Source organism: Micrococcus sp. IITD107, assembly GCF_041927415.1.
In the GTDB taxonomy this organism is placed as follows: Bacteria; Actinomycetota; Actinomycetes; order Actinomycetales; family Micrococcaceae; genus Citricoccus; species Citricoccus terreus.
The window spans coordinates 1-44,143 of the sequence record NZ_JBHFFN010000010.1 but is presented as its reverse complement, the minus strand read 5'-3'; the positions used below and the strand labels follow the sequence as shown (position 1 = coordinate 44,143).

Sequence of the window (44,143 nt, the reverse complement as noted above, 5' to 3'; positions counted from 1 at the left end):
TCATCCTCGGCGAGGGCAGCCGCAGCGCCGTCGGCACGCTCGTTGAGCGCTCGAGGCGAATGACACTGCTGCTGCACCTGCCCGACGGCAAGAGCGCCGAGCAGGTCGAGGCCGCGATGCGCGCCGCAATCAGCAAGCTGGCGTCCTCGTTGATCCGAACGATCACCTGGGACCAAGGCGCGGAGATGTCCAAGCACGCCGCGTTCACCATCGCCACAGGAATCCCGATCTACTTCTGCGATCCCCACTCGCCCTGGCAGCGGGGGCGCAACGAGAACACCAACGGCCTGCTGCGCCAGTACCTGCCCAAAGGCACCGACCTGAGCGTCGTCAGCCGCGAGGAGTTGGACGCGATCCAGGACAACCTCAACGGACGCCCCCGCAAGACGCTGGGCTATCTGACACCATCAGAGAAGCTCGCAGAGTTCCTTGCGCCCACCGCTTGAATCCTCCGATCCTGAAGGACGCGGCGGTTTTCTTCGCCGGGGAACTCGACCCCCGACGCCGGTGATCCTCGGGTTCATCGAGGACCAGCGTGCCCAGGGCCGCTGAAGTCGGGTCGATTTGCCAGGTCCTGCGCGAGCAGGGCGTGCGGGTCGCCGAGCGGACTTACCGGGCGTGGAAACGCGCCCAACCCAGCGCCCGGGATGTGGAGGACGCGGTGATCATCGATGCGATCCTCGCCGCACGGGTGGACGCCGCTGGCGGTGCCTCACCGGAGTCGATGTACGGGCGGCGGAAGATGACCGCGCTGCTGCGGCGCCAAGGCCTGGCGGTGTCAGCGCGCCGGGTGGACCGGCTGATGCGCCAGCTGGGGGTCAACGGCCTGGTGCGCGGGACGGGTGTGCGAAGCACGGTCCCGGACCGCAACGCGGCCCGGGCACCGGACCTGCTCGACCGGGACTTCACCGCGCCGGTGCCGAACCAGCGCTGGGTCGCGGACTTCACCTACGTGCGCACTTGGGCCGGCTTCGTCTACGTTGCGTTCGTGATCGACTGCCACTCGCGCGCGATCATGGGCTGGCATGCCGCGACCACGAAGACGACCCCGTTGGTCACCACCGCACTGCGAATGGGGCTGTGGCGGCGCGACCGCGCCGGACACACGGTCCACGACGGGCTGGTCCATCACAGCGACGCCGGATCCCAATTCACGTCCGTGGCCTTCGCCGAAACCCTGGCGATGGAAGGCATCGCCGCCTCGATCGGATCGATCGGCGACGCCTACGATTGTCACTCTGTTTCTGCCGCATCCCGCAAGGATGGGGAAGTCCTGGCCGGAGCGTTCTGACCCTTGCTTATGATTGGCCCGCAGGGTGCCTTTGCGTTGATCTGTCGATCCTCCGGCCGGGCGCGCAGTACGGCTGCCGCCGGACCGGGCGTGACCTGATAGGAGCCTGGAGCAACATCGTCAAAGCGTCCCCATGACAGTCCTGTCCACCCGCCGACGACAGCGTGAGACCACGCTAGTTCGTCAAAGGAGACAGCACACCATGGAACAGATCGAGCCCGCCCGTTCCGGACACGTCGTCATCGGCGTCGATACCCACAAGCACATCCATGTCGCCGCCGTGATGGACTCCATCGGCGGCGTCCTGGCGACACTCACGATCGCGACCGACACCGCAGGCTTCCGGCAGCTACTGGCATGGGCCGCTGGCTTCGGGAAGATCATCGCGTTCGGCATCGAAGGCACAGGGTCATATGGCGCCGGACTCACCTCATTCATGCGCCGCAACGGACACAAGGTCGTCGAGGTCTCCCGCCCCGACCGGCGACTGCGCCGACTGAACGGGAAGTCCGACACCCTCGACGCGGAGAACGCCGCCAGGGCCGTCCTGGCGGGCTTCGCGACGGCGGTCCCGAAGAGCGCCGACGGCGCAGTCGAGATGATCCGACAGCTGAAAGTCGCGCACGATACCGCGGCGAAAGATCGCACCGGCGCGATGGTCACGCTCAAAGCGATGCTCGTCCACGCCACCGAAGACCTGCGCCGGAAGACAGCACGCAAGACGCAGAAGATGATCGCCCGCCATTGCGCCGCACTCCGCCCCCGCGGGTTAGAGACACCGGAAGATGCGAATCGGCACGCGCTAAGATCCATCGCCAGACGCTGGGTCGCCCTGAACGAAGAGATCAAGGAGCTCGAGGCACAAATCGAGCACCTCGTCCTCCAGCGCGCCCCGCATCTGCGGGATGAGTTCGGTATCGGTGTCGACACCGCAGCGGAGATCCTCATCGTCGCCGGAGACAACCCCGAACGCATCAAGAGCGAAGCCGCCTTCGCGAAACTCGCCGGCATCAGCCCCGTCCCGACCGGCTCGGGAATGACCAGTGGGAAGCACCGCATCAATCACGGAGGGCACCGCCAACTCAACGCCGCGATCTACCGGACCGTGATCGTCCGGATGAGATTCCACGAGCCAACAATCGCCTACGTCTCCCGCCGCACAGCCGAGGGCAAGAGCAAACGCGACATCATCCGCTGCCTCAAACGCTACGTCATTCGCGAGGTCTACCACCTCGTCAAAACCGACCCGAGAACCCGCGAAATCACGAGTTGACAACTATAGGAGCATCAATGCGCTGGCCGAGTCCACGATCGGGCTGTTCAAGAACGAGGCCGTCCGGGACAGCTCCCCGTTCCGGACCGGCCCGCTGCGCACCATCGACGACGTGGAATGGGTCACGGCCGGCTGGGTCGACTGGTACAACAACCGGCGACTGCACTCCACCCTCGGCGACATCCCACCCGAGGAGTACGAGAGCGCGTACTACGCTGACCTCACCACGCCATCACGGCCGGTGCTGGCACCCGCATAGGAGCGGCAACGAACCGGGGACGGTTCATCTAGGCAACGACGAAAGGAGTCCTGACAATGGCGTTCCAGGGCAAGACCAAGAAGGTGCAGCAGCAGTTCGAGTCGCCCGAGGAGATGTACCTTCGGGGATCATTACCGCGGACGGCGGATGCCGTCAGCTCGCTATGGATACACCAGGGCGACGTGCTTCGGGCATACGCCGACGAGCACCAGGACACGCCTGACCTAGCGCTGGAGCTGCCTACTGGCACGGGCAAGACGCTGCCTGGACTGCTGATCGCGGAGTGGGTGCGCCGGAAGGCCGAGGGGCCGGTGCTGTACGCGGCACCGACCAGGCAGTTGGCCGACCAAGTGATGACCACCGCCGCGAACGAGGGGGTGCCTGCTCGGCTCCTCGTCGGCAGTCACCACGATTGGAGCATGACGGACGAGAGCGACGTTGAGGGCGGAGAGGCCATCGCGGTCACCACCTACAACTCAATCTTCAACAGCAGTCCGAAGCTGCCGGTGCCCCGCCTCATCATGCTCGATGATGCCCACGCGGGCGAGCAGTTCGTTGGCGAACAGTACGGCATCACGATCCGCCGGCATGCGGCGGAAGCCGCGTATCTGGCGGTTCTGAAGGCCCTGCGTCCGTTCCTTTCGGGGCTCCAGGTCCAGCGATTTGAGGGACCGCCGGACCCTGGGGCGCACCATCAGGTGCGATTGATTCTGCCCGCCGTCGACGCTGCAGCGCTCTCTAAACTCGATGCGGCGCTCGCCACGCTCAAAGGTGACCACAAGTTCCAGTTCGCCATGATCCGCGGGGGACTAGCCTCCTGTTGCGTCTATCTCTCATACGGCGGAATCCAGATCCGACCCATGATCCCGCCTACCTTCGAGAACCAGGTCTTTGCCCTTGCCGGCCAGAGGGTCTACCTGTCGGCGACCCTGGGGTCCGGTGGCGAGTTGGAGAGGGCATTCGGTCGCTCTGAGATCACCCGGATGCCGCTGCCGACGAAGACGCCGCCGCGCTCCGGGCGGCGCCTCTTCGTCTTTCCTGATCTCGTCAAGGGCGGCGAGGCCGAAAGTTTGACCAAGTGCATCGTTGGTGTCAAGAACAAGGCTCTGGTGCTTAGCCAGACGACATCGGAGATCGCCGAACAGGCTGCTCGGATGCTCGCTGGCGACGGCGTTCCCGCCTTCGGCAAGGAGGTCGTCGAGGAGGGCCTCGCCAGATTCGCGAACGCATCGACCGGCGTGCTCGGCCTGGCGAACCGATACGACGGTATGGATCTGCCGGGTGACGCCTGCAGGATCGTGGTACTCGGGGGGAAGCCGGACGCTGTCAACCTGCAGGAGAAATTCCTCAGCGAACGGGCCGAGGCCAGTGCCGCTCTCTCCGAGCGCCTACGAACGCGGATTGTGCAGGGTGCCGGCCGCGCGACGCGTGGCCCGAACGACTACGCCGTGGTGGTCGTAGTCGGCGCCGACATCACGCGGTACTTCGCACGCGCGGAGAACTCGACGGCGCTGGAGCCCGAGCTGCAGGCGGAGATCCAGTTCGGGTGGGAGAACAGCAAGGGCAACGATGCTTCGGACCTCCTGGACAACGTCCGGATATTTCTCGACCATGACGCTGAGTGGCGCGAAGGCGGCGAGCCGCTCGTCGCGGAGTTCCGCGAGGAAGCCGTTAAGGTGGAATCTCCCGGTGCCGCAGCTCTTGGAAAGTCCGCCAAGCTCGAGGTTGAGGCTTGGCAGCTGGCGTTCGCCCAAGACTGGATCGCGGCCAGTCAGAAGCTTGAAGATGCCGCCCGTCTTGTCGGCATGGGGGGTGACGCGACTCGCGGTTATCGCGGTTTGCTGCTCTACTTGGCAGGCGTCTGGCTGCACCTCGATGCAAAGAGCGAGGCACATCGAGCTCGCGCGCGCGAACTGGTCCGCAATGCGGCCCGAGCCTCGGTCCGTGGCTCCTGGCTCAAGGAGATGAAGGAGCTTCCCGGGGCCGAGGAGGTTCCGCTCGCGGCAGCCGATGCCGTCGCGATCAATGCAATCGTCGCCAGGATCACGGGTAATTTGAAGCCCAACAAAATCAAGGAGAGCCTCACAGAAATGCGCGAGGCGCTCGCCCAGGATGAGGCCACTGCCTATGAGGGTGCGCTGACGACGCTCGGGTCGTTCCTGGGAGCAGAAGCGACGAAGCCACCCGGTCAGGGACGCTGCGATTCGGCCTGGCGCTGGGATTCGGCGCTTTGGATGACGATCGAGGCAAAGTCGGAGGAGCACGCCGACGGGCTGCTTCCGCTCAAGGACATCCGGCAGGCCAACACGCAGCTGGACCAGTTGGTAACCGACCAGGGCGTCGACCACGCCCCGGCCGGAAGTTCGATGATCATCATTTCGGATCGCCTCGCGGTGGCACCTGAGCACGCGCCGGTTGCCAACCCGAACGTCTATCTGGCGGCGACCGAGGTTGTCAGTCAGATCGCTGGTGACGTCGAGACGGTCTGGGTCGACCTCCTTGCCAGCGCTGCTAAGCAGGAGCCGGTGCACGTTCTGCGGCGTCAAGTACAGGAGGCGCTGACAGAGAACGGGTGTTTGCCGACTCAGGTTGTCGACCGGCTTACCCAAGAACGTATCCGGCCTGGTGAAGTATGACGCCGGCGCGCCGGTGATAGAGCCGCTTATTCGGTGTGGCTTGAGACAATGAAGGCGGGAACTTTCGCCGTCGCAGGCTGACGTTGTAGATCGATTTAGCAACGGGCCTCAGCAATAAGACCTTTCGATTGTTCTTGTCCCTAGCACCTCGATCTCTTGAAATGGGTCTCTCGCCGTGATCACCCAGCAGAACTTCATCATCCCGCCTGAGCTCGAGTCAGGGCTGCTCAGTGGCGACCTCATTCAGTGGGGAGGTGTGGTGCGCGACCTGTCCGGGCGGATTGTGAAGCATCTCAAGGAAGCGCAACTCCCTGACACCGCTGGTGAAAGCTTGGCTGTGCGGGTTGCCTCCAGTGCGGTGAAGAGCCAGTCGGACCTCGCTGGCAACCTCAAGAACCCCTGGGTGATAATCCCCGCTGCGTTGGCAGGCACGGTGGTCGCAGGAGCAGCCGTCTACGTCGCTGTGAAAAAGTACAGACAGGCCAGTCAAGCGGAAGTACCCGAGTGCGTCGTGAGTTATAACTCCTCGCTGCGGACGTACCTGGAGGCAGTCAGCGAGGGGCGGCTGGACGCGAAGATAATTGAGAATCTCATTTCGGATCTGGATGACGTCTTGGCGTACGAGGACGAGGACGGCACAATCTCTCTGAACTTCTCCTCCAAGCACGCGGAAACGCTGGTGGAAATCGTGGTGAACTCGACGAAGCAGCTCATCGAGGACAACGACCTGGACCTGGACAAACTCGAGGATGAGGTGCCTGCTTCCGAGAGCGACAACGTGGTGGATCTGCGGCGTTACCTGGAGATCCAACAGAGAATCTTTAGTGACGCCGGGTAAATGCGGCCGCACGGAATGCCACGGCGCTCGTCTGACGTGACGTCCTGAAGGCGTGCCACTACTGACGTGCAAATTGCACGCGGGCTACGGTGATGCTCTGTTGAGTGATTCCGCGAATAGAACCACTGCCATGCCTCAGAGCTGGACTTTGGATTAACGGTCGCAGCCGTGCCCACGTTTTGCCCACACTTTGCCCACAATGTGTCCTGCGTCCACTAATCTCCCCGCATTAGAAATCCCGAAATCATGCGGATGTCCGCGCCGGGGTAGAGGCTGGGGAGGTTTCGAGTCCCACCGGGGGCACTAGGGGCACGTTACGCGGTGGGCGCAGTGGGACCTGTCACTCGGCCCAGGCTCAGATTCCGCCTATAGACTGGTCACAGCCTCCGGCCCGGTCCAACGGGTGGACTTCATGTACGAACGGACCAGACGCGACCAGTAGAGGAGATGGCCAGTGGCCAACCCTGTCTTCAACACCAAGACGTTCCAGGAGCAGATGCACTCCGGCCAGCAGCAGCCGGGGTGGTACTCCGGTGGGCAGCAGACCCAGACCCAGCCTGGCCAGCAGGGCCAGTTCGGTCAGCCCCAGTATGGCCAGCAGGCTCCGCAGGGCTACTCCGCCGAGCAGCTCAACGAGATGTACCAGCAGCCCGCCGCCGGCCCGGTGGACACCGGCCGGATGAGCTACAACGACGTCATCGCCAAGACCGTGATGACCCTGGGCGTGGTGCTGATCACCGCCGTCGTCGGCTGGATGATGCCCGCCCTGATGCTGCCCGGCGCCATCGTCGGCCTCGTGCTCGGTCTGGTCAACGCCTTCAAGCGTGAGCCCTCGCCGGCCCTGATCCTGCTCTACGCCGCAGCCGAGGGTCTGTTCCTGGGCGGCATCTCCCAGGTCTTCGAGCAGATGTGGCCCGGCATCGCCTCCCAGGCCGTGCTCGGCACCCTGTGCGTGTTCGCTGTGACCCTGGCCCTGTACGCCTCCGGCAAGGTCCGCGCCACCCCCAAGGCCATGCGCATCTTCATGATCGCCATGGTCGGCTACGCGCTGTTCTCGCTGGTGAACCTGTTCCTGATGCTCTTCGGCGTCACCGACTCCATGTTCGGCCTGCGCTCAGGCTGGATGGGCGTGGCCATCGGCCTGGTCGCCGTCTTCCTGGCCGCGTTCTCCCTGGTCATGGACTTCACCGCGATCGAGCAGGGCGTGCGCGCCGGTGCTCCGAAGAAGTACTCCTGGAGCGCCGCGTTCGGCCTGACCGTCACCCTGGTCTGGCTGTACGTCGAGATCCTGCGCATCCTGGCGATCCTGCGCGGCAACGACTGACCTCATGACCGCAGATCACCTCCCGGTGGCCGTCGAACCCTCCTCCGAGGGGTCGGCGGCCACCGGCGTTCAATACGAGATCCACCGCGCCGGAGCCCGCGCCGTCGTCACCGCCCTGGCCGGTGCCCTCCGCGTCTACGAGCTCCACGGCACCGCCCTGATCGAGACCTACGGTCCGGACGAGATCGCCCCCTCGGCCAACGGCATCCAGCTCTCGCCCTGGCCCAACCGCGTCCGGGACGGGCTCTGGCACCTGGACGGGCAACCCCAGCAGCTGGATCTCACCGAGCCCTCCCGCGGCAATGCCAGCCACGGACTGCTGCGCAACACCGGCCTCACCCCGGTCCTGCACAGCCAGGACCGAGTGGTGCTGCGCGGGCAGATCCACCCCCAGCACGGGTATCCGTTCCGTCTCACCCATCAGGTGGACTACCACCTGGACCCCGACGGCGGCCTGCAGGTCACCCAGTCCCTCACCAATCATTCGGAGCGGTCAGCTCCGGTCGCCTTCGGCGCCCACCCCTTCCTGCGGCTGGGCGAGGTGCCCTCGGAGGAGCTCACCCTCACCGTGCCCGGTGCCACCCAGATCATCGCCGATGAGCAGCTCATCCCGGTGGGCAGCCGAGCGGTCGAGGACACCGAGGACGACTTCCGTCAGGGAGCCCCGGTGGGGGAGCGGCTGCTGGACGCCGCCTACACCGACCTGACACCTGATCAGGACGGGCGCGTGCGCTGCATCCTGACAGCCCCGGACGGGCGTACGGTGGAGCTGTGGTCCGAGACCGCCTACCGCTACGTGCATGTGTTCATCACCAACCGCTATCCCGGTCGGCACCGAGCGGTGGCGCTCGAACCGATGACCGCACCGGCTGACGCCCTGAACTCAGGCGATGGGCTGGTGTGGTTGGAGACCGACCAGACGCTGTCGGCCACCTGGGGGATCACCGGGCGGCTGGCCTGACCCAGGAGGGACCCATGTCCACCCCACCGCCAGAGCAGGCTCAGCCGGCCCCGGAACTGGACAGTGAGTCCCTCACCGACCTCCAGGTCAGCGACCGCGTCGCCCTGGACGTTCCCTACGGGCTGACCGTGGCCGCTGCCTGGTCCTGGCGGCTGATCGTGGTGCTGATCGCCGTGAGCATGGCCATCTGGCTGCTCAGCCACGTCTCCATCCTGGTCATCCCGCTCCTGGTCGCCGCCCTGCTGGCCACCCTGTTGGCCCCCGTCCACCGGCGGATGCGCCAGCTGCACGTCCCCAACGGCCTGGCGGTCGCCGCCTGCATCCTCGGACTGATCGCGGCCGTGCTGGGACTGTTCTACCTGGCCGGCCAGCAGCTGGCCGTGGGCTTCGCGGACATGCGGGACCAGATCGTCGTCGGGTTCGAGGGGATCATCGGCTGGCTGGCCTCCATGGGCGTGACCACCGACCAGTGGAACGATGTCATCTCCGACCTGGCCGGCACCGTGCGCAACAACAGCCAGGCCATCCTCAGCGGCGCCCTCGGGTTCGGCTCCACCGCAGGCAACATCGCCGCCGGCACCGTGCTGGCCATCTTCGCCCTGATCTTCTTCCTGCTGGACGGCAACCGGATCTGGACCTTCCTGCTCAAGTTCGTCCCACAGCGCCACCGCCGGGCCATCGACGGTGCCGGCCGCGCCGGGTGGACCTCGTTGGGCTCCTATGTGCGCGTGCAGATCTTCGTGGCCTTCGTGGACGCCGTGGGCATCGGAGCCGGCGCCTGGCTGCTGGGCGTGCCATTGGCGTTCCCCCTGGCCGTCCTGGTGTTCCTGGGCTCGTTCATCCCGCTGGTCGGCGCGGTGCTGACCGGTGGCATCGCCGTGCTGCTGGCCCTGGTGGCCAATGACTGGGTCAACGCCCTGCTGATGCTCGGTGTGGTCCTGCTCGTCCAGCAGATCGAGGGCAACATCCTCCAGCCCCTGGTGATGGGCCGGGCCGTCAGCCTGCACCCCCTGGCCGTGTTCCTGGCCGTGGCCGGAGGAACCGCAGTGCTCGGACTGGTCGGAGCCATCTTCGCCGTGCCCGTGCTCGCCTTCATCAACGCCACCGTGAAGTACCTGCAGAGCAAGCCCTGGGAGGCTGACCGCCCGGACCCGGTGATCCAACCGCCGCCGGAGCCCACGCTGGCCGAACGCGCGGCCGAGCTGGAGGGCCCCTGGGGCAAGGCCTACGAGACGATCGACGGCGCCGTGCGCCGGGTGGCCGTGCGCACCGGATCCACCTCCGCCCGGCCCCGCCGCCGCCTCATCCCCTGGCGCCGCTCACGCAACACGCCCGTCACCGAGCCCGGATCGGGGGAGAATACGCAGACGCAGCAGTCCGGCACTGAGCCGGATCAGGACGGAGGAGACCGGTGACCAGCAACGCCTCAGAGACCGAGCAGTCGAACACCCTTCCGGTGAGCCTGGAGGAGATCGAGCGCGCCCGGGAGCTGCTGGACGGGGTCATCGTCCCCACCCCGCTGGACCACTCCCGGGCCCTGGGCCGGATCACCGGATCCACCGTGCACCTGAAGTGCGAGAACCTCCAGCGCGCCGGATCCTTCAAGGTCCGCGGCGCCTATGTGCGCATGGCCCGCCTGAGCCCGGAGGAACGGGCCCGGGGTGTGGTGGCCGCCTCGGCCGGCAACCACGCGCAAGGAGTGGCCCTGGCCGCCGCCAAGCTGGGCATGAAGGCCCGGATCTACATGCCCCTGGGGGTGGCACTGCCCAAGCTGCAGGCCACCCGGGATCACGGTGCCGAGGTGGTGCTGCTGGGCAACAACGTGGACGAGGCCCTGGCCGCCGCGCAGCGGTACTCCGAGGAGACCGGCGCTGTGGTCATCCACCCCTTCGACCATGAGGACATCGTGGCCGGGCAGGGCACCATCGGCCTGGAGATCCTGGAGCAGGACCCCGAGGTGGACACCATCATCATGGGGATCGGCGGTGGGGGACTGCTGGCCGGCGTGGCCGTGGCCGTGAAGGAGATGGCTCGCCGTACTGGTCGTCAGATCCGGATCATCGGCGTCCAGGCGGAGAACGCCGCCGCCTACCCGCCCTCCCTGGCAGCCGACGCCGTGGTCCCGCTGACCCACGTCTCCACCATCGCCGACGGCATCGCCGTGGGGCGCCCAGGGCAGCTCCCGTTCCAGATCATCCGCGAACTGGTGGACGGGGTGGTCACCGTCTCCGAGGACGCGATCGCCAACGCCCTGGTCTTCCTGCTCGAGCGGTCCAAGATGGTGGTCGAGCCCGCCGGCGCGGTGGGCGTGGCCGCCCTGCTGGAAGGCAAGCTGGAGGAGCTGGGCATCTCCTCCGAGCGGACCGTGGCGGTGCTCTCCGGGGGCAACATCGATCCCATGCTGATGCTGAAGGTCATCCAGTCCGGTCTCTCCGCCGCCGGCCGGTTCCTCACCGTGCGCATCGCCCTGCGGGACCGTCCCGGCGAGCTCTCCACCATCTCCCGGATCATCGCCGAGACCGATGCCAACGTCACCCGCGTGGACCACACCCGGATCGGCGGCTCCCTGGGCATGGGAGACGTGTTCATCACCATCGACATGGAGACCCGCGGGGCCGAGCACTCCGAAGAGGTCCTGGGCCGCCTGCGCTCGGCCGGCTATCAGCCCGTCGTCCGCCCCTGAGCCCCTCGTCCTCTCTGCACGCCTGACCACAGCACAACGGCGGCCCACCGGATCCAACCGGTGGGCCGCCGTCGTGATGTCCTCATCAGTCCCGGTGCGAGCGGGTCTGGTGGGTCAGGCCTTGTACGGAGTGGCCTTGATGATCTCGACCGTGATGTCCTTGCCGTTCGGCGCGGTGTAGGTCACGGACTCGCCGGCCTTGGCGCCGTGGATGGCCTCACCCAGCGGGGAGCGCTCGGAGTAGACCTCGAGGTCGTCCTCGTCGTCGGCGATCTCGCGGTTGCCGAACAGGAAGGTGGTCTTCTCACCGGCGATCTTGGCCTCCACGACCATGCCGGACTCGACCACGCCGTCATCGGCCGGAGCGGCGCCCACGCGGGCGGTCTCCAGCAGGTGGGTCAGCTCCAGGATGCGGCCCTCGTTCTTGGACTGCTCCTCACGGGCGGCGTGGTAGCCGCCGTTCTCCTTGAGGTCACCCTCCTCGCGGGCCTGCTCGATGCGATCGATGATCTCGGCGCGGCCCGGACCGGAGCGCTCGTCGAGCTCCTTCTTCAGGCGGTCATAGGCCTCCTGGGTCAGCCAGGGGGCAGAGTCGATGTTGCTCGTGGGCACGTGCATCTCCTTCGGGGTGTGCTCGGGCGGCTGAGTCAGCCGCCGTGCTGCTCCTGCCGGACACCGTGCTGCCGGATGCAGCCCTGAGGGTGGCCATGCAAGAACCCCGCCGGGGCGGCCGGGCGAATCGTCAGCAGACGTTCGGCGGCTCCCTCAGCGGGGCGAAGTCCAATGCCATCCAGTGTAACGTATGACACCTCAGGCGGTGGGCTCCTCGATCCAGCAGGACTCCACGCCACCGCTGACGCCCTCGGCGTCGGTGCGCAGATCGACGTCGTAGTACTGCGTCTCATCCGCTGCGGTCTGGACCTGGCCGTCCTCGGCCGGACCCACCGTCACGGTGTGGAACCCGACCACCGCGTACTGCTCGTTGAGCACCTGCACGGCGCAGGCCACGGTGTCCTCCGGTTCCTTGGTCAGCTGGAAGGTCACCTGCGCCTGGGTGGGGGACTCGATCCGGAACCCCACGTCCTTCCAGGTCAGGTTCCGCGCGGGGTCGGAGAAGGTGAACCAGGCGGTGGCGGCCACGGCCAGGACCAGCCCGACGACGGCCAGCCACGTTCCACGGCGGCGTCCAGTCCCGCTGGGGGCACGGGTGCTTTGGGCACGGCCATAGCGGTTGGCTAGGCTGTCCTGCGGCAGAGGGGCCGGCGAGGAGTCGAGTGATTCAGGCATCATCCCCATGCTACCGGCGGTCAGAAAGGGCCCAGCATCCATGAGCAGCGCAACCCCTGAACAGGGCGGAGCCGAGTTCGGCGTCCCCGTGGGACACGAGGACTACGGCACGCCGGAGTCCGAGGAGTCGCGCGCTGAGACCGTGGCCGCCGGCGTCCCCGCCTCGCACGGTCTGCGACTGCTGGCCGTGCACGCCCACCCGGACGACGAGTCCTCCAAGGGTGCGGCCATGATGGCCGCCTATGAGGAGGCCGGCGCCGAGGTCATGGTGGCCACCTGCACCGGCGGCGAGCAGGGGGACCTGCTCAACCCCGGGTACGGGGACACCATCCGCCTGGACCGTGACATCACCGGGGTGCGCCGGGCCGAGATGGAGGAGGCCGGTGCTGCCCTGGGGATCGAGCACCGGTGGCTGGGGTTCATGGACTCCGGTCTGCCCGAGGGCGATCCGCTGCCCCCGCTGCCCTTCGGCTGCTTCGCCTCGCTGCCGTTGGAGCAGGCCACCGCGCCCCTGGTCCGGCTGATCCGCGAGTTCCAGCCCCACGTGGTGATCAGCTACGACGAGATCGGCGGCTACCCGCACCCGGACCACATCAAGGCCCACGAGATCACCGTGGAGGCCTACCGCGCAGCCGGGGACCCCGAGCGCTATCCCGGCACCGGTGAGCCCTGGACCCCGTCCAAGCTGTACTACGACCGCGCCTTCAACCCCAGCAAGTACCGTGCTCTGCACCAGGCGTTCCTGGACGCAGGGGAGGAGTCACCCTTCGCCAGCCGGATCACCTGGTACGAGCGGCTGTTGAACGAGGATCACGAACCGGAGCCCGGCTCCTGGCGGCCCACCATGCATGAGGTCACCACGCAGATCCACGTGGGCGACTACCTGGAGAAGCGAGATGCCGCACTGCGCGCCCACCGCACCCAGGTGGACCCGGACGGGCCGTTCTTCGCCGCGCCGAACACCCTGCTGCGCCGGACCTGGCCGTGGGAGGACTACGTGCTGATCGACTCCCGGGTGGAGACCACCCTGCCGGAGACCGATCTGTTCACCGGCCTGCGCTGAGCGCGGGCCGGATAGACTGGACTGCTGTGACCTCACCTCTCCACGCTCTGTCCTCTGCGCTCTTCGCGGCGACGCCGGCCCCTGCCAGCACCCCTGAGCCGGCCATTCCCGAGCCCACGCTGCGCCCCGGGCTGGACCAGACCGAGGTGACCCCCGGGATCGAGGGGTTCCTGTTCACCGCGCTGATGGTGGCCATGGCGATCATCGTGATCCGGCTGATGATCCGCTCGGTCCGCCGCGTCAAGCACCGCTCGGAGACCGCCGAGGAGATGCTGGTGGAGCGGTACCAGAGCCACCTGCCGGAGGAGATCCGCCGCAACCCGGACAGCGATGTCCCGGACCCACAGGAGCGGCTGCGTCAGAAGTACCCCGGGTACCTGGATCAGCCCACCCAGCAGCCCCAGGGCCCGGACTCCGGCCGCGACTGACCCTGGACCGGCCGGGCCGTTCAGGTCAGGGCTGAGGTGCGCAGGACCGCCACCATGATGGCGATGTAGTGGCAGACGAATCCGCCCACCGTGAACGCGTGGAAGAGCTCGTGGAAGCCGAACCACTCGCGGTGGATGTTCGGCCGCTTGAGCGCATAGAACACCGCGCCGATGATGTAGCAGGCCCCGCCCACGCAGACCAGGACGGCGGCGGTGGGGTCGGCGGCGAAGAAGTCTCCGATGTACAGCAGCGCGGCCAGCCCCAGCAGGATGTAGACGGGAGTGTAGAGCCAGCGTGGCGCGTTGGTCCAGGTCAGGCGGAAGGCCACCCCACCCAGGGCTCCGGCCCAGACCAGGATCAGCAGCAGCGTGGACTTCTCCGGGGGCAGCAGGGCCACCGCCAGCGGCGTGTAGGTGCCGGCGATGACCAGCATGATGTTGGTGTGGTCCAGCCGCTTGAGCACCAGGGCGACCTTCGGGTCCCACTGCACCAGGTGGTAGGTGGCCGAGACCGAGAACAGCAGCAGGCCGGTGATGGCGTAGACCACGGTGGCCCAGGTCAGCGCCGTGCCCTGGGCGAAGACGACCAGCACGATCCCGGCGGCCAGCGCCAGGGGAGCCATCACCGCGTGGATCCAGCCGCGCAGTCGTGGCTTGAACTCCGGATGGTCACGATCGGTGATCCGCTCCATCCGCCAGCGGCGCGGGGTGGTCTGATTCATGGGGTCAACTCTAGACCTGGGGTTACCCCTCAGTAGCGGCGCTGTGGCCGCCGCCACAGGGCGGGACGCGGGGTGGGACGGGGTGTGCCTGTGAGGTGGGGCGGTACCGTGGACTGCAGCATCAGTGTGGACCTGTTCGAGCAGCATCCGAGAGAGGTGAGCCGCCGTGAGTGGTGACCGGCCGAACCGAGCCCAACGGCTGGAGCGCCTGGAGCAGCTGGCCGAGCTGGTCCCGGCCGTGCCTCGCCGGATCCTCTACCGGTTCTACGAGGGTCGCCTGGCCGGTGACCTGGACACCGCACGGCTGCCCGGGCACATCGGCGTGGTGCTGGACGGCAACCGTCGGTGGGCCAAGGCCGCAGGTGCCACCACGGCGGACGGCCATCAGGCCGGGGCGGACAAGATCCTGGAGTTCCTGGGCTGGTGCGATGAACTGGGGATCAAGGTCGTGACCCTGTACATGCTCTCCACGGACAACCTCAACCGCTCCCCGGAGGAGCTGGATCGGCTGGTGCAGATCATCTGCGGGACCCTGGACCGGCTGGGCGAGGGACTGGAGAACGGACACCGGGTCCGCGTGCAGGCGGTGGGAGCCGCCGAACTGCTCCCGCCGGCCCTGGCCGCCCAGGTCGCCGAACTGGCTGAGTGCACCAGGGACGTGGACGGCGTGCACGTGAACGTGGCCGTGGGCTACGGCGGCCGCCGAGAGATCGTGGATGCGGTCCGCGAGCTGCTCACCGAAGCCGACGCCGCTGGGCGCTCGGCCGCCGAGGTGGCCCAGGACCTCTCCGTGGAGCAGATCTCCGACCGGCTGTACACGCGCGGCCAGCCGGACCCGGACCTGGTGATCCGCACTTCCGGCGAGCAGCGCCTCTCCGGGTTCCTGATGTGGCAGTCGGCCTACTCCGAGTTCTACTTCTGTGAGGCCCTCTGGCCGGACTTCCGCCGCGTGGACTTCATGCGTGCCCTGCGCGACTACGCCTCGCGTCAGCGGCGCTTCGGCTCCTGATCGTCACACAACGTTTACCGTCCCGTCGAGTGTCACGGGCCACCCGCAGACCTGTCCGGTCTACCGTGGGTGCCATCAGTCAACAGCAGGACGCGGCCTCTCCCGGCTTCGCACCTCCTGCGGATTGATCGGAAAGGCCAGGCCGTATGCCCCACCACAGGCAGCACTGCGGAGGGCCGCTCCGGTCCTCGGGCCGGACCGTCCCACCCCACCCCCTCGATCAGCGGGGCGTGCGCCCCGGTCTGGAGTCCCTGTGGAGCATCTGAGCACCGCCCTGAGCCCCGAGCCCACCGTCACCCCCGGTGCGGTCGGCGACCACCACGCCCGGCAGAGCACGGGGGAGCGGACCTACGTCCTGGACACCTCCGTGCTGCTCTCTGATCCGCGTGCCCTGCTGCGGTTCGCCGAGCACGAGGTCATCCTGCCGATCGTGGTGATCTCCGAGCTGGAGGCCAAGCGCAACGACCCCGAGCTGGGCTACTACGCCCGCAAGGCCCTGCGCCTGCTGGACGAGCTGCGGGTGGAGCACGGCTCGCTGAACCGTCCGGTGCCGCTCGGTTCCGAGGGTGGCAGCCTGCGCGTGGAGCTGAACCACATCTCCACCGAGGTCCTGCCCCATGGCTTCCGCTCCGGGGACAACGATTCCCGGATCCTGGCCGTGGCCCAGAACTTCGCGTTGGAGGGGCGGGACGTCACGGTGGTCTCCAAGGACCTGCCCATGCGCGTGAAGGCCTCGGCCATGGGCCTGCAGGCCGATGAGTACCGCAATGAGCTGGTGAAGGACTCCGGCTGGACCGGGACGGTGAGCATCTCCGCCTCGGAGGAGGACGTCAATGACCTGTACGACGGCGGCCCCGTCACCTTGAGCGCCACGGCGGACGTTCCCGTCAACACCGGTCTGATCATCACCTCGCCTCGCGGCTCGGCGCTCGGCCGGGTGGGCCGGGACGGCACCACCCAGCTGGTCCGCGGAGACCGCGACGTGTTCGGGCTGCACGGGCGCTCGGCGGAGCAACGCCTGGCGATCGACCTGCTGCTGGACCCGGAGGTGGGGATCGTCTCCCTGGGCGGCCGGGCCGGCACCGGCAAGTCCGCACTGGCCCTGTGCGCCGGGCTCGAGGCCGTGCTGGAGCGTCAGGAGCACCGCAAGGTCGTGGTGTTCCGCCCCCTGTTCGCGGTGGGCGGTCAGGAGCTGGGCTACCTGCCCGGTTCCGAGTCGGAGAAGATGAACCCCTGGGGCCAGGCCGTGTTCGACACCCTGGGTGCGCTGGTCTCCACCGAGGTGATGGAGGAGGTCCTGGACCGCGGCATGCTCGAGGTGCTGCCCCTGACCCACATCCGAGGCCGGTCCCTGCACGACTCCTGGGTGATCGTGGACGAGGCGCAGTCCCTGGAGAAGAACACCCTGCTGACGGTGATGAGCCGGATGGGCCAGAACTCCAAGATCGTGCTCACCCATGACGTGGCCCAGCGGGACAACCTGCGGGTGGGCCGGCATGACGGCATTGCCGCCGTGGTGGAGACGCTCAAGGGCCAGCCGCTGTTCGGCCACGTCACCCTGACCCGTCCAGAGCGCTCCCCGATCGCCGCGCTGGTCACGGAGCTGCTGGAGGACGTGCTCTAGCCGGAGCGAGGGGACTGGTTAACGAGACAGAGGCCGCTGCGATGCAGCGGCCCCTGTGGGCGGAGGGCCGAGTCCCCGTGGAGGGGGGATGAGGGGATCCCGGCCAGTCCGCCGAGCCATGGCCCCCTGAAACGGGATCGGAGCCATGGAGCTCAGCTGTCCATGATCGGCGCGACGGCCGCTGATGAACGACTCCAGCCTAAGCCCGGATTCGCCCCTCCACAAGTGATCAATTGAAGAATTGAGTGTGACCCTACTCACGGGTCGCTACGGTGCGGGAAACCTCCAGGTGAGAGGCCCATCAGCACGGGAAATGCAGGTCAGCGGCGTCCTGGGGCCGGATCTCAGGTGCGCCCCCACGACCGCTGCCGCCGGTCTTGACGGGCCTGCCGGGTGTCCAGGAAGGCCACCACGATGCCAGCGGCGACCCCCATCAGGTGACCCTGCCAGGAGATGTGCGGGTTGACCGGCAGCAGGCCGAACACGATCCCCCCATACAGCGCCACCGTCACGACCGCGGCGATCAGGGCCAGGATCCGGCGCGAGAGGATCGCATAGGTCACCAGGAAGGCCGCATAGCCGTAGACCACGCCCGACGCCCCGATGTGCAGGGTCCCGGGTCCACCGATGAGCCAGGTGCCCAGCCCGGACAGGATCCAGATCCCTGCCGTGATCAGCCACCAGCGGCCGGTGATCCAGGCGATCATCGCCCCGAGGACCAGCAGGGCACCGGTGTTGGAGATCAGATGGGGGATGGATCCGTGCAGCAGGGGAGAGGCCAGGACGCCGATGAGCCCCTCCGTCTCCAGGGGGCGGATGCCGAAGCGGTCCAGCCATCCGCGCAGCACGATGTCCACGATCTCCAGGATCCACATCAGCGACACCAGCACCACCACCGGCAACGCCCGGGCGACGGCCGGAGAGCGGCGCCGTTCCACCTGCGCCGTGGAGGACCGCCATGGGGTGCGGCCGGTCGTCGGGGCCGGTTCGGTCAGGCCGATCTCGTCTCGCCAGGTCATGGTGCGCTCTCTCCTGAAGGTGCGGTGGCCGTCGTCGGGAAGGATGTCTTCTGGAGGGTGTGGGAGACCTGGAGGAAGCGCCGGACCGGTTCGATCCCGGTGACCTCCACGGTGGCCGAAGGGCGCCGGAACTGCTCCGGTGTGACGCGGAAGTCCAGTTCGGTCACGGCCTCCCGGCCCCAGGCGCGCACACGGGCGCCGTTGAAACGGTAGCCCAGGGCGGTGCTGACGCCCTGGGAGGCCTGGTTCCAGTCCGCGCAGCTGGTCTCTGCGGCCAGGGCACCCAGGTGGTCGAAGGCCAGGGCGAGGCCGATGGCGCGGGCCTGCTTGCCCAGGCCACGGCCCTGGGCGCTGTGACGCAGCCAGGATCCGGTCTGGACGGTGCGGGTGAGGTGGAAGTCCTCGGCGGCGATGTCCTGCAGGCCGATCAGCTCGCCGTCCGGTCCGCCGGTGGGGCCGTGGGGATCACCGTGGCGGTCCCAGACACCGAACTGGACGGTCCAGGTCTGGGGACCGGTGCCCGCGCGGCTGCGCCAGATGTGCTGCAGAGTCTGACGGGCCACATCCTGAGCGGGAGCCTGGGACCAGGGAACCTCGCCGAAGGGGTTCTGGCCGGTGGGGTGGATGCCGGACTGGACTGCGGCCAGGAGGGCCGGCAGGTCCGGATCGGCGATGGGACGCAGGACCAGGCGCTCGGTCTGGGCGCGCAGACCGAACAGGGGCCACCAGCCGGTCAGGTCTGCCGGCTCCGGGGAGGGGAACCAGGCGGGCAACAGTGCGCCGCGGCCAGGCGGCGGCTGGGGCGGCTCGGACAGCTCGGCGGAGGACATGTCCACAGTCTAGGGAAGGTGCCGGACGCGGCAGGCGGGGCCGCCGTAGCCTGGTGGCATGCCCGCACTGCTGATGGACGCCTGGACCCGAGGAGACGTGGTGTGGGCGGTCCTGGTGGGACTGGCGCTGGTGCACCTGCTGGTGTGCGCGGTGGTGCTGACCTGGGTGGACCTGCGCGAGCACCGACTGCCGAACCGCTGGACGCTGGCCTTGGCGGTGGGTGGGGCAGTGACACTGTGGAGTGCCTCGGCATTGCAGGGTGGGGAGCGACTGGCGCCGTCCCTGGTGGGGTTCGTGGGGTATCCGGCCCTGATGCTGCTCCTGCACCTGGCCAGCCGCGGCGGACTGGGGCTGGGGGATGTGAAGGTGGCGGCCGGGCTGGGTCTCTACACCGGGTGGCTGGGCTGGGAGGCGTGGGCGCAGGCGGTGTTCCTGGGCTTCGTGATCGGTGGCGTGGTGGCCCTGGTGATGGTGCTGACCCGCCGCGCGACGGTGAAGACGCGGTTGGCGTTCGGCCCCCCGCTGCTGGCCGGCGCTGTGGTGGCGGTGCTGTTCGGAGGTTAGCGGTCGCCAGAATCCGCTGTCCTGTGGAGAGGATCCTTAACGTGTCCGTGGGGGTGCGTAGGTTCAGGGCATGGAGACGGACCGCAGGCTCTAGGCCGGTGAACAGGGCGCTGAACTGCTCACCGATGCTGCCTCTCTGCGCGTGCTCCAGGAGGCACTCGCAGGTCTGGTCGAGGCCCGAACTGAGATTGAGGCCATCGACCGGATCAGCGCGCTCGAGTCCTTGAAGTCCGTGTGCGCGGCGGTCCAGGCCCGTGAGTCTGTGGCGTTGGACCGCATGCGCCGGGAACGCGAGTCCGCCGAGGGTGTGCCGGTGGAGAAGCAGGCCCGGGGGCTTGGGGCTGAGATCGCCCTGGCGCGGCGGGAGCCGGCCCATTCCGGTGGCCGGCACCTGGGGTTGGCCCGGGCGCTCTGCCACGAGATGCCGAACACCCAGAGGGCCCTCACCCGGGGAGAGATCTCGGAGTACCAGGCCACGGTGGTGGCCCGGGAGACCGCCTGGCTGAGCGTGGAGCACCGTGCCGAGGTGGACCGGCTGATGGCCGGGCGACTGGGGCAGGTGGGGACCAAGCGTCTGGCCGCTGAAGCCAAGGCCCACGCCCAACGGCTGGACCAGGAGTCTGCGGTGGCTCAGCTCGAGCGCAGCCGCAGAGAACGCCGGGTGAGCGTGCGGCCGGCCACCGGGGGGATGGCCTATCTGACAGCCCTGCTGCCGATGCATCAGGCTGTGGCGGCTCTGGCGGGCCTGCAGCGTGACGCCGGGACGATCATCGGTGCCGGGGATCCGCAGGAACGGACCCGGGACCAGGTGATGGCCGATCTGCTGGTGGAACGGCTCACCGGGCAACAGTCCGCAGCCACAGTTCCCACCGAGATCCAGCTGGTGATGACGGACCGCGCGTTGTTCGGCGCGGGGGAGGAACCGGCGTGGCTCCCTGGGCATGGGCCGCTTCCCGCCGAGGTCGCCCGGCAGATGGTCACCGATCCGGAGGCCCAGGTGGCACTGCGCCGGCTCTTCACCCGGCCGGAGGACGGGCAGCTCGCGGCCATGGACTCCCGTTCACGGGTCTTTCCGCCGCTGCTGCGCCGCATGATCCTGCTGCGCGACGATGTCTGCCGCACCCCGTGGTGTGATTCCCCCATCCGACATGCCGATCACGTCACCGCCCACGCCTCTGGAGGCCCGACCAGCCTCCAGAACGGGCAGGGACTCTGCGCAGCGTGCAACTATGCCAAGGAGAACCCAGGCTGGCGGCACGCGTCCCAGCAGGACGGCGGAGTCAGCGTCACCACGCCCACCGGGCACACCTACCGTGCAGAAGGAGCGCCGTTCGCAGTGTGGGCCGGAGCTCCACCCGGCGGCCAGGCTGAACCGGCAGACAGACCAGACCAGCGGCGGCGGGCAGGACCCCGGACCGGCATGACGATGTGCCGTCTGAGGCGGGTGCTGCAGGAGGATCCGCCCTCGCGGGACAGGTGCCCGGACGACTGGGCCCGGCGGCACGGGCTCGGGGTGATTGCCGCGTGAGCGGGACTGAACGGGGACCTCGGGTGGATACGGTGGAGTCATGCCCACACCCGAGTTCATCCTGTCCCTGCGCCAGAAGGTCGGCCATGAGTCCCTGTGGCTGGCCGGCTGCAAGGCGGTGGTCTTCCGCGAGGTTCCGGAGGAGGGAGCCGGAACGGTCCGCCAGGTGCTGCTGGCTCGTCGCAGCGACAACGGCCGCTGGTCGGTGCCCGCCGGGATCATCGAACCCGGTGAGGAGCCCGCAGACACCGCCGTGCGCGAGGTCCTCGAGGAGTGCGGCGTGCACGCCCGGCCTGTCCGGGTGGCCGGTGTGGGCACCACCCCGCACGTCACCTACCCCAACGGGGACCAGGCACAGTACCTGGACGTGGTCCTGGTGCTCGAGCACGTGGACGGGCAGGCCCACGTGGGAGATGAGGAGAACCTGGAAGTCGGCTGGTTCCGGATCGCGCCCGAGGACCAGACGCCCGAGATGCCAGACGGACACCGCCGTGCGCTGCGCTGGGCGATGGAGACCGAATCGGGTGCAGACAACGCCGACCATGCCACTGGAGCACGGTTCCTGGTCGACGGCACCGAACACCACTGAACGACGACGGCCCCGGGACCTTCCGTGGGGAAGGTGCCGGGGCCGTCGTCGGGAACCGTCAGTTGGGGTGGGTCATGGACATGGTGTCCAGGGCCTCATCCAGCTGGGCCTCGGTGACCTCGCCGCGCTCCACGTAGCCGAGGTCGATCACGGCCTCACGCACGGTCATCTTCTGGGCGACCGAGTGCTTGGCGATCTTGGCGGCGGCCTCGTAGCCGATCACCTTGTTCAGCGGGGTCACGATGGACGGGGAGGCGCCGGCCAGGAACGAGCAGCGCTCCTCATTGGCCTCGATGCCGTCGATCATCTTGTCCGCCATCACCGTGGAGGTGTTGGCCAGCAGGCGGATGGACTCCAGCAGGTTGGCGGCCATCACCGGGATGCCCACGTTCAGCTCGAACGCGCCGTTGGTGGAGGACAGGGCCACGGTGGTGTCATTGCCGATCACCTGGGCGCAGACCATGATGGCGGCCTCGCAGATCACCGGGTTGACCTTGCCCGGCATGATCGAGGAGCCCGGCTGCAGATCGGGGATGAAGATCTCGCCCAGACCGGTGTTCGGGCCCGAGCCCATCCAGCGCAGGTCGTTGTTGATCTTCATCAGCGAGTACGCGATGTTGCGCAGCTGACCGGAGGCCTCCACCAGGCCGTCGCGGTTGGCCTGGGCCTCGAAGTGGTTGCGGGCCTCGGTGATCGGCAGGCCGGTCTCCTCGGCCAGCAGCTCGATCACGCGGGCGGAGAAGCCCTTCGGGGTGTTGATGCCGGTGCCCACAGCAGTGCCGCCCAGCGGGACCTCGGCCACGCGCGGCAGAGACGCCTCCACGCGCTCGATGCCGTAGCGCACCTGAGCGGCGTATCCGCCGAACTCCTGACCCAGGGTCACCGGGGTGGCGTCCATCAGGTGGGTGCGGCCGGACTTGACCACGGAGGCGAAGGCCTGGGCCTTGCGCTCCAGCGACTCGGCCAAGTGCTCCAGGGCGGGCTTGAGATCGTTGATCAGGGCGCCGGTGACGGCCACGTGCACCGAGGTGGGGAAGACGTCATTGGAGGACTGGGAGGCGTTGACGTGGTCGTTGGGGTGGACCTCGTTCTCGGAGCCGGCGTCCTTCAGGCGGCGGGTGGCCAGGGTGGCCAGCACCTCGTTGGTGTTCATGTTCGAGGAGGTGCCGGATCCGGTCTGGAACACGTCGATCGGGTAGTGGTCGTCGTACGTCCCGGCAATGACCTCGTCCGCGGCGGCCACGATCGCCTGGGCGCGCTCATCGTCGAGCACCCCCAGTTCGGCGTTGGCCTTCGCGGCGGCCTTCTTGATCTGCGCCAGGGCGTGGATGTGGTTCGGCTCCAGCGTCTTGCCGGAGATCGGGAAGTTCTCCACGGCGCGCTGGGTCTGGGCACGGTACAGGGCGTCGACGGGGACCTTGACCTCGCCCATGGTGTCGTGCTCGATGCGGAACTGCTGATCGGAAGAGGACTGTTCGCTCATGCGGCCAGTCTAGTGTTCGCTGACCCGCCCATCCCTCATGTGCACGGAGCGGTCGGCCACCGGCAGGAACTCCAGATCATGCGTCACCACCACCGTGGCCAGGTCCCGCTCATGGGTCAGCCGGGCGAGCAGCTCCATCACCTCCGCCGAGCGGTCATGGTCCAGCGCTGCGGTGGGCTCATCCACCAGCATCACGGCAGGCCGGCCCATCAGCGCCCGGGCGATGTTCACCCGCTGCCGCATGCCCCCGGAGAGCTGATGCGGCCGGCGGTCCGCCGCCTTCTCCATCCCGACGGCGGCCAGGGCCTCCCGCGCGGCCCTGCGGGAGTCACGGGGCCGGGTTCCGCTCAGGGCCTCGGTGAGCTGCAACTGCTCCAGTGCTGTGAGGGAGGGCAGCAGGTGCGGTTGCTGGAACACCAGGCCGACCTCCTCCCGGCGGATCCGGGTGCGCTCGGCGGCGGAGGCGCCGGTGACCGGACGGTCATCGATGGTCACGGTTCCGGACGTGGGGGTGACCAGGGCGCCGGCCACGGCCAGCAGGCTGGACTTGCCCGAGCCGGAGGGGCCCACCAGGGCGACCATCTGGCCGTCCGGGACGGTGAGGTCCACAGAGTCCAGGGCGAGCAGGGTGCCGGATTCACCGTCCGGATAGGCCAGGGTGAGGTTCTCGAGAGTGAGCATGAGGGGTCCTTTCGGAGAGTCGTTCGGGGTACCGGGGCGGGGATCAGCTGCCGCCGAGGGCCAGCAGCGGGTCCACCCGGGTGGTGCGCCACACGGCCACCGCCGCGGCGAGCATCCCCAGGAGCACCGTCAGCCCGAACGGCAGGGCGGCGGTCACCCAGTCGACCTGGACGGGCACGGCCTGCGCGGCGAACACGGCACCGGCGGTGCCCAGGGCGGTCCCGAGGGCGGCGCCAACCAGCAACACGATCCCCGCCTGGAGCAGGCCGTCGGTGATCACCCAGCGGTTCGTGGCGCCCAGCGCCTTGAGCACCGCGATGTCCCGGGTCCGCTGCACGGTGAACACCGCCATGAACGCGGCGATCACCAGGGCGGAGATGCCGTAGAGGAAGCCCTGCATCATCACCAGGGACCCGTTCTCCGAGGAGTAGGCCGGCAGCGCGGACAGCGCCCCGTCAACATCCGTGACGGAGGTGGTGGTGCTGGAGGCGAGTTCGGTGAGCGCATCCTCGGACACGTCCGTCCCGCTGCCCACCACCAGCGCGGTGGCGGTGCCCTCCTCAGCGTGGGTGGCCGTGCGCCACTGCTCCAGCGGCAGCCACACCACGGGAATGTGCGAGTAGTACTCACCCTCCACCACGGCCTGCACACTCAGCTCCCGCCCATTGACGGTGAGCTCGTCGCCGGCCTGCACCCCCAGGTCCTCCGCGGCCGGTGCGCTGAGCAGCAGACCGGTGAGGCCGTCGTCGGGACGGTCCGCGTCAGCGGGCAGCAGACGGCTGCCCGGCTCCACGGCGATCATCGCCACGGCGGCTGCCGAGGTCCCGCTGTCCGCACGGGACTGGCTGATCCCCACCGGCTCGGCCCAGGCCACCTCAGGAGACTCGGCCCAGGACTGGAGCTGGTCCGCGCTGATCTGGGAGGAGGTGAAGGAGACCTCCACCTCCTCGGTGGACTCGGCGTGCGGGGCCCCGAACACCACCGAGACCTGCTGATCGTTGCCAGCGTCCTTCCAGGCGGTCACCGCAGAGATGTTCTGGTGCGCCAGCCCGTTGGTCAGCCCGGTCAGGAAGACCAGCAACAGGCAGATGAGCGCGACCACCGCACCCATCAGGGCGTAGCGGCCGCGGGCGAAGCGGACGTCGCGCACGGAGAGGAACGGGGTGGTGAGGATCGGGGTCATGTCATCCAGCCTCGTGCGGACGGCGCGGGAGGACATCGGCCAGGGTGAGGATCGTCAATCAACCGAAGGATGGACCGGCGCCGGTGTGGCGGGAGGCCAGGCGCGTTACTCTGCACCCATGGGAGAGGTTGTCACCGCGGCGGATGCCGCCGAGCTGCAGCCCAGCCGCCGGATCCAGGTGCTGCTGGGCTCCATGCGCGTGGCCCTGCACGTCACGGTGGCCGCGCTGCTGGTGCTGGGCCTGGCCCGGTGCTGGCAGGCATCCCACGGCGCGGGGGACTGGGGCCGGCTCACCCTGGCCGGGGTCCTGGCGGCGGTCTTCGCCGGGGTGTATGTGGCCGGGACGTTCGTGGAGAAGCGGCGCAGCGAGGGCGGCTGGACCGGCAGCGGTGGCATGCGCGATCAGATCGTGGTGCGCTGGCAGCTGCCCTGGCTGATCATCGTGACCGGGCTCTGGCTCGGACTGGTCATCACCTACGTGGACTTCGCCTGGCTCGTGTTTCCGCTGTTCTTCCTGCACCTGCACGTGGTGGGGCGCCGGTCCGTCCCCGCGGCGCTGGCCTGCGTGGTGGGACTGACCGCCGTGGTGCTCGTGGCCTACGCCGTGCACCGGGACGGACTGGATGTGGGCGCGGTGATCGGTCCGGTGATCGGCGCCCTGGTGGCCGTGGTCATGTCCGCCGCCTACGCGCTCTTCTACGACGAGGCCCAGCGCCAGCAGCGGATCATCGCCGAGCTGGAGGCCACCCGCGCGGACCTGGCCGCCGCCGAACGCCATGCCGGCGCCCTGCGCGAGCGCCAGCGGTGGGCCCGCGAGGTGCACGACACCGTGGCCCAGGGACTGGCCTCCGTGGTGCTGCTCTCCCGCGCGGCCCTGGAACAGCGGCCGGACGAGCAGATCGCCGGGCAGCTGGAGCAGATGGAGCGCACCGCCGCCCACAGCCTGGGCCAGGCTCGGGCACTGGTGGGGCAGGACGCCGCGGACCGTGCGGACGCGGCCCCGGTGGGTGAGCTGGTGCAGGACCTGGAGTCACTGTGCGCGGCCACCCAGTCCACCGCCCGGCAGTCCGGAGCCGTGCTGGTGGTGAGCTTCCACGGGGTGGTGCCGGATCAGCACGCGGACCTGGGCACAGCGTCCGCCACGGTGGTCCGCCGCGTGGCGCAGTCGGCCCTGTCCAACGTCCTGTTGCACGCGCAGGCCACCCGGTGCGTGGTCACCTTCACCCTCCACCAGGACGGCTGCACCCTGGACATCCACGACGACGGCCGGGGCCGAGGCGGTCGGCCGGCGGGTTTCGGGATTGAGACGATGAGACAGCGCGCCGTCGAGCGTGGCGGCACCCTGGCGGTCGAGGATGCCCTGCCCGATGGGTCCGGCACCGTGGTGGCGCTGAGCCTGCCGAGAGAGGGGGCTGTGGGATGACCGAGGAGTCGGTGATGCTGCGCGTGGTGCTGGTGGACGACCACCCGGTGGTGCGGGCCGGACTGCGTGCCGTGCTCGAGTCCGGCGGCGGGATCAGCGTGGTGGCCGAGGCGGAGGACTCGGCGCAGGCGCTCGCGGCCGTGGACCGGCAGGTGGGTCTGGGCGAGGGGCCGGACGTGGTGGTGATGGACATCGAGCTGGGCGGAGGGCCGTCCGGGATCGAGACCACCCGCCAGCTGGCACAGCGGCATCCGCGGCTCCCGGTCCTGATGGTGACCACCTACAGCAGTTCTGCCGATGTGCAGTCAGCCCTGCAGGCCGGTGCCGTGGGCTACCTGCTCAAGGACGCCTCCGCCGCCGATCTGCGGGACGCGGTGGTCAAGGCCGCTCAGGGGATGACGGTGCTGCCGGCGGAGATCGCCCGCCGAGCTCTGGGCGGCACGCGCGGACTGGCCGAGGCGCTGAGTCCGCGTGAGGTCCAGATCCTGGAGCTGCTGGCCACGGGGCGGACCAACCAGCAGCTGGCCGCGGAGCTGTTCATCTCCCAGGCCACGGTGAAGACCCACCTGAACCACATCTTCGGCAAGCTGGGCGTGGTCACCCGCACGGAGGCCGTGGCAGCGGCCCGCCAGCACGGCATCATCCGGGGCTGACCTTGTGGGTTGCCCCCAGCCTTATGGGGACAGGGCGAGCGCGGTGCACGGACCTGGGCCGTGGTGGCCCTGATCCTGGTGGGGATCCGCGGGGTGGGGACACTGGTGAGGGCCGCCAGTGTCAACAGCATCGGCGCGGGGGCCGTGGAGCTGGCCTCCGGGGCGCTGCTGGTCCTCTGCGTTGTGGTGCTGCTGGTCCTGACAGTCCGACGGTGGGCCGCCTCGCGCCGGGTCAGCGCGGCAGGTCAGGGTCGGTGACCTCGCCGATGGCGTGTACGGCCTTGCCGGAACCGCCTGCCAGGGAGTAGGTCACCCCGATCACCGCGGTGCGGCCCCGCTCCACGGCGGCGCCGAGCACACGGGAGGACTCCACGATCCGGTCGCAGGTCTGCCCCACGTGCTCGGCCACGGTGCCGTCCACGTCCTTGACTCCGGAGCGCCGGGCGGCGATCACGGACGGGGTGATGCGCTCCACCAGCGAGCGGATGAAGCCCGGGGGCATCTGCCCTGAGGCGTAGGACTCCACGGCCGCTGTCACGGCACCGCAGCTGTCATGGCCCAGCACCACGATCAGCGGGATGTCCAGCACGTCCACCGAGTACTCCAGGGATCCCAGCACGGCGTCATCGATCACCTGGCCTGCGGTGCGGATGACGAACACATCGCCCAGGCCGACGTCGAAGATGATCTCCGCGGCCAGGCGGGAGTCGGAGCAGCCGAAGATCACGGCCACGGGGTGCTGGCCGCCGGCCAGGGAGGCCCGGCGTGCGGCGTCCTGGTTGGGGTGGTCAGAGACGCCGTCCACGAACCGCCGGTTGCCCTCGCGCAGCAGCCTCCAGACGTCATCCGGGGAGGGGCGCGCGGAGCGGGCCAACTGCTGCAGCGGTGTGGGGCTCACTGTCCGGCTCCCGCCGAGGCTGCCTGCAGGGCGGTGGCCATCGCCTCCAGGTCTGAGAGCTCGCCGGACCCGGAGATCACCACGGTGGTCCCCTCCAGTTCGCCCACCAGGTGGCGGTCGCCCTCCACCGGCTCGTGCAGGGCCCAGGCGGTGCCGCCCACGGAGACCTGACCGGCGTTCGGGGCTCCCTTGACGGTCTGGCTCAGCCAGGTGGGGTTGGACTGATCGGTCTGGGTCAGGCCCACGAACTCCTCCTGGCCGGTCACGTACCCGGCCTCCCAGGCCGGCACCTGGTCCGCGCCGCCGCTGCGCAGCCGGGCGTAGGTGGCGCGCCAGTCCTCGGGGACCTCGGGGGAGAGTGCGGTGTAGTCCAGCCCGGCGGTGGCCTGAGTGGCCACGGCATCCACATCCACCGGGCGCTCGTAGGTCTCGGCGGTGCTGCCGGGGTTCAGGAAGTAGACCATCATCGCCACGGCCAGCGTGGCCAGGACCGAGAGCACCATGGCCATCGCCGACTGACCGGCCCGTTTGGCCTGCTTCTCGGTGAGCCGCGGCTTGGGGGCGGGAGAAATGGTGGTGCTGGAAGTCGTCACCGCTCCATTCTGCCACTGTGCAGCGCACTAGGATGGGGGCACAGGACGTGAGCAGGTCCTCCCACCACCCTCAACACCACAGACGGAGAGACACGGTGACTTCAGAGCAGCCCGAGAACAACGGCGTTCCGGCGCAGACAGCATCCGTACAGTCCAGCGCACGGGGCCGCGGCCAGCACAGCTCTCTGAGCCCTGACCTCGCGGTCTCCGGCACCGAGCCGGACCGCAACCTGGCCATGGAGCTGGTCCGTGTGACCGAGGCAGCGGCCATCGCCGCCGGTCACTGGGTGGGCTACGGAGACAAGAACACCGCCGACGGCGCCGCCGTGGACGCCATGCGCGAGTTCATGGACACCGTCCAGATGAACGGAGTGGTGGTGATCGGCGAGGGCGAGAAGGACGAGGCGCCCATGCTCTACAACGGGGAGAACGTCGGCGACGGCACCGGTCCCGAGGTGGACGTGGCCGTGGACCCGATCGACGGCACCCGGCTGACCGCCCTGGGCTACAACAACGCCCTCTCGGTGTTCGCCGTCGCGGAGCGCGGGGCCATGTTCGACCCCTCGGCCGTGTTCTACATGGACAAGATGGTGGTGGGCCCGGAGGCCGCGGACTTCGTGGACCTGCGTCTGCCGGTCAAGCAGAACATCCACCTGGTCTCCAAGGCGCTGAACAAGCCGGTCAGCCAGCTCAATGTCTGCGTGCTGGAGCGTCCTCGCCACGAGAAGCTGGTCCAGGAGATCCGTGAGGCCGGCGCCCGCGTGAAGTTCATCATGGACGGTGACGTGGCCGGCGGCATCGCGGCGGCCCGTCCGGGCACCGATGTGGACATGCTGCTGGGGATCGGCGGCACCCCGGAGGGAATCGTCACCGCCTGCGCCATCAAGGCCACCGGTGGCATCATCCAGGGCCGGCTGGCCCCCGTGGACGACGCCGAGCGCCAGCGCGCGATCGACGCCGGACACGACCTGGACGCGGTCCTGTCCACCGACGACCTGGTCAAGTCCGACAACTGCTACTTCGCCGCCACCGGCATCACCGACGGTGACCTGCTGCGCGGGGTGCGCTATGACAAGAACCGCGTGATCACCCAGTCCATGGTGATGCGCTCCAAGTCCGGCACCGTGCGGATCGTGGAGGCCGAGCACCAGGTGCGCAAGTGGCGCAAGTGGCTGGACGACTGAGTCCAGCCTGAACCACTGCGGCTGAGTTGATCAGCTGAGCGCGGGGACCGTCACGGAGAACACCGTGGCGGTCCCTTCGTGTTCGCCCCCCGCGACAGCATGCACGGTGGTCTGGGCGTCGTCCGCCCTCAGGAACACGGACTCGCCCGGAGCCAGTGTCAGTGTCTGCGCGGCCTGACCGTCCTGTCCTGACGAGCGCACCTGAACGGAACCGGCCACGCACACCGCGATCACCGGGCCGTGGGCGGTCAGCGCACGCCCCTCGGCAGCTGGCAGGTCCAGGCGCTCCACCTCGAACTCTTCCACCGGCGGGGCGAACCGCTGGTGTCCCTCCGCGCCGGAGGAGCTGTTCAGATACGGCACGGGCATCGGCTCGAACACCACCACGCGCTCCAGCTCCGGCACGTCCACGTGCTTGCCGGTCAGACCGCCGCGCAGGACATTGTCCGAGGCGGCCATCACCTCCACGCCCAGTCCGTGCAGGTAGGCGTGCACGTTCCCGGCGGGCAGGAAGATCGCCTGACCGGGGGCCAGGTCCACGCGGTGCAGCAGCAGGGAGACCATCACCCCGGGATCGCCCGGGAAGTGCTCGGCGATCCCCACGGCGGTGGCCAGGTTCAGGTCATCCTCCAGCACGTCCGGGGCATGGTTCAGGGCCCCGACGGCGGCCTCCACCCAGTCGCCTCCGGCCCACCCGCCGCTGGGGTCCAGCAGGGCGGAGAAGACCTCCTGCAGTCGCCCGCCGTAGAGCTTCAGGCTCAGGTGGGCGGCTGAGGCGGCCTCCGGTGAGGTGGCCCCGTCCCCATACTCGGTCAGCACCTGGGCCAGCCGCTCGAAGGACCGTGCCGAGGCCTCGGTGTCCCGGAATCCGCACAGGGCGGAGAACGGGGTCAGGGCCACGACCATCTCCGGCTTGTGGTTGTCGTCCTTGTAGTTCCGGTGCGGGGCATCGGCCGGGACTCCGGCCTGCTCCTCGGCGGCGTACCCGGCGCGGGCCTGCTCCAGGGTGGGGTGGGCCTGGATGGACAGGGGCTGTCCTGCGGCCAGCAGCTTCACCAGAAACGGGAGCCGTCCGAACCGCTCGGCGGAGCCGAGCAGACCTGCCGGGTCCTGCGCCAGGAGGGCGTCCAGCGGAACCTGCGTGCCGTCGTCGGGAAGGACTGCCAGGGAGGGGGCACCGGGATGCGCGCCCATCCACACCTCAGCCTCCGGGCGACCCGTGGGGGTGCGGCCTTCGAGGTCGGCGAGCAGGGTGCTCGAACCCCAGGAGTAGTCACGGACGGGACAGCGCAGAGCGAACATGGATCCCAGCCTATCGGCCGGGGGCGCACAGGTGGTTCGTGGCGGCGGCCTGCTCCAGCAGTCCCACCTGGCCGGTGTCCTCGGCCCACTGCAGGTACTCCGGGGTGATGGGGGAGCCGTCCGGCTGGGTGGGCGGTGCCGGCCACTCGCTCTGCGGGGTGCCGGGAGTGGCCGAGGGGGTGGACGCCGCCGGCAGCTGGGCGAAGCGGGTGAGCAGCGGCAGGGCCTGCGGGCCGTACGGGCCGGAGGAGGCTGCGGCCTGGGCGGACTCGGCGAGCTTCTGGTCCACGCGGGAGTGGATCAGCTCGTAGTCCGGGAAGGTGGTGAACCGGTCGCCCTCGAAGTCCGGCGGGCCGATGGTCATCCGCTCCATGGGATGGCTGCGGGACTGGGCGGCCAGGGAGACGAAGGTGCCCAGCTGCTGGCCGGGCAGGTCCGTCTCCACGATCTGCTCGCCGGCCCGCATGATCCCTTCGAAGCGGGTCAGCAGGGTCTGGGGGTTGAACTGGGCCAGCATGGCCGACTGCACGCACTGCTGGCGGGCGATGCGGGCGTAGTCGTTGGTGTGCAGGCGAGAGCGGGCGTAGCCCAGGGCGTCGGCGCCGTTGAACGTGTACTCGCCCGGCGCCCACCAGACGTTGCCCCACTGGCCGTCCGGGCGCACACCGCGGTAGGGGGTGTACCCGCCGGTGGTCACCGAGACACCGCCCATGGCGTCGATCAGCTGGGCGAACCCGTCCATGTCCACCAGTGCGTACCCCTGGATCTCCAGACCCAGGATCCCGCCGACGGCGTCCTTCATCGCCTCGGCGCCCGGGTCCGCCGCGCCGGGGTAGAGACCGGCGTGCTGGTTCGTCACGTCCATGTACAGCGCGTTGATGATGCACGCGTCCCCGCAGCTGTACCCGTCCGGGTAGACCTGCCACAGGGGGGAGTCCTCGGTGAACGGCGCGTTCTGCATGTTCCGGGGGATGGAGAACATGACCACCTGGCCGGAGTCGGCGTCGATCGAGGCCACGTGGATGGAGTCCGGCCGCAGACCCTCACGTCCCTCACCGGCGTCCCCGCCCATCACCAGGAAGTTGTAGCGCCCGTCCACGGGGTCGATCGCCGGGCGGACGGCGAAGATGTTGCCCAGGGAGTTCCGGGCGGTGTTCACCGCGTAGGATCCGTAGCCCAGCACGCCGCCGGTCAGCAGCATCAGCCCCACCGTCAGGGCGCCGACCACCCGTTTCATCCCGGGCGCCAGCAGGTTCCAGCTGATGATCCGGAAGGTGTCCACCCACAGGATCAGCCAGCCCACGGCCAGCGCCGCCAGCACCACCACGGCCACCAGCTGAACCACCGTGTTCGAGGCCAGCCAGAGCAGTGGCCGGTTGAAGAACAGGGCGAGCAGCACGCCCAGGACGAGCAGCGCCCACACGGTCAGGGTGACCCGCAGGGCCAACCGGCCCAGACGGCGGTCCCCGGCGACCACCTGGGCCGCGCCGGGCAGCACCAGGGTGAGACCGAGCAGCATCAGCGCTCGCTTGGTGCGGTCCGGAGCGGAGAGCCGTTCCGGGGTGCGCACGGGCGAGGGCGGGGTGGGATCCAGCTGCGAAGGGGAAGTCATACCGTCATTCCGGCTGGGCGCGGCGCCCGAGCCTCAGAGCGCTCCAGTGTAGTTCGATCGACCTGAGTCCTGGCTGAGAGACGCGCTCAGGGCGGCCCCCTTCCCTGCGGCGGTGTCCCGCAGGTCCGCGGCGAACTCGGTCAGCCGGGTGCGCAGGGTCTCGGCCTCCGGGGTGTCGCCCGTGGCCAGCATCCGCACGGCCAGCAGTCCGGCGTTGCGGGCCCCGCCGATCGAGACGGTGGCCACCGGCACGCCCGCGGGCATCTGCACGATCGAGAGCAGCGAGTCCATCCCGTCCAGGGTCTTCAACGGGACCGGCACCCCGATCACCGGCAGCGGCGTGGTGGAGGCCAGCATGCCCGGCAGGTGGGCCGCCCCGCCCGCACCGGCGATGATCACGCGGATGCCCCGCTCCTGCGCGGTGGCCCCGAACTCGACCATTTCGTGCGGCATGCGGTGAGCCGAGACCACATCCACCAGATACGGGATGCCGAACTCCTCCAGCGCGTCCGCGGCGGCCTGCATGACCGGCCAGTCCGAGTCAGACCCCATCACGACGGCGACTCGCGCCTGGGTGCCTGCGCTCGCCGGGGCGGCGGGCTGGGTGGTGCCCGGGGCGATGGGGGTGACGGGTGAGGACGGGGGAGTGGTCATCAGGACTCCTGGGTCTGGGCTGGCTGGGCGGGCTGGGCGGGCTCAGGGCGGGTGGCGGAGGACCCGTCCCGGATGATGGCTGCGGCTCCCTCGGCGGCCGCGCGGGCGGCGTCCAGGTCCTCGGGGCGGGGGGCCACCACGTTGACGTGGCCGATCTTGCGTCCCGGGCGCACGGACTTGCCGTAGGCGTGGACCTTGGCCTCCGGGTGGGCGCGCAGGGCCTCCGGGAAGGCGGAGTACAGGTCCTGGTTCGCACCGCCCAGGTAGTTCTTCATCACCGTGTACGCACCCACCGGGTCCGTGGAGCCCAGGGGCAGATCCAGCACCGCACGCACATGCTGTTCGAACTGACCGGTGACCGCACCGTCCATGGACCAGTGCCCGGAGTTGTGCGGACGCATGGCCAGCTCGTTGACCATGAACCCCGGACCAGTGCCCGGGGTCTCGAAGAGCTCCACGGCCAGCATGCCCGTCACCCCCAGCCCCTCGGCCAAGGTGACCGCTGCCTGCTGAGCCGCGCTGGCCGTCGTCGGGCTCAATCCTGGTGCGGGGGCCGTGACCAGGTCACACACGCCCTCGGTCTGGAGGGACTCGACCACCGGGTAGACAGCCGTCTGCCCGGACGGGGTGCGGGCCACCTGCGCGGAGAGCTCGCGGGTGAACTTGACCATCTGCTCCACCAGCAGCGCCTCGAAGTCCAGCTCGAACCAGTCGGTGCACGCGGCGGCCTGCTCCGGGGTGCGGACCACGCGCACGCCCTTGCCGTCGTACCCGCCGCGCGGGGTCTTGAGCACCACCGGCCAGCCGATGCGCTCGCCGAAGGCGGTCAGCTCGCTGATGGAGGACACCGCCGCCCACTCCGGGTTGGGCAGGCCCAGGCGCTCGCAGGCCTGACGCATCAGCAGCTTGTCCTGGGCGTACTGCAGGGCATCGGGGCCGGGGTGCAGGACCACGCCCTCGGCCTGCAGGGTGCGCAGGTGCTCGGCGGGGACGTGCTCGTGGTCGAAGGTCACCACGTCCACCGTCGCCGCGAACGCGCGCAGGGCCTCCAGATCGCGGTAGTCGCCGACCTCATGGTCAGCTGCCGTCACCGCGGACACGTCCGGGCCCTCCGCGAGCACGCGCAGTCGAATGCCCAAGGCGGTTGCGGGCGGGGCCATCATCCGGGCCAGCTGTCCGCCGCCGACCACTCCAAGTACCGGGAAAGTCACTCGTTCAGGGTATCGACCCCAGCTGGGTGTGGGGGACCGCACGCTGTGTGACGCCTGAACGTCCAGCGAATCGGAGGCTGGGCGGTCTAGAGTGTGCGGGTCACAGTCCCTCACAAGGAGCCGACCCCACACTCATGCTCAGCAACCTCTGGCAGCGTCTGATGGCGCTGGTGCGCATGCTCTGGCGGGAGGTCGCCAAATTCGGCACCGTGGGCGCGGCGGCCTTCGTGATCGACTCCGCCGTCTTCATCTGGATGCTCAACGGCCCCCTGGAGGGCAGCCCCGTCAAGGCCAAGATCGTGGCCGGCGTGGTGGCGACGATCTTCTCCTGGGTGGCCAACCGCTTCTGGACCTTCCGGCACCGCAGGCAGAACAACGTGGTCCGGGAGCTGGTCCTGTTCCTGGTGATGAACGCGATCGGGCTGGGCATCCAGGCCGGCTGCGTGTTCATCGCCCAGTACTGGATGGGCCTGACCGACTCCACCAGCCTGTTCATCGCCGGCAACGTGATCGGCCTGTTCTTCGGCACGGTCTTCCGCTTCTTCGCCTACCGCTTCTGGGTGTTCACCGAGGAGATGGACGCCGACCCGGCCTTCGCCCACGACCGCGAGCTGCTCACCGGACAGCTGCCGGTGGTGCGCGAACGCCGTGCTGATCCCGTGGGTCAGGACGCCGAGGCCCCGTCCGCTCGCACCCCGGCCGAGCCCGGCCGCTGACCCAGCCGCGCAGGGCGGTGCTCCCGCACTGACCAGCCCACCCGGCCGGCCCCGCTCGCCTGATCATGATCACGCCACGTGGGTGTCGGCTCGGCGTGTCTCAACACCTTCTGCGCACGTGATCTGGAGTCAGGCGGTGAGGCCTTCGTCGGTGAGGGCCTGGGTGCTGGTCTCGTCCAGTGCGGACAGCGACTCCGCGGGGACCAGGACCACCGGGCGCAGGGTGTCCCAGGCGGTGATGGCGGCCAACAGCAGGGCGGCATCGAGCCGTCGTCCACCCGCCGCGACAGCCGTCCCGCGGGACTGCTCGACGATCCATGCACGGGCCGAGGTGACGGAGCCGTCGTCGGGACGCTCATCCTGGGCCAGCGCTGGAAGCGTGGCCGGGGAGAGGTCCGGTGCCGGGAGCAGGAACTGGTCGGCCTGCTGGCGCACCTCGGCGGAGAGGTCCACGGCGTGGGCAGGCAGATCGCCGCTGAACTCGGTGTCCGTGGCGCCGGACGAGACGGCGATCAGCACCCCGGGATGATCGACCCACTGCTCGGGCCGGTCGGTGAGGACGGCATCGGTGGGCACGGCGTCCGGAGAGTCCGGAACGGAGCGGATCAGGGTCAGCTCGGCGCCGGACCACAGCGCCCCCAAGGACACGGCCAGCGACTTCCACGCGGCGGGCAGGTCCACCGCCATCCGGGAGCCGCTGCTCAGCCCTTCCACGTCCAACAGATTCGCGGTCTTGGCGGCCCAGTTCACCAGCACGCGGCCGGAGAGCTCGATCCGTCCCTCGGCGTCGGCGGCACCCGGATACTGCACCACCGCCGGTCGCGGCGAGGCCTCGAGGCGGTCGATCAGAGGGCGGGGATCGGGGCCGGAGAAGCTGAGCGAACCGAGGGAGACCATGGGTCCAGACTGTCACATCAGGGACCGTCGGCAACACGCCGAATCTGCGGGGCGGACGACTCGGCGTGTCGTGCTCAGTTCGGCCCGAGCCCAGGTCTGCAGAACCCCCGCCGCACTTGACGAAAGGGTACTTACACCCATGTAATTAGTGGCAGAGAACGGTCTCGGTGACCCAGGCGCTTCCCCTCGTCCGACCCACCGACGCAACTGCCCTCCGCCGCGCCATGAGAAGGCATCGCAGGCGGCGGGGACGGCGTCGGCTGCAGGATGCGCCCGGCAATCCCGCCGTACCCGGTACCCCGAGATCCGGATCCGGGACGCAACGCAGCATGGGGAAGGACCCAGAACATGGACAACGCACAACGGCTGGAGGACCTCCGGCACGGACACGTTGCCGACGCAGCACCTCCACGTCGAGGCGTACCAGCTGACTGGTTCGTTGACCCGGCGGATCCGGATGCCTCGCACCGGCTCCAGGAGACCGGATCCCTGGATGACCTGGCCACCGCCTTCCTGACCGCCCACGAGGACACCGACTCCGACGAGCAGGCCGAGGCCACTGTCACCGCCCTGCATCCGGGCACGGAGACCCCGCGCACCGACCGTGAGCGCCGCGGCTCCGACTCCCAGAGCGGCGTCTGGCTGGGACTGCCCGGTCTGGCCGATCCCCTGGAGGTCGAAGGCGAGCTGGCCTGGCAGGTGGACGCCCTGTGCGCCCAGACCGACCCAGAGGCCTTCTTCCCGGAGAAGGGCGGCTCCACCCGTGACGCCAAGAAGGTCTGTGCCTCCTGCACCGTGCGCAGCGAGTGCCTGGAGTACGCCCTCTCCAACGATGAACGGTTCGGCATCTGGGGCGGCCTCTCCGAGCGGGAGAGGCGCCGGCTGCGGAAGCGGTCGAGCTGATCGACACCCAGCACGAACAGCACGTCACGGCCCTGGTGGTCGTGGACGAGTTCCCGGAGCGGACGGCCCACGCCGTCCGCTCCGCTGTGCTGCAGACGTCCCCACCGCGGCGCGTGGTGGTGCATGCCCGCCCCGGGTCCCTCACCGGGGAGCTGAAGGAGCAGCTGCGCACCCTGGCCCGGGACGCCTCCATCCCGCTGGAGCTGACCGAGACGCAGGAACCGCTGACCGCAGACCTGACCCGCGCGCTCGCAGACCGCGCGGACGGTGCACCGGCGGATCAGCAGTGGATCTGGCTGCTGCGCAGTGACAGCCACGCGGATCCCTCCGCCCTGGACCAGCTGCTGCGCACGGTGGAGACCTCCCCGTCCGTGACCGTGGCCGGCTGCAAGGTGGTGGACGCCGAGCACCCGCGGCACCTGGTCTCGGTGGGCACCACGGTCACTGCCTCGGCCCAGCCGATCACGCTGCTGGAGCCCGGTGAGCTGGACCAGGGACAGCATGATGCCCGCAGCGACGTCCTGGCCGTCCCGCTCCCGGGCATGCTCGTGCGCCAGGACGTGTGGGCCATGCTGGACGGCCTGGACCCGCACACGCCGGAGCGCGCGGCTGCCACCGACCTGTGCTGGCGCAGCCGTCTGGCCGGGCACCGCGTGGTGGTGGTCCCCGGGGCTCGGATCCACCAGCAGCCGGCGGACACCGACCCGGATGAGTCGCGCACCCGGCGCCGGGCAGAGGCGGAGCTGCGCGAGGCCGCCGTGTGGCTGCGGCTCAAGCACGCCCCCGCCCTGGCTGTCCCGATCCTCTGGCTGTGGAGCCTGATCACCGCGGTCGGCGCCTTCCTGGGGTCACTGCTGGCCAAGGAGCCGGAGGTGGGGACGGCCCGGCTGACCGGCACCCTGCGCACGCTGCTGCGCCCCCTGGCCCTGGCCAGGTCCCGACGACGGGCCCGCACCTCCCGGACCGTCTCCCGGTCCCTGGTGGGTCCCCTGAAGGCCACCCGCCGCGAGGTGCGCGCGCATCGGCGAGGACTGCTGGACCTGGACAGCCCCGAGGAGGTGATCGGCGACGGCACCGGCAGCACCACTGATGAGCACCAGCCGACCGGGGACCACGACGACTTCACCGCGCTGGCCACACCGGAGCGCAACTGGGTGGGCCTGGGCCTGGTGGTCGCGCTGGTGCTGCTCGGGGGGCTCTCGCTGGTGGGCTGGTGGGGGCTGCTCGGTGCTGAGACCGCCACCGGAGGCGCCCTGCTGCCGCTGAGCGAGCAGGCATCCGTGCTGTGGCACCACGCGGTGAACGGCTGGTCCACCGCCGGACTGGGCGGCCCCGGACAGGCCGGCCCGTTCGGACTGCTCGTGGCGGTGGCGGGATCCACCGGACACGGTTCGGCGGTGCTGCTCTGGCTGATCCTGATGGCCATGCCGCTGGCGGCCGCCGGCGCGTGGGCGCTGGCCGGCAGCGTGGCACGCAGCCGAGGCGGTCGCCTGCTGATGGCCCTGCTGTGGGGGTGCTCCCCGGCCCTGCTGGTGGCCACCGGGCAGGGACGGATCGGTGCGGTGCTGGTCCACGTGCTGCTTCCATGGCTGGGCGTGGCCGTGCTGCGCGCAGTGGGGGCGGCCGCCCAGCATCGTCTGGACCCGGAGGGCACACCGGTGGATCGCAGGCCACGGCCGGGCCACCGCGGCGTGATCTCCTGGACCGCATCCGGATGGACGGCCCTGCTGCTGGCCGTCCTGACCGCCGCGGCACCCGTGCTGCTGCCCGTCCTGCTGGCCGGCCTCCTCCTGGTGGCCATGATCACCCGCAGCCGGGGCCGGACCCTGTGGTGGACACCGCTGCCCACTCTGGCCCTGTGGCTGCCGGCCCTGTGGGTGCACCACTCCACTCCGCGGGCGCTGCTCGCTGATCCAGGTGTCCCGTTGGCCGCCGACCCCGCTCCCGTCTGGCAGCAGCTGCTCGGCTTCCCCCTGGCACTCACCCCGGAAGCCGACCTGGCCGCTCTGCCCTGGGCCGGGGGGCTGGACCCGAACCTGCCGTGGACGCTGATCGCCGCGCTGGTGATCGGGGTGCCCGTGCTGCTGCTCGCCGGCCTCGGTCTCTTCTCGCCGGGCCGGCCCGGGCGGGTGGCCCGCACCGGTGCCGTGATCACCGTGCTGGGGCTGCTGGGCGCCTGGTCGGCCCCCCTGCTGGTGACGTCCCTGGACGCCGCCGGGCAGACCGTCACCGCCGGCATCGCCGCGTTCACCTCGGTGGTGCTGCTCGGACTGCTCCTGGCCGCCCAGGCCGGCGTGCACACCCTGCGTGAGGCGGGCACCCTGGCCAGGGCCGTCGTCGGGGTGCTGGCCGGTCTGGCCGTGGTCTCCGTGGCCCTGACCTCCACCCTGTGGCTGAGCCCCCGCCTGGCCGGCACGGCTCCTGCGGCCGGGGTCGCACAGGGCACCCACGAGGACGTCGGTTTCAGCACGGTGGTGCGCGGGGAGCGGCAGCGGACCGTTCCTGCCACGGCCGCTGACCAGGGGCTGAGCCCTCTGTCCACCCGCACCCTGGTGCTCGAGCGGACCGAGGAGGGACTGGCGGTGAGCCTGGTGAGCGGATCGGGCACCACCCTGGACCACCTCTCCGGTGCCGTCACCACACGCACGCTCACAGGCCCCCTCACCGCACCCCGGCAGGCTCGGCCCGACCCGGCCGACGAGGCCCTGCGCAGCCTGGCCGTCCAGCTGACCTCCGGCAGCGCCGAGGATCCGCGTCCGGCCCTGGAGTCCTTCGGGGCGGCCTTCGTGGTCCTGCGCGACCCTGAGGGGGGAGAGGCGTCCACGGCGGCCGCCATCGACGCCGTCCCCGGGCTCTCGAGTGTGGGCCTGACTGACTCCGGCTGGCTCTGGCGGGCCACCCCGGCCCAGGACGGCGGACCGGAGGCGGCGGGAGTGCTGGGGGTCGAGGACCGTCAGGGCTTCTTCACCTCCCGGGCGCGCGTGGAGGACGCTGAGGGCCAGGTCCAGCTGCTGCTCGCGCAGGCGGAGGGGCGCGTGCAGAGCACGGTGCCGGCAGCTGATGCCCCCCGATCCGTGGTCCTGGCCGAGCGCGCCGATCCGGGCTGGCGGGCCACCCTGGACGGCCGTCCGCTCACCGCTCTCCCGGCCACGGGTGAGGGGACGTCCGAGTCGGCGTGGGCGCAGCGGTTCGAGCTGCCCGCCACCGGCGGCGAGCTGACCGTCTGGTACGAGTCCGGTGTCCCGGCCTGGCTCTGGTGGGTGGCGGCGCTGCTGGTGGGCTTCGCCGCCTTGTTGGCCATCCCGACGCCGGCCCGCAGGGGGCGTGCCCCGCTCACCTCCCGCGACTCTGTGCAGGGCAGCGGGCCCGGCGTGGAGCCAGATGCCGCGGTGGGCACCGTCGATCCCGATCATGACCAGGATGCGGAGGAGGTCCGATGAGCAGCACCCCGGAACATCCTGGAGGGTCCGAGCGGACGGCGCCGGAGGAGGCGGTGGACGCCGCAGAGGCCGCCGCCGAGCGCGCCCAGCGTCGGGAGGCCGTCCTGAAGGCGCACCGCCGGTCGCGCCGCTGGCGCGGCCGTGCCCTGGCCGCGGCCGCAGGCGCCGGCGCCATGGTGCTGGTGGGCGGTGTGGCCGTCGTCGGGAGCATCTCTCCTGCCGTGATGCCGGAGGTGGATGGCGCCGCCCACCCTGCCCGTCTGACCGCCTCTGCGGCGAGCATGGTCTGTCCGCCGGCGCCGCGTCTGCCGGAGGGAGCCGCCGCGGGCACGGACACCGAGTTCAGCCCCGTCTCCACGAGTGCGGAGTGGACCTCCCGTGTCCTGCTGCTCTCGGATCTGGCCGGTCGTGTCCCTGGCGCCGTGGTCTCTCCGGTCGGTGCGGAGCCGGGATCTGAGGGTGAACGGCTCACCCCGGCCCAGCCCGTGGACCTCCAACAGGGTGCCCCGGCCACGGCAGGGCAGGACGGCGTGCCGGTCCAGCAGGCCTCGGTGCACTCGGGGCCGGACGGAAGGGACTTGGCGGCCGGCCAGCTCACCACCGTGGAGCCGCTGGGCGGTCAGGCGGCGTTGGCGTCCGCGGTGACCGGGTACACCGCGCAGGACGGGGACCTGGCGGGACTGGCGGCGGCCGACTGTCAGTCGCCCGCGCACCGTCACTGGTTGACGGGGGCCAGCACCACGCTGGGCACCACCTCGGTGCTGACCCTGGTCAACCCGTCCACCACGGCCTCCACCGTGGATCTGGACCTGCTGGGTGCGGACGGGCCGGTGGAGGCTCCGGGGGCGCGGGGGATCGTGCTGGCGCCGGGGGAGAGCACCTCGGTGGTCCTGGCGGGGTTGGCGCCGGATCAGGAGCATGTGGCCGTGCGGGTGATGGCCTCGGGCGGAGCGGTGACGGCCGGCATCCAGCAGCACCGGCTCGACGGGGTCACCCCTGCGGGAGTGGAGCTGATCCAGCCGGGAGCGGAGCCGTCCGCCACAGCCGTGGTCCCCGGGGTGAGGATCCCCAGTGCCACCGTGCTGGAGCAGCTTTCCGATCCGGCTGCGGGTCCCTCGGTGCTGATCGCCGCGCCGGTGACCTCCGGACCCACCCGGGCCGAGGTGAGTGTGATCGGTCCGGACGGCGAGGTGGACCTGCCCGAGCCGGCGGAGGTGGACCTCGCTCCGGGTTCTGCGGTGCGGGTGCCGCTGGCAGGGGTGCCCCGCGGCGAGTACACCGTCACGGTCTCCGCCGATGGCCCGGTGGTGGCCTCGGCCCGCGGTCTGGACACCATGGAGGCCGAGCTGCCGGAGGGCGGCGACGCCCAGCCCGTGGACCGCGCGATCATGCCCGCCGCGGCGCCGCTGGGGCTGGAGCAGCTGGTCGCCCTGCCCTCGCACGCACGCAGTCACCTGGTGCTGGCCGCTCCGGACGGTGGTGCGGTGGACCTGACCGCGGTGCATGCTGACGGCTCGGTGGGCCAGCCGCACGAGCAGGAGGTCGCCGCCGGGCGTCAGGTCCGCCTGGACGTGCGGGAGCTGGCTGAAGACGGTCAGCGGGTGGCCGGTCTGGTCATCACGACGACGGCCGGCTCGGTCCACGCTGGCCTCACCCAGCGCTCTGCGCAGGGGATCTCGGCCGTCCCGGTCCGGGCTGAGCCGGAGCAGGCTGCAGGCATCCCGGTGCGCGTGCGTCCGTGACTGTTCGGACGGCGCGGGGCTCAGTCCTGCTGGTCCGGGTCGATGGCGGCCGGGTCCACTCCGGTCAGGGCGGCCCACTGCTCCACCAGGGTGGCATAGACCAGTTCGGCGAGCAGCCCGTGGTCCGGTGAGGTCCCGGCTCCGCCGGCGCGTGCCTCCAGGGGCCTGCGGTAGAGGGTGATCACGGGTGTGCCGTCCGGGTCTCGGGTCGAGTCGCCGAGGGGATCGTCCACGGAGCCGGATCCCCAGGTCTGCAGGGCGCTGATCCGCTGATCGAGACGGTCCGGGATCATGGCGGTGCGGAATCTGGTCTGCTCCACAGCTGGGCCCACCCGGGGCGCCAGGCGGTCCACGGCATCGGCCACCAGGTCCTCGAACCGTTCGCCGGGCGTGCGCCGCGCGGGGGCGGCGGGCGGCAGCAGCGGTCCGCGCAGCCCCCGTCCATGTCGGTCTCGACGGCGGAGTCGGACCGGACGGCTGCGCGCCGCAGACGGCATCCGATCCTGAGAGTCCATGCCCCGATGTTAGACCTCGGGCTGGGCGGTGTGTGCACCTGGGGCAATCGGAGTGGCGGGGGTAGGGTGGTCTGCCGTGGGATCGAACCGTACGTGCTCCAAGACCAGCTGCCAGGGCTCTGCCGTGGCCACCCTGACGTACAACTATGCCGATTCCACGGTGGTGCTGGGACCCCTGTCTCGCCTGGCCGAGCCGCACACCTACGATCTGTGCCGCCGCCACGCACAGTCGATGACCGCCCCGAAAGGCTGGGAGCTGCTGCGTCTGGAGCTGCCGCCGGGGGAGTACCGGCCCGCTGAGCCCGATGACCTGCTGGCGGTGGCCCATGCCGTGCAGGCACCGCTGCAGTCCCGCACCCACGGGCAGTTCCGCACGCCGGAGGCGGACCAGCGGCAGCCCGAGCGCACCGAGTCGCGTGGCAGCTCGGTGGATCGCTCCGTGCGCAGCCCCCAGGACGATGCGCCGGCCACACCAGAGCGGACCTCCGGATCTCAGGGCGGCTCCACCGCTCGAAGTGAGCGCCCCGAGCCGCTGAGTGTGGACGGTCCCGCCCGCCCCGGCCGCCCCCCGCTGCGCCTGCTGAAGGACCCCGAGGCGAAGTAGATCTTTCCCCTTCTCTCGACACAGCTGTCCCCTGGTTCATTGGTCGTGCCAGTGCAGGTTGCGTGCGGGGACGGGTTGGTGTTCCTGGGTCTGCTGTGACGCGCTGGTGTCCTGAACGCGGGGGATGCCGTCTGTCATCTGGATGGTGAGTTGGTCGTGGTGCAGGGCCTGGTGGTGGTGGGAGCACAGCAGGACCCCGTTCTCCACGGAGGTGGGCCCTTCGTGTTTCTTCCAGAACCGGATGTGGTGGATCTGGCACCAAGCCGCTGGGATCCCGCAGCCGGGGGCGGCGCAGCCTTGGTCGCGGGCGATGATGGCCTTGCGGACCCCGGGCGGGAAGGGTCTTTGGGCTCGTCCGATGTCCAGCACTTCACCGGCACCTCCCAGGACGACGGGTATCAGGTCTGCATCACAGGCCCAGGCTCGGATGACCCGGGGGTCGATCGGCCCGGTGAACGTCCCGGCCGAGACGACCGGTCCGCGCAGCACCCCGGGTGGGTGTTGATCAGCCAGGTGCTTC

42 protein-coding genes and 1 pseudogene are annotated in these 44,143 nt (G+C 69.8%); 26 read left to right on the top strand and 17 right to left on the bottom strand.

Features of this window, described 5'->3' with window-relative positions; all coding sequences use genetic code 11:
* The 10 genes and pseudogenes from ACEXHE_RS12960 to ilvA form a co-directional block, all read left to right on the top strand.
* A partial coding sequence (locus tag ACEXHE_RS12960) for an IS30 family transposase (RefSeq protein WP_374786107.1) occupies positions 1 to 446 on the top strand: 446 nt, incomplete at its 5' end.
* A gap of 89 nt (positions 447 to 535) precedes the next feature.
* Positions 536 to 1,291 (top strand): IS3 family transposase, encoded by a 756-nt coding sequence (locus ACEXHE_RS12955; RefSeq protein WP_374786106.1) that lies wholly within the window; start codon positions 536 to 538, stop codon positions 1,289 to 1,291.
* Between the two features lie 202 nt (positions 1,292 to 1,493).
* Positions 1,494 to 2,564 (top strand): IS110 family transposase, encoded by a 1,071-nt coding sequence (locus ACEXHE_RS12950; RefSeq protein ID WP_374786105.1) that lies wholly within the window; start codon positions 1,494 to 1,496, stop codon positions 2,562 to 2,564.
* A 16-nt stretch (positions 2,565 to 2,580) separates the two neighbouring features.
* A pseudogene (locus tag ACEXHE_RS12945) lies at positions 2,581 to 2,823 on the top strand (integrase core domain-containing protein); the annotation flags it as partial.
* A 56-nt stretch (positions 2,824 to 2,879) separates the two neighbouring features.
* Positions 2,880 to 5,459: a DEAD/DEAH box helicase gene (locus ACEXHE_RS12940; protein WP_374786104.1), complete on the top strand. Its 2,580-nt coding sequence runs from the start codon at positions 2,880 to 2,882 to the stop codon at positions 5,457 to 5,459.
* Between the two features lie 175 nt (positions 5,460 to 5,634).
* The gene (locus ACEXHE_RS12935) at positions 5,635 to 6,297 is read left to right on the top strand and encodes a hypothetical protein (protein WP_374786103.1); all 663 of its coding nucleotides are present in this window, start codon (positions 5,635 to 5,637) and stop codon (positions 6,295 to 6,297) included.
* A gap of 454 nt (positions 6,298 to 6,751) precedes the next feature.
* Complete coding sequence (locus ACEXHE_RS12930; protein ID WP_091698167.1) at positions 6,752 to 7,621, top strand: Bax inhibitor-1/YccA family protein; 870 nt, start codon at positions 6,752 to 6,754, stop codon at positions 7,619 to 7,621.
* Between the two features lie 4 nt (positions 7,622 to 7,625).
* Entirely contained in the window at positions 7,626 to 8,582 is a 957-nt protein-coding gene (locus ACEXHE_RS12925) for an aldose 1-epimerase family protein (protein ID WP_356968195.1), read from the top strand.
* Positions 8,583 to 8,596: 14 nt separating this feature from the next.
* Complete coding sequence (locus ACEXHE_RS12920; protein WP_374786102.1) at positions 8,597 to 9,997, top strand: AI-2E family transporter; 1,401 nt, start codon at positions 8,597 to 8,599, stop codon at positions 9,995 to 9,997.
* A complete protein-coding gene (gene ilvA / locus ACEXHE_RS12915) occupies positions 9,994 to 11,265 on the top strand; it encodes a threonine ammonia-lyase (RefSeq protein WP_260062125.1) in 1,272 nt (423 codons plus the stop codon). The genes ACEXHE_RS12920 and ilvA overlap by 4 nt, the downstream gene beginning before the upstream one ends.
* A gap of 114 nt (positions 11,266 to 11,379) precedes the next feature.
* Here the strand turns inward: ilvA and greA are convergent, their stop codons facing one another.
* Both greA and ACEXHE_RS12905 read right to left on the bottom strand, forming a co-directional pair.
* The gene (gene greA, locus ACEXHE_RS12910; protein ID WP_374786101.1) at positions 11,380 to 11,883 is read right to left on the bottom strand and encodes a transcription elongation factor GreA; all 504 of its coding nucleotides are present in this window, start codon (positions 11,881 to 11,883) and stop codon (positions 11,380 to 11,382) included.
* Between the two features lie 192 nt (positions 11,884 to 12,075).
* Positions 12,076 to 12,552, bottom strand: a complete 477-nt coding sequence (locus tag ACEXHE_RS12905) for a DUF4307 domain-containing protein (RefSeq protein WP_374786100.1) — start codon at positions 12,550 to 12,552, stop codon at positions 12,076 to 12,078.
* 142 nt (positions 12,553 to 12,694) lie between these two features.
* Here ACEXHE_RS12905 and mca point away from each other — a divergent pair, with 142 nt between their 5' ends.
* Both mca and ACEXHE_RS12895 read left to right on the top strand, forming a co-directional pair.
* Entirely contained in the window at positions 12,695 to 13,615 is a 921-nt protein-coding gene (mca, locus tag ACEXHE_RS12900; RefSeq protein WP_374786109.1) for a mycothiol conjugate amidase Mca, read from the top strand.
* A gap of 26 nt (positions 13,616 to 13,641) precedes the next feature.
* A complete protein-coding gene (locus ACEXHE_RS12895) occupies positions 13,642 to 14,043 on the top strand; it encodes a hypothetical protein (RefSeq protein WP_091698158.1) in 402 nt (133 codons plus the stop codon).
* 20 nt (positions 14,044 to 14,063) lie between these two features.
* Here the strand turns inward: ACEXHE_RS12895 and ACEXHE_RS12890 are convergent, their stop codons facing one another.
* Positions 14,064 to 14,765 carry a hemolysin III family protein gene (locus ACEXHE_RS12890; protein ID WP_374786099.1) on the bottom strand — a complete coding sequence of 234 codons (702 nt, stop codon included), beginning with the start codon at positions 14,763 to 14,765 and terminating at the stop codon, positions 14,064 to 14,066.
* A 238-nt stretch (positions 14,766 to 15,003) separates the two neighbouring features.
* On the opposite strand from ACEXHE_RS12890, the gene ACEXHE_RS12885 reads away from it, so the two are divergent.
* Both ACEXHE_RS12885 and ACEXHE_RS12880 read left to right on the top strand, forming a co-directional pair.
* Positions 15,004 to 15,774: an isoprenyl transferase gene (locus ACEXHE_RS12885; RefSeq protein ID WP_374786108.1), complete on the top strand. Its 771-nt coding sequence runs from the start codon at positions 15,004 to 15,006 to the stop codon at positions 15,772 to 15,774.
* Between the two features lie 355 nt (positions 15,775 to 16,129).
* Positions 16,130 to 17,398 (top strand): PhoH family protein, encoded by a 1,269-nt coding sequence (locus ACEXHE_RS12880; protein WP_356968559.1) that lies wholly within the window; start codon positions 16,130 to 16,132, stop codon positions 17,396 to 17,398.
* Positions 17,399 to 17,742: 344 nt separating this feature from the next.
* Here ACEXHE_RS12880 and ACEXHE_RS12875 read toward each other — a convergent pair whose 3' ends face one another.
* Positions 17,743 to 18,417, bottom strand: a complete 675-nt coding sequence (locus tag ACEXHE_RS12875) for a rhomboid family intramembrane serine protease (protein WP_374786098.1) — start codon at positions 18,415 to 18,417, stop codon at positions 17,743 to 17,745.
* A complete protein-coding gene (locus tag ACEXHE_RS12870) occupies positions 18,414 to 19,247 on the bottom strand; it encodes a GNAT family N-acetyltransferase (RefSeq protein WP_374786097.1) in 834 nt (277 codons plus the stop codon). The genes ACEXHE_RS12875 and ACEXHE_RS12870 overlap by 4 nt, the downstream gene beginning before the upstream one ends.
* 58 nt (positions 19,248 to 19,305) lie before the next feature.
* Here ACEXHE_RS12870 and ACEXHE_RS12865 point away from each other — a divergent pair, with 58 nt between their 5' ends.
* The 3 genes from ACEXHE_RS12865 (at position 19,306) to ACEXHE_RS12855 (ending at position 21,929) form a co-directional block, all read left to right on the top strand.
* Positions 19,306 to 19,812, top strand: a complete 507-nt coding sequence (locus tag ACEXHE_RS12865) for a prepilin peptidase (RefSeq protein ID WP_374786096.1) — start codon at positions 19,306 to 19,308, stop codon at positions 19,810 to 19,812.
* Between the two features lie 142 nt (positions 19,813 to 19,954).
* Complete coding sequence (locus ACEXHE_RS12860) at positions 19,955 to 21,340, top strand: HNH endonuclease (RefSeq protein ID WP_374786095.1); 1,386 nt, start codon at positions 19,955 to 19,957, stop codon at positions 21,338 to 21,340.
* 40 nt (positions 21,341 to 21,380) lie between these two features.
* Positions 21,381 to 21,929, top strand: a complete 549-nt coding sequence (locus tag ACEXHE_RS12855) for an NUDIX domain-containing protein (RefSeq protein WP_374786094.1) — start codon at positions 21,381 to 21,383, stop codon at positions 21,927 to 21,929.
* A gap of 58 nt (positions 21,930 to 21,987) precedes the next feature.
* Here the strand turns inward: ACEXHE_RS12855 and ACEXHE_RS12850 are convergent, their stop codons facing one another.
* From ACEXHE_RS12850 to ACEXHE_RS12840, 3 genes are read right to left on the bottom strand one after another with little or no spacing between them, the layout of a single operon-like run.
* A complete protein-coding gene (locus ACEXHE_RS12850; RefSeq protein WP_374786093.1) occupies positions 21,988 to 23,412 on the bottom strand; it encodes a class II fumarate hydratase in 1,425 nt (474 codons plus the stop codon).
* A 9-nt stretch (positions 23,413 to 23,421) separates the two neighbouring features.
* Entirely contained in the window at positions 23,422 to 24,093 is a 672-nt protein-coding gene (locus ACEXHE_RS12845; RefSeq protein WP_374786092.1) for an ABC transporter ATP-binding protein, read from the bottom strand.
* A 43-nt stretch (positions 24,094 to 24,136) separates the two neighbouring features.
* On the bottom strand, positions 24,137 to 25,276 hold the full coding sequence (locus ACEXHE_RS12840) for an ABC transporter permease (RefSeq protein WP_374786091.1): 1,140 nt from the start codon (positions 25,274 to 25,276) through the stop codon (positions 24,137 to 24,139).
* A gap of 118 nt (positions 25,277 to 25,394) precedes the next feature.
* Here ACEXHE_RS12840 and ACEXHE_RS12835 point away from each other — a divergent pair, with 118 nt between their 5' ends.
* From ACEXHE_RS12835 to ACEXHE_RS12825, 3 genes are read left to right on the top strand one after another with little or no spacing between them, the layout of a single operon-like run.
* Positions 25,395 to 26,699, top strand: coding sequence for a sensor histidine kinase (locus ACEXHE_RS12835; RefSeq protein WP_374786090.1), 1,305 nt, complete (start codon positions 25,395 to 25,397; stop codon positions 26,697 to 26,699).
* Positions 26,696 to 27,352, top strand: a complete 657-nt coding sequence (locus tag ACEXHE_RS12830; RefSeq protein WP_374786089.1) for a response regulator — start codon at positions 26,696 to 26,698, stop codon at positions 27,350 to 27,352. The genes ACEXHE_RS12835 and ACEXHE_RS12830 overlap by 4 nt, the downstream gene beginning before the upstream one ends.
* Before the next feature lie 9 nt (positions 27,353 to 27,361).
* Entirely contained in the window at positions 27,362 to 27,610 is a 249-nt protein-coding gene (locus ACEXHE_RS12825) for a hypothetical protein (RefSeq protein ID WP_356968164.1), read from the top strand.
* Here ACEXHE_RS12825 and ACEXHE_RS12820 read toward each other — a convergent pair.
* Positions 27,585 to 28,250, bottom strand: coding sequence for a carbonic anhydrase (locus tag ACEXHE_RS12820; protein WP_374786088.1), 666 nt, complete (start codon positions 28,248 to 28,250; stop codon positions 27,585 to 27,587). The genes ACEXHE_RS12825 and ACEXHE_RS12820 overlap by 26 nt on opposite strands.
* Positions 28,247 to 28,843 (bottom strand): DUF4245 domain-containing protein, encoded by a 597-nt coding sequence (locus tag ACEXHE_RS12815; protein ID WP_374786087.1) that lies wholly within the window; start codon positions 28,841 to 28,843, stop codon positions 28,247 to 28,249. Before ACEXHE_RS12815 ends, ACEXHE_RS12820 begins: the two co-directional genes overlap by 4 nt.
* Before the next feature lie 236 nt (positions 28,844 to 29,079).
* On the opposite strand from ACEXHE_RS12815, the gene glpX reads away from it, so the two are divergent.
* Positions 29,080 to 30,027, top strand: coding sequence for a class II fructose-bisphosphatase (gene glpX / locus ACEXHE_RS12810; protein WP_260062163.1), 948 nt, complete (start codon positions 29,080 to 29,082; stop codon positions 30,025 to 30,027).
* A gap of 30 nt (positions 30,028 to 30,057) precedes the next feature.
* Here glpX and manA read toward each other — a convergent pair whose 3' ends face one another.
* The 4 genes from manA to ACEXHE_RS12790 are packed head-to-tail and all read right to left on the bottom strand — an operon-like array spanning position 30,058 to position 34,806.
* Positions 30,058 to 31,329, bottom strand: coding sequence for a mannose-6-phosphate isomerase, class I (manA, locus tag ACEXHE_RS12805; RefSeq protein WP_260062144.1), 1,272 nt, complete (start codon positions 31,327 to 31,329; stop codon positions 30,058 to 30,060).
* Positions 31,330 to 31,339: 10 nt separating this feature from the next.
* Positions 31,340 to 32,941, bottom strand: a complete 1,602-nt coding sequence (locus ACEXHE_RS12800) for an LCP family protein (protein ID WP_374786086.1) — start codon at positions 32,939 to 32,941, stop codon at positions 31,340 to 31,342.
* A gap of 33 nt (positions 32,942 to 32,974) precedes the next feature.
* Positions 32,975 to 33,595 (bottom strand): 5-(carboxyamino)imidazole ribonucleotide mutase, encoded by a 621-nt coding sequence (gene purE / locus ACEXHE_RS12795; RefSeq protein ID WP_091698124.1) that lies wholly within the window; start codon positions 33,593 to 33,595, stop codon positions 32,975 to 32,977.
* Entirely contained in the window at positions 33,595 to 34,806 is a 1,212-nt protein-coding gene (locus ACEXHE_RS12790) for a 5-(carboxyamino)imidazole ribonucleotide synthase (protein ID WP_374786085.1), read from the bottom strand. Before ACEXHE_RS12790 ends, purE begins: the two co-directional genes overlap by 1 nt.
* Before the next feature lie 134 nt (positions 34,807 to 34,940).
* Between ACEXHE_RS12790 and ACEXHE_RS12785 the strand changes: the two genes are divergently transcribed.
* The gene (locus ACEXHE_RS12785; protein ID WP_091698119.1) at positions 34,941 to 35,522 is read left to right on the top strand and encodes a GtrA family protein; all 582 of its coding nucleotides are present in this window, start codon (positions 34,941 to 34,943) and stop codon (positions 35,520 to 35,522) included.
* Between the two features lie 129 nt (positions 35,523 to 35,651).
* Here ACEXHE_RS12785 and ACEXHE_RS12780 read toward each other — a convergent pair whose 3' ends face one another.
* Positions 35,652 to 36,419 (bottom strand): TIGR03089 family protein, encoded by a 768-nt coding sequence (locus ACEXHE_RS12780; protein WP_374786084.1) that lies wholly within the window; start codon positions 36,417 to 36,419, stop codon positions 35,652 to 35,654.
* A gap of 348 nt (positions 36,420 to 36,767) precedes the next feature.
* Between ACEXHE_RS12780 and ACEXHE_RS12775 the strand changes: the two genes are divergently transcribed.
* The 3 genes from ACEXHE_RS12775 to ACEXHE_RS12765 are packed head-to-tail and all read left to right on the top strand — an operon-like array spanning position 36,768 to position 42,504.
* Positions 36,768 to 37,322 carry a WhiB family transcriptional regulator gene (locus ACEXHE_RS12775; protein WP_356968148.1) on the top strand — a complete coding sequence of 185 codons (555 nt, stop codon included), beginning with the start codon at positions 36,768 to 36,770 and terminating at the stop codon, positions 37,320 to 37,322.
* Between the two features lie 41 nt (positions 37,323 to 37,363).
* Positions 37,364 to 40,762, top strand: coding sequence for a glycosyltransferase (locus tag ACEXHE_RS12770; protein WP_374786083.1), 3,399 nt, complete (start codon positions 37,364 to 37,366; stop codon positions 40,760 to 40,762).
* A complete protein-coding gene (locus ACEXHE_RS12765; protein WP_374786082.1) occupies positions 40,759 to 42,504 on the top strand; it encodes a DUF5719 family protein in 1,746 nt (581 codons plus the stop codon). The genes ACEXHE_RS12770 and ACEXHE_RS12765 overlap by 4 nt, the downstream gene beginning before the upstream one ends.
* Positions 42,505 to 42,524: 20 nt before the next feature.
* Here ACEXHE_RS12765 and ACEXHE_RS12760 read toward each other — a convergent pair whose 3' ends face one another.
* On the bottom strand, positions 42,525 to 43,019 hold the full coding sequence (locus tag ACEXHE_RS12760; protein WP_374786081.1) for a metallopeptidase family protein: 495 nt from the start codon (positions 43,017 to 43,019) through the stop codon (positions 42,525 to 42,527).
* 124 nt (positions 43,020 to 43,143) lie between these two features.
* On the opposite strand from ACEXHE_RS12760, the gene ACEXHE_RS12755 reads away from it, so the two are divergent.
* Positions 43,144 to 43,623, top strand: a complete 480-nt coding sequence (locus tag ACEXHE_RS12755) for a DUF3499 family protein (RefSeq protein ID WP_374786080.1) — start codon at positions 43,144 to 43,146, stop codon at positions 43,621 to 43,623.
* Positions 43,624 to 43,659: 36 nt separating this feature from the next.
* Here the strand turns inward: ACEXHE_RS12755 and ACEXHE_RS12750 are convergent.
* On the bottom strand, positions 43,660 to 44,143 hold a 484-nt coding region (locus ACEXHE_RS12750; RefSeq protein WP_374786079.1), incomplete at its 5' end, for an HNH endonuclease signature motif containing protein.

Coding starts and splice junctions, on each gene's coding strand:
- ACEXHE_RS12950 (WP_374786105.1), top strand. CDS start 1,494: ATGGAACAGATCGAGCCCGCCCGTTCCGGACACGTCGTCATCGGCGTC.
- ACEXHE_RS12940 (WP_374786104.1), top strand. CDS start 2,880: ATGGCGTTCCAGGGCAAGACCAAGAAGGTGCAGCAGCAGTTCGAGTCG.
- ACEXHE_RS12925 (WP_356968195.1), top strand. CDS start 7,626: ATGACCGCAGATCACCTCCCGGTGGCCGTCGAACCCTCCTCCGAGGGG.
- ACEXHE_RS12920 (WP_374786102.1), top strand. CDS start 8,597: ATGTCCACCCCACCGCCAGAGCAGGCTCAGCCGGCCCCGGAACTGGAC.
- greA (WP_374786101.1), bottom strand. CDS start 11,883: ATGCACGTGCCCACGAGCAACATCGACTCTGCCCCCTGGCTGACCCAG.
- ACEXHE_RS12905 (WP_374786100.1), bottom strand. CDS start 12,552: ATGCCTGAATCACTCGACTCCTCGCCGGCCCCTCTGCCGCAGGACAGC.
- ACEXHE_RS12890 (WP_374786099.1), bottom strand. CDS start 14,765: ATGAATCAGACCACCCCGCGCCGCTGGCGGATGGAGCGGATCACCGAT.
- ACEXHE_RS12875 (WP_374786098.1), bottom strand. CDS start 18,417: ATGACCTGGCGAGACGAGATCGGCCTGACCGAACCGGCCCCGACGACC.
- ACEXHE_RS12870 (WP_374786097.1), bottom strand. CDS start 19,247: ATGTCCTCCGCCGAGCTGTCCGAGCCGCCCCAGCCGCCGCCTGGCCGC.
- ACEXHE_RS12865 (WP_374786096.1), top strand. CDS start 19,306: ATGCCCGCACTGCTGATGGACGCCTGGACCCGAGGAGACGTGGTGTGG.
- ACEXHE_RS12855 (WP_374786094.1), top strand. CDS start 21,381: ATGCCCACACCCGAGTTCATCCTGTCCCTGCGCCAGAAGGTCGGCCAT.
- ACEXHE_RS12850 (WP_374786093.1), bottom strand. CDS start 23,412: ATGAGCGAACAGTCCTCTTCCGATCAGCAGTTCCGCATCGAGCACGAC.
- ACEXHE_RS12845 (WP_374786092.1), bottom strand. CDS start 24,093: ATGCTCACTCTCGAGAACCTCACCCTGGCCTATCCGGACGGTGAATCC.
- ACEXHE_RS12840 (WP_374786091.1), bottom strand. CDS start 25,276: ATGACCCCGATCCTCACCACCCCGTTCCTCTCCGTGCGCGACGTCCGC.
- ACEXHE_RS12835 (WP_374786090.1), top strand. CDS start 25,395: ATGGGAGAGGTTGTCACCGCGGCGGATGCCGCCGAGCTGCAGCCCAGC.
- ACEXHE_RS12830 (WP_374786089.1), top strand. CDS start 26,696: ATGACCGAGGAGTCGGTGATGCTGCGCGTGGTGCTGGTGGACGACCAC.
- glpX (WP_260062163.1), top strand. CDS start 29,080: ATGGAGCTGGTCCGTGTGACCGAGGCAGCGGCCATCGCCGCCGGTCAC.
- manA (WP_260062144.1), bottom strand. CDS start 31,329: ATGTTCGCTCTGCGCTGTCCCGTCCGTGACTACTCCTGGGGTTCGAGC.
- ACEXHE_RS12800 (WP_374786086.1), bottom strand. CDS start 32,941: ATGACTTCCCCTTCGCAGCTGGATCCCACCCCGCCCTCGCCCGTGCGC.
- purE (WP_091698124.1), bottom strand. CDS start 33,595: ATGACCACTCCCCCGTCCTCACCCGTCACCCCCATCGCCCCGGGCACC.
- ACEXHE_RS12785 (WP_091698119.1), top strand. CDS start 34,941: ATGCTCAGCAACCTCTGGCAGCGTCTGATGGCGCTGGTGCGCATGCTC.
- ACEXHE_RS12780 (WP_374786084.1), bottom strand. CDS start 36,419: ATGGTCTCCCTCGGTTCGCTCAGCTTCTCCGGCCCCGATCCCCGCCCT.
- ACEXHE_RS12775 (WP_356968148.1), top strand. CDS start 36,768: ATGGACAACGCACAACGGCTGGAGGACCTCCGGCACGGACACGTTGCC.
- ACEXHE_RS12765 (WP_374786082.1), top strand. CDS start 40,759: ATGAGCAGCACCCCGGAACATCCTGGAGGGTCCGAGCGGACGGCGCCG.
- ACEXHE_RS12760 (WP_374786081.1), bottom strand. CDS start 43,019: ATGGACTCTCAGGATCGGATGCCGTCTGCGGCGCGCAGCCGTCCGGTC.